Below are 57,671 nucleotides of genomic sequence, written 5' to 3' on the forward strand. Positions count from 1 at the left end.
CAGCACCCGGCCCATCTCCCCGGCCGGTACCCGCACCGTCTCGACCACGAGGTCGACCGGGATACCGAACCGCTGCCCGGCCACACTCACCACCATCACCTGGGTGACCGCCATGGACAGCGGCAGCCGCAGACGAGTGAACGTGCCCTGGCCCAGCTTGGACCGCATGGTGACGGAGCCGCCGAGTTTCTCGACACTGGCCCGGACCGCGTCCATGCCGACACCACGGCCGGACAGGTCCGAGACCTGGTCCGCGGTCGAGAAGCCGGCCCGGAACACCAGGTTGACCGCGTCGCTCTCGCTCAGCGTCTCCAGCTCCTCCTCCGAGATCAGGCCCTTCTCGTACGCCTTGCGCTTGACCCGTTCCGGATCGACTCCCCGCCCGTCGTCGGACACCTCGACGATCACCGCGTCCCCGTCGGCGACCGCCGCGAGGGTGAGCCTGGCGGCCGGCGGCTTGCCCGCGGCGATCCGCTCGTCGGACGGCTCGATGCCGTGGTCGAGGCTGTTGCGCACCAGGTGGACCAGCGGGTCGCCGAGCGCCTCGATGACGTCCTTGTCGGCCATCGTGTCCTCGCCCTCGGTGACCAGCTCGATGGTCTTGCCGAGCCGTCGGCTGAGGTCGCGGACCAGGCGGGGGAACCGGCCGAACGCCACCGACAGCGGCAGCATCCGGACGTCCATCACCGCCGCCTGAAGTTCCTCGGCGATCCGGTGCATCCCGGCGTACTGGTCCTTGATCCGGCGGCTGAGCACCCGGCTGCCGAACTCCTCCTCGGCGGCGTCGGCCAGGAAGGTGAGGCCGTTCTTGGCCACGTTGAGTTCGCCGACCAGTTCCATCAGCCGGTCCACCTTCTCCTGGTCGACCTTGAGGACGCGGGTGCCGACCTGACCGCCCGGGTCGTCGGCACGGCCGGGCGCGTCGGCCACGGCCGCCGCCGGGACCGGCGCCGCCACCGCGGTCGACAGGTCCTCCGCGACTCCCGCCGGGGCCGGGGCGGCCGCCCCGAGCAGCCGGTCGATCTCCGCGAGCAGTGTCGCCCGGTCGGCTCCGGTCAGATTCACCGGTACGCCCAGCGCCCGGGCCGCCGAGGCGACCGCGTGCACCACCGACCGCAGCCGGGTGTCGCCGGCCACGACGTCGTCCACGGCGAGCGAGGACTGCGCGGCGTGCAGCAGAGCACGGGCGTCGGCGGCGAGATCGGAGTCGATCATCGGCATGACGGCGGCGGTGACGGCCGCCTCCACCTGCAACGGTGGTTCGCCGCTCAGGTGCCGGGTGATCGCGTCGGAGTCGAGTTCGACGATCTGGACCTGATCGGGCACGTACCGGAAGAGGTATTCCAGCTCGCCGAGCGAGGCGCGGGTGGCCAGGATGAACGAGAGCAGGCAGACGTACTCGTCGTAGTCGTCGGGGCCGGGCCACACCCGGGGCTGCACCACCCCGAGCCGTTCCAGGGCCGGCACCTGGCGGACCAGGTGCAACGGGTCCTCGGCGCGGAAGAAGCAGTCCGAGTCGGGAAAGTACCGGACGAAACGCATCGTCGACGACGTGGTGGCCAGCCATCCCGCGGTCTCGGTCAGCCACTCGGCGTCGAGCCAGGCCAGCCACTCCGGCGCCACGTCGATCGTGGCGGTCGAGGTGGCCGTCGTCGCGACGGCGGTGACCGCCTCACCGCCCAGCGGGGCACGCAGTCGGGTGATGAGGCCGGCGGCGTCGGTGCCCGCGCTCGCCGGGAGACGCTCGTGCGTGGTGACGTGTGCCAGCCACCCGCGAATGAGGTCGAAGGCGGCCAGGAGGTCGTCGGTCATGCCGGAGTCGAGGGCCAGCCGGCCGGAGCGGACCTGGTCCAGGAGGTCCTCGGCGGCGTGCGTGAGCCGGGTCAGTTCCGGGAAGTCGAAGAGCCCGGACGAGCCCTTGAAGGTGTGCGCGGCACGGAACACCTCGTTGACCAGTTCCGGGTCGCCGGGTACCCGCTCCAACTGGAGCAGCCCCTCGTCCACCTGGGCGAGCAGGTCGTTGGCCTCGGCGAGGAACTGGGCGAGCAGCGGATTCATGCGGCCACGTCCTTCTCGGCGGCCCAGCTCCGGTCGGCCGTCAGCATGGTCGCCACCCGCACCAGCCGGTCCCCGGCGACCGGTTTGACGAGGTAGAGGTTGGCACCGGCCCGGTACGCGCGGTCCGCGTCCCCCGGCCGGTCCTCGGTGCTGATCATCACGATCGGCGCGGCGGTGCCGACGGTCTCGGAGCGCAGTGCCTCGACGCAGGCGTAGCCGTTCATCTTCGGCATGTTGACGTCGACGACGTACAGATCGAACGGGGTGCCGAGAGCCGCCTCGACCGCTTCCAGGCCGTTCGCCGCCTCGCTCACCTCGAATCCGGCTTCGCCGAGGAGGCTGTTGTGGTACATCCGCACCGTGGCGGCGTCGTCGACGACGAGCACCCGGGCTCTGGTCGGGGTATCCGAGGTCATCACTTGGCTCCGGTCGGTCGCTGGTAGACGAGGCCCTCCGGCAGGCGGGTCGGCGTGAAGATCGGCGAGATCCGGCTCATCGACTCGGAGTGGCCGAGGAACAGGTAGCCGCCGGGGCGCATGGCGCCGTACAGGTTCTCCGCGGCACGGCGGCTGGACAGCTCGTCGAAGTAGATGAGCACGTTGCGGCAGAACACGATGTCGAAGTCGCGGAACGACCGCATCGCCGCCGTGTCGCAGATGTTCACCTTGTGCAGCGTCACTGCGCTGCGGATGCCCTCGTCGACCTGGTAGCGCCCGGCCCCGACGGCGGCGAAGTACTTGTTCATCCAGGCTTTCGGCACCCGCTGCACGGATCGCTCGCCGTAACTGGCGTGGGCCGCCTTGGCCAGCACCTCGCTGTCGATGTCGGCGCCGTGGATCTCCACGTCCACGTGGTCGATCTGGTCCCACTCCTCGAGCAGGCGCAACGCGATCGAGTACGGTTCCTCACCGGTCGAGCAGGGCAGCGACAGGATCTTCACCGGCCCGACGATCCGGCCGACGCCGCCACGGGCCGCCAGCACGTTCGGCAGCACGGTGCTGAGCATGGCGTCGAACTGGTAGTCCTCGCGCAGGAAGTACGTTTCGTTCACGGTGAGCTGGTTGATCAGCTCCTGGAGCATCGGGCCCTGGTCGGACGTTCGCAGCGCCGCGAACCAGGCCGCGAACGTGTCGTACGGCGAGTTGCGGATGCAGGTGTCGATCCGCTTGTCGACGAAGTACCGCTTCCCCGCCGCGAAGTGGATGCCGGTGCGCTTGTAGAAATACTCGGCGAAGCGGATGAAGTCCCCATCGGAGAGCCCGGTGGCGGCGGTACTCGCCATCACGGCGTCCCGGTCAGCCGGGGCAGCGCGGCGTTCACCGTGAAGCGCAGGAACGGATCGTCCGGGAAACGTTCCCGGGCGTCCAGCAGCAGCTGGACGTCGTCGGTGGTGGCCGACGGCAGCAGCGCGTCGATCGCCCCGGTCACCACGTTCGGATGCGGGTCCTGGCAGATCATCCGCACCAGCCAGGTGTGCGCCTCCGGATGCTGGAGGTCGGCCAGAATCATCGCGGTCATCACCCGGACGTCATGGTCGGGCGCGGCGAGCAGACTCGGCAGCACCGCCGGGAACGACCGCGGCATGGTGGCCAGGGCCGCCGCGACGGCTGTCCGCAGACCCGCCTCGTCACTCGCCAGATGGACGGCGAGACCACCCGCGACGTCCTCGGTGTCGTACGCCGCCAGGGTGGTGAGCATCGACTCCAGCACGCGCGGATCCTCTTCGACTCCCACCCGGGCGAGCATCGCCGGCACCGCCTCGGGGGCACCGACCAGGCCCAGTGCCGACTCACGCCGACGGTCCGGGTCCGGGTCGTCCAGCCGGCTCAGCAGGATCTCCGCCGAGGGCCCCTCGGGCAGCGCCTCCTCGGGCTCCTGCGGGGCCTGCTTGCGGACGAGTCCCATCGTGCTCACCTCTTCCTCGACGACTCTTCTGGACGCTCAGCGGACCCAGTCGGCCAGTTTCGCGGCGATCTCGTAGGAGGGCAGCACCACCGAGGCACCACCCCGGCGGGCCAGCTCGCCCGGCATGCCCCAGACCACGGCCGTCTCCTCCGCCTCCGCGATGGTCCGGCCGCCACCCTCCTTGACCGCGGCCATCTCGGTGGCGCCGTCGTCTCCCATCCCGGTCAGCAGTGCGCACACCATGCGCCGGGGATCGATGTAGCGGCGGGCCGAGGCCACCAGCCGGTCCACACTCGGGTGCCAGCGATAGTCCGCGGCGGCCGGCACGCTCTTGACGATCAGCGCACTGGTCCGCCGGGCCACCACGACATCGGCGTTGCCGCGGCCGATGTAGATGTTCCCGCGCTCCAGGTTCATGATCCGGTCCACCTCGTGCACCCGCAGGGCGCAGGTCTCGTCCAGCCGCCGTGCCAGCGGCGCGGTGAACGACGCGGGGATGTGCTGCGCCACCACCAACGGCGCACCGAAGGTGGCCGGCAGTTCGGACAACAGCTCGGTCAGCAGCCCCGGTCCGCCGGTCGACGATCCGATCAGGACCAGGTCCACCGCACCGACCGCACCGATGTCCCGGCCGGGCGCCGCCGCGGCCCGCGCCGTCTGGGCCCGGATCCGGGCGCCTACCCGGCCGGCACCGCGCAGACGGGCTCCGGCGGCACTGCGGACCTTGCTGACCAGCTCGACCGCGACCTCGTCGATGTTGAGCGACACCGTGCCGCCCGGCTTCGGCACGTAGTCGACCGCGCCGAGCTCCAGCGCCTCCAGGGTGACCAGAGCGTTGTGCTCGGTCAGCGAGGAGACCATCACCACCGGTACGGGGCTCTCCTCCATGATCTTCGCGAGGCAGGTGAGCCCGTCCATCTCGGGCATGTTGATGTCGAGCGTCACCACGTCGGGCCGGACACGACCGAGCTGGTCGAGGGCGTCCACCCCGTTGCGGGCCGTGTGCACCTCGAAGTCGCCGGCCGCGGTCAGGATGGCTTTCAGCGCCCGGCGCATCAGCGCCGAGTCGTCGACTACCAGGACGGAGGTGGGGGGCACCGCAGACTCCGATCAGACGGCGGCGAGCGCTTCGTCGACGAGCGCCTCGCAGAGCTCCGCGGCCTGCCCGGCCTGCTCCGCCGCCAGCAACTGATCCACCTGGACGAGCAGGAGCATCCGCTGCTGCTCCGGCAGGTTCGCCACCCGGGAGACCACCCTGGCCTGCTCCGCGGAGAGCTCCGGCGCCGGTTCCAGCACGTTGCGGCCGACCCTGGCCACCTCGGCCACCGAGTCGACGATGAAGCCGGTGCGTACCCCGCCGATGATCAGGACGACGATCCGCTGCCGCTCGTCCCGCTCGGAGCGGGCCAGCCCCAGCCGCGTCCGGAGATCCACCACCGGCAGCACCGTCCCGCGCAGGTTGACCAGGCCCTCGACGAAGTCGAACGACTTCGGCACCCGGATCAGCGCCTCCGGCACCCGGATGATCTCCTGCACCGTGTCTACGTCGACGGCGTACTCCTCGTCGTCGAGGCGGAACACCACGAACAGTTCCTCGTCACCGCGCCCGTCGTCGGCGCTGCCCTGGTCGTCGGCCATCTCCGGTTCGTCCTCCTGCCGATACTCGGCGATCTCGTTGCGTACTTCCGGCGAGTCGAACATCCGGTTCACGCTGAGCACCGACACCAGCCGCTTGCCGTCCTCGAGCCGGCACACCGACTCCACCTCGGTGGCACGCCCGTCGCCGGCGACCACGCTGGGCAACGGGGCGACGAGCTGGTGCGGCACCCGCAGCACCTCGCGCACGGTGTCCATCACGACACCCACCACACCGCCGTCGATCGACACCACGACGATCCGGTTCTGCGGTTGCAGCGGAGTGACCGGCAGTCCGAAGACGTGACGCATGCTCACCACCGGCAGCAGCCGGCCGCGCAGGTCGATCACGCCTAGCACCCGGCTGCCGGCGTTCGGCACGTGGCTCACCGACTCCGGCGCCTGGACGATCTCCTGCACCTGGTCGATCGGGAGGGCGTATTCCTGACCCTCGACCGCGAAGCTGACCAGCTCCAGCGTGTCGTCGAGCTCGATGTCGGCATCCTGCTCGGCGGAGATCTTCGCCCCGGTCGCGGTGTCGCGCCCGGTCCGCTTCTCGGAGAGGCGGGAGAACTGACTGCCGATCAGGCTGTCGACGTCGAGCACGGTGGTCATCTCGCCGCCACCGGACTTGATCACGCCGACCAGCACGTCGGACCGGACCGTGGCCTGCACCGAGTCGGCCGGCTCCACCTGCTGCGGGTCGATGCTGATCACGCTCGACACCCGGTCCACCACGAAGCCGAGCGGCACGCCCCCGTCCACCACGATCACCCGGGTGGTCTCGTCGTGCCCGGTCTGATCCATCGCACAGCAGCGCCGCAGACTGACCACGGGCAGCACCCGGCCCCGCAGGTTCGCCAGACCCTCCAGCGACGGGGGCCCGAGCGGCACCTTCACCACCGCGGGCATCCGGATGATCTCCTGCACCCGGCGCATCGGGAAGGCGTACCGCTCCCCCGCCATGTCGAAGGTGACGTAGTCGCTGTTCTCGTCGAACTCGTCGGCGAGATCCTCGTCGGCGTCCATCGGGTGTCCCCTTCCCGTCCGTCAGGCGGCGTTCTGAAGCTCGTCGGCGAGAGCGGCGATCTCCTCGACCGCGGCCGCGAGCTCCTCGGCGCCCTGCGCCTGCTCCTTGGCGGCGGTGGAGCACTGGGCCGCGAGCTGCTCGGCCTCGTTGGCGGAGGAGGCGATCTGGTCCAGACCGACCTTGACCTCGCCCAGCACGCTCACGATCTGGACGGCCGACTCGCGTACCTCCTCGTTGCCGCCGCGGACCTGCTGCATGTCGCGCTCGATCTCCTGGAGCCGGACGGTGATCGCACCGGCGGTCTCCACCTCGGCCAGCGAGAGACGGCTGGTCTCCTCCAGGTCGGCGCGGACCTCGACGATCCGGTCCTGCACCGCCTTGACCAGGTCCTTGATGCGGTCGGCGTTGTCGGCCGAGTCTCTGGCCAGGTTGCGGATGTCGGTGGAGACCACCGCGAAGCCCTTACCGAACTCGCCGGCCCGCGCCGACTCCACCGAGCCGTTGACCGCGAGCATGTTGGTCTGGATCGACACGTTCGCGATGGCGTCGACGATCTTGTCGATCCGGCGGGAGATCTGCTCCAGCTCGCTGACCTTGCGGACGTTGTCGGTGCCCTCGCGGGCGGCCTGGCCGATCGCGTTGATCATCGATTCGACCTGTTCCTTGTTGGTCGACAGCAGCTCCAGGATGGCGTCGGCGCGTTCCACCGCGGCCGAACCCCGGTTCATCGACTGCTGGGCGCCCTGCTCGATCTGGCCCACCAGCTCGGATGTCTGCTGGCCCTTCTCGGCGGCCGTCCGAGCACCGGCGTTGATCTCATTGATCGCCACGTTGATCTGGGTGGCGGCCCGGTTGATCTCCTCCACCGCCGCGGAGAGCTCCTCGGCCGCGGTGGCCACCTCCTCCGCGCTCTTGGCGATGTCGGTGCTGCTGCGCAGTGTCTCGGAGACCTCGGCCAACTCCTCGGCGGCCTGCTCGCTCTGGCGCAGCGCCTGCGTCTGCTGGGCCACCGTCTGCAGCGACTCCTCGCACGCCGCGGACTGCTGCTCGGCCGCCGCCGCGATCTCCTCGGACTTCTGCTTGCCCGCCGCCGCGGACCGCTTCGACTGCTCGGCGGCGGTGGCCATCTCTACGGCGCCGGCCATGATCGAGCCCATGTCGGCCCGGATCGTCTCCAGCTGGGAGGTGATCGTCTGGCCCTTCTCCATCTCACCCCGGGCCATCTCGGCGGAGGTCTGCACCGCGCCGGCGATCTCGGTGACGCTGGTACGGACCTCGTCGATCAGGTCGCGGATCTGCCGGGCGCTGCGTTCGCTGGTCTCGGCCAGCGTGCGTACCTCGTCGGCGACCACGGCGAAACCCTTGCCGTGCTGCCGGGCCCGGGCCGCCTCGATCGCGGCGTTCAGGGCCAGCAGGTTGGTCTGGTCGGCGATGTGGGCGACCGTCTTCACGATCTCGCCGATCTCGTCGGCCTGCTTCTCCAGCTCGGTGATGGTGACGACCGAGGTGGTCTGGCGCGCCGAGCTGCGCTCCACATTGGCCAGCAGATTGCTGATCCCGCCCCGGGTCTCGTTGATCAGGTTCTGGAGCGCCTGGCTCAGGTCGGCGACCTGGCGGGTGGTCAGCTCCTGACGCCCGACCCGCTCCTCGATCTGATTCATCGCGGCCAGGCTCTGCTGGGTCGCGCCCGAGGCCTCCTCCGCACCGGCCGCGATCTGCTGCATCGATTCGGACAGCTGCCGGGACGCCTCGGCGGCTTCGGCGTTCTGCGCCGAGATCTCGGCCGTGGCCGTGGCGATCCGTTCGGCGGCCTGTTGCTGTTTCGCCACCGACCGGGCCTGACGCCGGTTCGCGTCCGGGTCACCGCCCCGGGCCGGCCGGGCCGGCGCCGCCGCCGCGGCCGCCGGCCGGGCGCGCGAGGTGTCGGTACTGCGCCCGGTAGTGGTGCTGGTGAGGGGCATGGGTGGTCTCCCATCTGGGTCCGGTGGATCCGGCGCACACTAGGGTCGGGTCGCCACAAGCAGGGAACGTCGGTCGCTCACCATCGGAGAACATGTCTCGACGACCCCTCCGACCAGGCAAATCCTGGCATCGCTGCAAACCTCGTCGACCTGATATCGACCGAGTTCACGGCCGGCGCCGGGGGTTTGCGACCGCCCCACACGGGCAATCGGGACAACTACCTGATGAACCGGAAGGCGGACGATGAGCGACACACGACCTGACGAACTGTCCAGCACGCTCGACGCCGGTACCGATGTCGAAGAGCTGCGCAACGGCGGTCCGGCCCCCGCCGAGGGCATCATGACCACGACCGGCGGGACCGCCGGGCCGGCCAGCTTCCCGAGCCGGGCGCGGAGTGGGCCCGGGGTGGCGAACACGACCACCGGCGACGCCACCACGGGCGCCCTGCGCACGCCGCCGGAGGAGTACACCAGCGACACCGCGGGCTGAGCGGCTCGGATAACGTCCGTTCCGGCCCTCGCGAGCGGCGCGACGGCCGGAACGGACGGAGTCCCATGCGAGCGCTGGTGCAGACCGTGAGCCGGGCGAGTGTGACCGTCGACGGCGCGATCGTCGGCGAGATCAAGGACGGCCTGCTGGTCCTCGTGGGCGTGACCCACGACGACACCCCGGCGAAGGCGGCGGAACTGGCCCGCAAGACGTGGGAGCTACGGGTCCTGGAGGACCGCTCGGCCGCCGACCTGACCGCGCCCCTGCTCGTGATCAGCCAGTTCACCCTCTACGGCGACGCGCGCAAGGGCCGCCGCCCCAGTTGGAGCGCGGCCGCGCCGGCCGAGGCCGCCGAACCCCTGATCGAGGAGTACGTGACAGCACTGCGCGCCCGGGGAGCGACCGTCGAGACCGGCCGCTTCCGGGCGCACATGCTGGTGGAGTCGGTGAACGTCGGACCGTGCACGGTCCTGCTGGAGCTCTAGAAGAACAATCCGCGGCGGGACGCCGACTGGCGCAGCCACTGGTCGAGCCGGGACACCCAGTCGATCTGGTCGGCGGACGCGTAGTCGACGTCGAAGCTGCCGAACGCGTCGTGCCCCTCGGTGAAGACGCCGCCGCGCTTGTCCAGCTCCAGGATCACCTGCAACCTCTGCGGCGTCGGCAGGAACGTCAGCTCCAGCTGGTTGATGCCGCTCGCGTACTGCGACGGCGGGTGGAACTCGATCTCCTGGTAGAACGGCAGGTGCTGCTCCACCCCGTGGATCCGGCCCTGCTCCACGTCGGCCCTGCTGAACCGGAAACCGATCTGGAGCAGCGCGTTGAGGATCCGCTCCTGGGCCGGCAGCGGGTGCACGGCGACCGTGTCCAGGTCCGACTTGTCGACCGCGCGGGCCACCTCCAGCTCGGTGGCCAGGCCCATCGTCATGCCGTGCAGATGCTGCCCGTACACCTCGGTGATCGGGGTCTGCCAGGGCACCTCGAAGCGGAACGGCACGTCGTGCCGGGCGCCGGACTCCAGTTTGAAGGAGCCGGTCAGGCGCTGACGGTGGAATTCCTGGTTCGACTGGTACTCACTGTCGCCGCTCTCCACCTCGACCCGGGTCATCAGGCCGATCGCGACATACTCGATGTCGACCGCGTGGTCCCCACCGACCACGTGGACCTGACCCTCGAGGTATCCGCCGGGATAGGTGTTCGGGTTGGTCAGCACGGTGTCCACCGACGGACCGCCCACGCCGAACGCTTGCATCATTCGTTTGAAGACCACGCAGATCCTCCTCCTAGGGCCATGCACATTATCGAGTTCCGGCACATTGTCCGGTGGCCCGAGCGCTTCCGTTGTCGGTTTGGCGACGTCAGGCTTCTCCCCGATTCATGCCACCTGGACGCTGGCCTCACCTCCGCTTAACGCGCCACGGACGAAGCTAGCCCTCACACCGGCACGGATGCGGCTGGTACGCACGAGACGTTACTCGGGGGAGGGGACTCGAAGTGGTCCTGAACATGAAGGCGTCGGAGTCGATGGCGGCTGAGGACAGCATGACCGACGATGTCGAGCCGCTGGCCGACCTGGACGCCACGGACGAGCGCGGTGTGTCCGCCGACCTCGTTCGTGCCTACCTCAACGGCATCGGCCGGACCCGGCTGCTCACCGCCGTCGAGGAGGTGACACTCTCCAAGCGCATCGAAGCCGGCCTCTACGCCGACGAGAAGCTGCCGGCGGCGCCCGCCGACCTGGCGCCTCTGCTGCGGGTCATCGCCGCCGAGGGCAAGGCCGCCAAGAACCACCTGCTGGAGGCCAACCTGCGCCTCGTGGTCAGCATCGCGAAGCGCTACACCGGTCGCGGCATGGCCTTCCTCGACCTGATCCAGGAGGGCAACCTCGGCCTGATCCGCGCGGTCGAGAAGTTCGACTACACCAAGGGTTACAAGTTCTCCACGTACGCCACGTGGTGGATCCGGCAGGCCATCACCCGCGCCATGGCCGACCAGGCCCGCACCATCCGCATTCCGGTGCACATGGTCGAGCAGGTCAACCGGATGGTCCGCTGCCGCCGCGACCTGGCCGCCTCACTCGGCCGGGAGCCCGGCATCGCCGAGATCGCCAAGGCGATGGACGTGCCGGAGTTCCAGGTCATCGAGCTGATCTCGTACGACCGGGAGCCGGTCAGCCTGGACCAGGCGGTCGGTGAGGACGGCGAGAGCGCCCTCGGTGACTTCGTCGCCGCGGTCGGCCCGAACGTGCCCGGCGAGGGCCACTCCCAGGGCGAGCTGCGCAGCGAGGTGGAGATCGTCCTGGCCACCCTCTCCGAGCGGGAGTCCGCGGTGATCCGGCTGCGCTTCGGCCTGGACGACGGCCGGCAGCGCACCCTCGACGAGGTGGGCCGCGAGTTCGGTCTCAGCCGCGAGCGGATCCGCCAGATCGAGAAGGTCACCATGCTGAAGCTGCGTGACCCGGAGCGGGCGTCCCGCCTCGAGGCCTACGCCTCCTAGACGCTCCGCAACCTCCGGGGGCCGGTGTCCGGCCGGGCCCCCGGGTCGCCGAACTCGATGGCGGCGTGCAGCACGGACCAGCCGTCCGGGCGCGCCAGCACCGGGTTCAGCGTCAGCGAGCGGACCCGCGGTTGCTCGTCGGCCAGCCGGCCCACCCGCAGCAGCAGATCGATCAGGGCGGCCCGGTCCACCGGGGTGGACCCGCGGTAACCATGGAGCAGCGGTGCCGCCCGTGGCTCGTCGACAAGTGCCTCGGCGGCCCGGTCGGTGAGCGGCGCGGCCCGCCAGGCCAGATCGCCCAGCAGCTCACTGGCGACGCCACCGAGCCCGAAACCGATCACCGGGCCGAACGCCGGGTCCTCGACCATCTCGATGGTGCAGGCGACACCCGGCGGTACCATGGTCTGGACCAGGACGTCCGGGCCGAAGGCGTCGGCCAGTTCGGCGTACGCCACGCGTACCCCCTGCTCTCCGGAGACCGCGAGGCGCACCGCGCCGAGGTCGATCCGATGCCGCATGGCCCCGCCCGCCGCTTTGAGCGCGACCGGAAAGCCCAGCTCAGCAGCCGCCTCGACGGCCGCGTCCGCACTGCCGGCCAGCGTCGACGGCAGCACCGCGATGCCGTAGGCGGCGAGCAGACCGGTCGGCGACTCGGCAGCGACGGCAGCTTCCGCCCCGACCGGGTCCACACCGGACAGCGCCGGCATGACGCCCGGTGGACGGCGCAGCCAGTCGGCGTAACCGACCACTCGGGACAACGCGCGGACCGCCTCCTCGACCGAGGGATAGGCGGGCACCCGTGGCGGCGCCTGACCGAAGACCATCGTCGCGACCGTCGGTTTCTCACCGGCCAGGGCCACGCTCGCGAGCGCCGCGGTGAAATCGGCGTCCTCGTCGGCGTGCCGGCCCGGCATCGGCGGCGCGAAGACCACCACCAGCGCGTCCACCGACGGGTCGACGGCCGCGTCGGCGAGCGCGTCGGCGAGGTCGTGGGCGCCCGCCTCCGGGCCGGTGTCGCGCGGGTAGCCGTCGGCCACCACCAGACCGGCCGACCGGCAGGCCACCACCGCGAGCGCGGCCAGCGCCGACGAGTTGCCGACCACGGCGACCCGGCGGCCGGCCGGCAGCGGCTGGTGGGCCAGCAGCATGCCGACGTCGAAGAGTTCCTGGACGGTGTCCACCCGGATCACCCCGGAACGGGCGAACAGGGCGGTCACCGCATGCGCGTCCGGGCCGGGCGTGGCACCGGACAGACCGGGCGGGCGGGTCGCCGAGGCCACCGCCACCACCGGCTTGACCCGGCTGATCCGGCGGGCCAGGCGGGCGAACTTGCGCGGGTTGCCGAACGTCTCCAGGTAGAGCAGGACCACGTCGGTGCCGGGGTCGTCCTGCCAGTACTGCAACAGGTCGTTGCCGGAGACGTCGGCCCGGTTGCCGGCCGACACGAAGCTGGACAGGCCCAGCCCACGCCGGTCGGCCTCGGCGAGCAGGGCGACCCCGAGCGCGCCGCTCTGGCTGAAGAAGCCGACACGGCCGGCCTTCGGCAGACGGGGCGAGAGGGTGGCGTTCAGCCGTACCTCCGGGTCGGTGTTGGCGATCCCGAAGCTGCTCGGGCCCACCACCCGCAACCCGGCGGCCCGCGCCGCCTCGACCAGCGCGCGCTGCTGCGCGGCTCCCTCCGGGCCGGTCTCGGCGAAGCCCGCCGAGACCACCACCCCGCCACCCGCACCGGCGCGGGCGGCATCCATCCCGGCCTCCGCCACCCGGTCGGCCGGCACGGCGATCAGGGCCAGGTCGATCGGCACACCGGCATCAACCGCGCTCCGGTACGCCGCAAGCCCGGCCACCCGCTCGGCGGAGGGATGCACCGGCACCACCCGGCCGGTGTAGCCGCCGTCGCGCAGATTGCCGAGGATGTGCGCGCCGATCCCGTGGCCGGTGGCGCTGGCCCCGTAGACGGCGATGCCCCGGGGCGCCAGCAGCCGGGCGATCGACCGTGCCTCGGTCAGGTGCTCGCGGGACTCCTGCACCTCCCGGGACTTCTCGGTCGGCTCGATCGGGAAGCTCAGGTGGACCACACCGTCGGCGTAGCGGCGCTGCACCTGGTAGCCGGTGTCGCCGAAGACGCGCAGCATCCCGTTGTTCTCCGGGAGGACCTCGGCGACGAACCGGGTGATCCCGTTCTCCCGGGCCGCGTCGGCGAGGTGCTCCAGCAGCACCGACCCGATCCCCCGGCCCTGGAGCGCGTCCTCCACCACGAACGCGACCTCGGCCTCCGGCGAGTCCGGGCCGAGCCGCTCGTATCGCCCGACGGCGGTGATCCGGCCGTCGGCGAGCGTGACGAACGCCTCCCGGTCGCGGTGGTCGACGTTGACGAAACGCTGGAGGTCACGTTCCGGGATCCGCGGGTAGGGCGAGAAGTAGCGGAGGTACCGGGTGCGATCGCTCATCCGGGAATGGAAGTCCACGATGGCCGGAGCATCCTCCGGCCGGATCCGGCGCAGGTGCGCGGCGGTTCCATCGGAGAGAAGAACGTCCGCGCTGCGCTCCATGAGTCAGTCCCGGGGATCGTGGGGGTCCAGGCCGTGCAACGGGAAGACCGCGGTCCGGGTGGCGAGGATCGCCCGGTCCACCGGGTCGTCGCTCGTCCCCGGCCAGGACTCCACCGGCGGCTCGGTCCCATCGGTCATCGTCTCCGGAATCGTAGCCTCCGGACGGCGGGCGGCGGCCAGCGCGCGCCACTGCTGCGGGATGCGCGTCTGAGGCGCCAGCGGCTCCCCGGTGGCCACCGCGAGCAGGTGCGACCAGGCCCGTGGGACCACCTCGACCAGGGCATACCCCCCGCCGCCGGTGGCCACCCAACGACCGTCGCAGACCTCGTCGGCCAGCGCGCGCATGGCGATGTAGGCGGCGCGCTGCCCGTCCACCGACAGCTGCAGGTCGGCCAGCGGGTCGAGCCGGTGCGCGTCGGCGCCGCACTGGCTGATGATGATCTCCGGGGCGAAGGCGCGGATCACCGACGGCACCACGGCGTGGAACGCCTTGAGCCAGCCGGCGTCATCGGTACCCGGTGGCAGCGGCACGTTGACCGCGGTGCCCTCGGCGTTCGGCCCGCCGGTCTCGTCGGCGAAGCCGGTGCCCGGGAAGAGCGCGAGCGGTGTCTCGTGCAGGCTGACGGTGAGCACCCGCGGGTCGTCGTAGAACACCGTCTGCACCCCGTCGCCGTGGTGCACGTCGACGTCGATGTACGCCACCCGCTGCGCGCCCTGCTCCAGCAGCCAGGCGATCGCCACCGCCGGGTCGTTGTAGACGCAGAAGCCGGCCGCGCGGGCCGGCATCGCGTGGTGCAGGCCGCCGGCCACGTTCACCGCGCGCCGGGCCGCGCCGTGCCACACCGCCTTCGCGGCGGCCAGGGTGGCACCGCAGATCCGGGACGAGGCGTGGTGCATGCCGTCGAAGACCGGGTTGTCCGGAGTGTTCAGTCCCCAGCCGCTGAAGAACGGATCGATCGGGGCCATCCGGACCGCGTCCAGATAGTCGGCGCGGTGCACCCTGGTGAGATCGATCTCACTCGCTTCCACCGGAGTGATCATCTGGACTCCGGGCCGGTCCAGGATGCCAAGGTCACGGGCGAGGGCCATGGTCAGTTCGACCCGCACCGGATTGAGAGGATGATCGCCCATGTCGTAGTCGAGCAGGGCACTGTCCCAGACCACCGCCGTCGTGTCGTCCGCCATGCCCGCCATGCTGCCATGCGCCCGGCGTCCCCCGGTCGTGGCGATGTGCTGTCCGCACACGTGTTTCGCCGTCGGGTAGGGTCGTCAGGCACTTGTCCGGGGCGGAGGTCAACCCTGCGCAACGCGGTATTATCGCTGCTGGGAGGGCCGCATCGTGAACGATCTCGTCGATACCACCGAGATGTACCTGCGCACCATTCTCGAGCTTGAAGAAGAAGGTGTGCCCGCGCTCCGTGCCCGGATCGCCGAGCGCCTGCATCAGAGCGGTCCCACGGTCAGTCAGACCGTCGCGCGGATGGAGCGTGACGGCCTCCTCACCGTCGAGGGCGACCGTCATCTCGTGCTCACCGAGCTGGGCCGCGCGTCGGCGGTCGCGGTCATGCGTAAGCACCGTCTCGCCGAGCTGCTGCTGGTCAACGTCATCGGCATGCCCTACGAGGAGGCCCACGAGGAGGCCTGCCGGTGGGAGCACGTGATGAGCGACGCCGTCGAGAAGCGGGTCTACGAGCTTCTCAACAAGCCGACCCGCTCGCCGTACGGGAATCCGATCCCGGGTCTCGACCAGCTGGGTGCACCGGACGACACGTCCGGGATCCTGGTGCACGGTGAGCGCAATCTGGCGTTCCCCGGGCTCAGCGGCAGCGTCGTCATCCAGCGCATCTGCGAGAGCGTGCAGACCAACTCGGACGTGCTGCGCCAGCTGCACGCCGCCGGGATCAACCCGGGGACGACGGTGACGGTGGCCCAGGAGCGCGACGGGGTGACCATCGACGGTTCCGCCGGCGACAAGATCCGGCTGCCGCGTGAGGTCGCGTCCCGGGTGTTCGTGGCGGCGCGCTAGCCGTTCGTGGTGCTCAGGGCTTTCGCCAGCTCCAGGAGCTTCGTGTTCATCCCCTTCACGTCGGCCGCCGTGGCGTCCTTCGCGAAGGTGAATCGGAGCGTCTGGAGCTGCTTGGCCTCACTGAGCCAGCCGATCTCCACGGTCGGGCCGTGCCCGCCGGACGCCTTGGCGTTCACCCGATAGCCGGCCCGGCCCAGTCCGGTCAGCTTCGTCGCCTTCGCCGGCATCCGGGTGTCGAGGAAGATCGTCGCGTTCGCCGTCGTGGTCTCCACGACGGAGAGTGCCAGGTCGGGCCAGGCCGCGCTCATCGTCTGCACCACACAGGTGGACGTGTCCTCGATCTGGTCGGCGGCGGCCACCGCGAACCGGATGCCGATCGTCTGCTCGATGAAGTCGTAATCCCACAGGATGCAGGCGCCACCTGCCGAGGCCGCGGGCAGCTCGGCCAGGTCCTCGGCCGGCGCGGACGGGGTCACGATGGTGGCGGCCTCGTCGGCGGGGCCGCTGCAGCCGGAAACGGCGAACAGCACGGCGGCGCCGAGAGCGGCCAGACGCGTAGGCACTAGTGATCCTCCCCGGGGGCGGGCGCACACAACGTACTGGGCGCGGGCCGATCACGGAAGAGGGCGATCAGGGGCCGCCCACGTACGGACAGTGACGGCAGCCGCGGGAGCAGCAGGTCCCCCGGGCGGCCAGGAAACCGGCGGTCAGCACGAACAGGCCGGACTCGGGATCGAGGTAGCCGGCCCGCCCCTCGTCGAGGGCCTCGGCGTGCGCGGCGAGGATGTCGGCACGGCGCGGGTGCTCCGGCGCGAGCCGGGACGGATGCGGCTCGGTCAGTGGACGGTTCACCCCTCGGACCATATCGCTTGACACTCACTGTCAAGTAGGGACAGGATGCTCCCATGGACCTCGCCGGGCAGCTGCTCCGCCTGCTCGACAACCGCCTGCTCGACCCGCTGGAGATCCTCCTCGACGACGACCGGCCGGCCGACGCGATCCGCACACTGCTGCGGCACCGGGTGGCCGGGTGGGCCGAGACCCTCGAGCACGGCGACGACACCGCGGCGGTCCACGTGATCGCCCGGCTGATCGGCACGCTCTACCCCGGCGACGACGGCTTCCATCCACCGGCCGACTGGTGGCGTACCCCGCTCGGGCAGATCGTGGTCCGGCGGGTCGGGCATCCGTATGCGGCCTCGGTGTCGCTGTCCACGGCCGGCGCGATGCTCGGCATCAGCCGGCAGGGCGTGCACGACCTGGTCCGCCGCGGTCGGCTGCCCCGCCATCCGGACGGTGGCGTGCCCGTCGCCGCCATCCGCGACCGGCTCCGCACCATCCCGCCCACCGAGGAGTCCCCATGATCAACGATCGTCTGATCGACGCCGGCAGCGTGCAGCTCGCCGTCCGCGATTTCGGCGGCGACGACCCGCCCCTGCTGCTGGTGCACGGCGCCGGCGGCAACCTGGCACAGATGACCGCCCTGGCCCGGGCGCTGCGCCCGCACCACCGGGTGGTCACCCTCGACCTGCGCGGCCACGGCCGTTCCGCCGACGGCGACTGGAGCTGGGACGCCGCCCTCGGCGACCTGGCCGCCGTCTGCGTCCAGCTCGAGCTGGAGCGCCCGGCCGTCGTCGGCCACTCGCTCGGCGGCATGCTCGCCGCCCTCTGGGGCCAGCGGCATCCCGAGTCGCCCGGCATCGTCAGCCTCGACGGCAACCCGCCGCCGACCCGGCCCGAGCACCTTCCCGGCCTCGACCCGGCCAAGGCCGCCGCCGAACTGGCCCGCCTGCACGCCGTCTTCGACGCCGTCGAGGCCGCCGCCGGTCAGGTGATCCCCGCCGATCAACTGCCCGACCTGGTCGAGAGCCAGCAGATGGCCGCCCGCGACATGGGTGCCAACGAGAAGGTGTGGGTCGAGGGCTTCCGGCGCAACCTCGTCCACCTCGGCGGCGAGACGTCGATCCGCCCGTCGGCCGCGCTCACCAGCCAGTTGCGCGCCGCCATGAACGAGCTGGACCTCACTCCGGTGTACGCCGCGACCACCTGCCCGGCACTGGTCGTCCTGCCCACCCGCGATCTGCCGCAGCAGGAGCCGTTCGCCGAGCTGTACGCCGCACACCGCCGCTTCCTCGTCGAACAGGCACAGTCGATCCCGCACCTGCGCCGTCTGTCCCTGGCCGACACCTCGCACGCCATGGTGATCGAGCAGCCCACCCTGCTGGCGAAGGTGATCACCGACTTCCTCACCGAGCATCGCTAGGGGGTCATTTCCGGCGCGGACCCGCCACATCCGACAATGTGCGTCACAGGAGCGGAAACGTGGTCGGGAACGTGGTCGGGAAGGGGAGCAGGATGGCCAGCCCGGAGGATCTTCAGGCGGAGGCGCGCTCGGTGCTCGCGCTGCTGGAGCCGCTGGGACCACTGACACCCACCGGCAGTTTCGTCTCGGGGCTGATGGTCTGGCGGGACCTGGACGTGATGCTCACCGGCGGCCCGGAGTTCGGGCCGGCGGAGGTGGTCGCGCTGCTGGGCCGGGCGATGGCGATCCCCGGGCTGACCGGTTTCGAGTACCGCGACGAACGTGGTGACCGGTCGCCCACCGGGAAGCCGCGGGACGAGCGGCACCACCTCGTCCTCACCGTCGGCGAGTGGCGTGTCGACCTCTCGATCTGGCTGCACGACGACCACGCCGACGTCAGCCGGTGGCACCGGGAACTCGCCGGGCGGCTGACCGCCGAGGAACGCCAGGCGATCCTCGGCATCAAGAGCGTCTGGCACCGCCGTCCGGAGTATCCGGACGAGGTGGGCGGCTACGACATCTGCACCGCGGTCCTGGAGCACGGGGTGCGGACCGCCGTCGAATTCGGCGTCTGGTTGCGAACCGGGCGCAACAACGACTGACCGGGTCAGTCGCCCGTCCGGGTCCGCCGATACCAAGGCGAAGGCACCGGCACTCCAGGATGGGCAGAGATGACGCGATCGCGGTTCGGCACGTTCGCTGCTTCGTTGGCGGGACTCCTGTTCTGCACCGGACTGGCAACCCCGGTGGCGGCCGCACCCGGTGACGCGCCGCTGCGGATCATGCCGCTGGGCGACAGCATCACCGTCGGCGTCGGATCACCCGGGAGGAACGGGTGGCGTGCCGACCTCCAGCGGCGACTGCGGGCGGCGGGCGTCTCCGCCGACTTCGTCGGCTCGGAGAGCCAGGGCACCAGCGGCGACCTCGACCACGAGGGGCACGGCGGCTGGACCATCGAGCGGATCGCCGGGATCGTCGACCAGCGCCTGGCCGCGTACGAGCCGGACGTCGTGCTCCTGCACGCCGGCACCAACAACATCACCCGGTCCGACGACCCGGCGGCCGCCGCCGGCAAGCTGTCCGCCCTGATCGACCGGATCCAGGCTCGCGTGCCGCAGGCGGAGATCTACGTCGCGAAGATCGTCGGTACGGCCGTCGCCTCGGAGGTCCCGGCCAACCGTGCCTACAACGCCCTGATCCCCGCGATCGTCCAGGAGAAGGGCCCGCGGGTACACCTGGTCGACCAGTCCACGGTCGCCGGGCTCGACATCTACGACGCGCACCACCCGAACGAGTTCGGCTACCGCAAGATGGCCTGGGGCTGGTACGAGGCGATGCGCGGCACCCTGCACCCGGAGTGGCCCGGCACCGGCAACCCGTACAAGGCCCGCCAGGCGTACCTGTGCCACGCGAAGAGCCGGACCGAGCGGGACTGCCGGACCTGGCACCTGCGCCGGGTGATCGTGTCCCGTGAGGAGGGCCGGACCGTCACCGCGGAGCGCTGGCAGACCGCCCGGCCGGTCACCGAGCGGGTCCGTGTCTGGGTTCCCGGCCACTACGTGCAGCGCCGCAAGGTGCGCACGTGGGTGCCCGGCCGGTACGTGGTCCAGAACCGCCGGACGACCCGCTGGTCCAACGTCTGAGACGTCAGCGGCGGGCGTCGACCACCGTGGAGCCGACGAACCGGTCGGCCCACGTCTGCCGGTCGCCGCTCCACAGCGGCCGCAGATAGCCGGCGCCGAGCGGGACGATGTTGACCAGTTGGGCGGCACCGCGCCGCAGGCCCGCCGGACCGCCCAGCACATCGCCGTCGGCACCGACGGTCACCAGGCCCAGCGCCCGCTTGCCCGGTGTCTGGCCGGACTCACCCTGCCGGTACGCCATCCGGCCGGCCACGATCAGCGCCACCACCGCCCCGGCCAGGACGATGCCCAGACCCGCCGGGGAGGAGCCACCGCTCATCCCCGCCGACTGCTGCACGCCGGAGGCGTCGGACACGGTCTCGTAGCCGCCGGCGAACATCGCCCAGACCAGCGCGGTGAACAGCAGCGGCAGGACGATCACGAGCGCCGTGTCGATCAGCGCGGCGGCGGCTCGGCGCCCCCAGGACGCGGTTCGGCTGGTCAACTGCGGATCCTCTCTCGGGAAGCGGCGGACGACGACTGCGCCGGGCGGGACCGAGGCGCGGGTTCCCGGCCGGTCCAGGCCAGCCCGGCCAGGCCGGTGGCGAGCACCGCCGCCCACACCCACCGGGAGCCGTCCCAGCGGTCGGTGCCCGGCGACGGGAACACGGCCGCCGCATCAGGCAGCAGCGCCGCGGCGATCAGCAGCAGCACCAGGGCCGGGGCGGCGAGCACCCCACCGCGCACGGTCTCGTCACCCCATCGGGTTCCGGCCAGCCAGAAGGTGAGCGCGAGCAGCGCGAGCAACTCCAGGAGCAGGCCACCGTACGGAAGCAGCGCGCGGCTCTCCGCGTCGAGGGCGAGCCGGCACCCCAGCCAGGCCACCGTCCACACCACCGTCGCGAGGACGGCGGCCGGGGCGACCCGGAGCGCCACCAGCACGTGCCGGGGGGTCGGCAGCGTGGCAGTGGTGACGGCGGCCGGGTCGTCCAGCACGAAGGCCAGGCCGATGACCAGCCCGATGGCGGCGAACCGCAGCATCGTGACGGCGTCGGACAGCTCCAGGCCGATCCCCGCGGCGAGCGGGATCCAGCCGAACGCGAGCGCGACGACGGCACCGACGGCGATCGCCACCCGGTTGGTGGATCGCAGCAGATACAGCGTCAGCACAGCGAGCCGTCCGGTGCGCGCAGGCCGAACAGTTGCGCCGCCTCGTCGAGGCCGGTGGCCGGGTCGGCCAGCTTCGCCCAGTTCTGCCGCATCTGCTCGCCGACCTCGGCGGCCGGCCGGTCCAGCAGCTTCCGGGCCAGGTCGGCGGTCTCCCGCGGCAGCGACGGGCCGGAGGCGGAGGTGAGTACGGCCAGGACGACGCTCCCGCCGTACGAGTTGTCGAGACTGTGCTCGTACGCCTTGCGCGTCTCCGGGGTGGCCTGCGCGCCCAGCCAGAGGATCAGCAGGCCCCGGGCGCCGCAGATCGGGGCGTTGTCGTAGACGGCGGTGGTGGACCCGGTGACCGCACGGATCGCGAACGCCCCGGAGAACTGGAACATCTGGAGTTCGTTGTAGCCGTCCCGGTCGCCCCAGGAGGTGCTGACCGGCACCGAGTCCGGTGTCCCGGCCGCGGCATCGTCGGCCTGCCAGTCCGCCACCGGCACCGGGTCGTTCAGGTCGCCGGACGAGTTGAAGAAGACCCGCTGACGAACCGTGTACGCCGATCCGGCCACCTCGGCCGGCGCCCACCGCAGAATCCCCCGGGTGACGTCCGCCCACTGCGCGGCGCGCGGCTCGTAGGGCGGGAAGGCACAGAACCGGACGCCGTCGATCTCCCGGCACTCCTGTCCACCGGCGGGCCGGGTCGCCGCCGCGGTGCGCGCGGCCAGGACGTCCGCCGGCTCCGCGGCCATCTGCGGCACCCCGGTCACCGCCACGGCCACCGCGGCGAGGGCGGCGGCCGGCCCGGTCGTCCGCCACCGGGCGCCGCTGAGCCCGACCGCGATCAGGGCGAGTGTCACCAGCAGCGCGGACAGGTAGAGCAGGTGCCAGACCACCGGGCGGTGCATCAGGTCCGGCGGCAGCGAGCCGGTCAGCTCGTCCTCGAAGGCGATCGGTCCCAGCCAGCGGCTCCACCGCGGGCCCACGGCACTGAACAGGGCGAGCATGGCGAGCGCGACGATCGCCAGTGGTGCGGCCACCTGCGCGGTGGTGAGCCGGGCCAGCAGCAGCCCGACGACGCCGGCCAGCAGGACGACCAGCGGGGCGGTCACCGCCTCCGGGACCGACACCCGCCCGACCGCGCCGGGCACGGCCGCCAGCCAGATCAGGCGCAGCGTCACCACGACGGCGGCCAGCACCGCCGGCGCGATCGCCGAGAGCAGGTGCGCGACGGTGCGCTGCGCGGCGGTCGTCATCTGGACCGCGTAGAACGCCTCCATGTTGTCGCGCTGGGCCCGCAGGGCGGCGAGGTTGACGGCGAGCAGGGCACCGGCGGCGAGCAGCAGCATCGGCAGTTGGACGAACCGGTCCTCGTCGTGCAGCACCGGGTACCGGGTGGCCAGTCCCCCGCTGACCAGCTCGTAGACCCACGGGGCGACGGTCAGCAGAAGGGCCACCAGGAGCACGGGGTGCCGCAGCAGCCGCCACGACTCGGCGCGCGCGAGGGTGAGCACGGTCGCCGGCCGGCCGGCGATCCGCGGCGGGGTGGTGGGGGTCAGCGTCGTGGTCATGCCACCTCCTCCAGTGCCGGGTCGCCGTCGAGCAGCAGGAGGTAGCCGTCCTCCAGGGTGGGGTCCAGCAGGGCGGCGCCCGGCGGTGGGGTGCCGATGTTGTGCACCGAGCCCTGCCCGGTGCGCCAGCCGGCCACCGCACCCGGATCGCGCTGGTCGCTGTGCCAGACCCGGCCGGCGGCGTGGGCGCTGAGGTCGGCCGGCGACCCGTCGAAGCGGACCGTCCCGCCGGCCAGCACCACGACGTGCTGGCAGAGGGCGCCGACGTCCTCGGTCTGGTGGGTGGAGAGCAGCACGACACGGCCTTCGCCCAGCTCGGCGATCAGCTCCCGGAAACGCAGCCGTTGCTTGGGGTCGAGGCCCACGGTCGGCTCGTCCAGGATGAGGAACTGCGGGTCACCGACGATCGCCGCGGCGAGGGCGACCCGTTGCCGCATCCCGCCGGAGAGTGCCTTGATCTTCTTGCCGCGCACGTCCGACAGGCCGACCGCGGCCAGCACCCGGCGTGCCTCGTCGTGCCGCTGCCGGCGGTCGGTGATCCGGCGCAGGATGCCCACGTAGTCGATGAACTCGAACGCGGTGAAGCCCGGGTGGAAGCCGGGATGCTGGGGCAGGTAGCCGAGCGCACGCCGGGCCTCCAGCCGGCCGCGGGCGGTCAGCGGGTCGATCCCGAGCAGGTCGATCGAGCCCTGGTCCGGGGACATCGCGGTGGCCAGGATCCGCAGCAGGGTGGTCTTGCCGGCGCCGTTCGGGCCCAGCAGGCCGGTGACGCCCTTGGTGAGGCCGAGCGACACGTGGTCGAGCGCGGTGTGCCGCCCGTAACGCCGGACCAGACCGGTTACGGCGACGGAGGTCGATGCCATCCAGGGGCTCCTTGACTCGTCGAGATGCGGGGCGCCGGTCACGGTGCGGTCCGGGCCAGAGAGGGGAAGTCGATGGGGCTGAGCACGTCGAAATACCGCCGCAGCCGGGCCACCGCGGCGGCGGCCACCACGACCAGGACCGCCGCGGTCAGCTGGCCCCCGGCGGTGAGCAGCAGCGACGTGCCGTCCGGGTCACTGGTGACGACGACGCAGACGGCCCAGGCCGCGGCCGTGCAGGCCGCCGCGAGACGTGGCTCGAATCTCACCGTGAGCGCGACGGTGACGAGCGTCAGGGCGAGCGACGGGGCCAGCCAGCCGACCGCGGCGAGGCCCTCCTGCGGCACGGCGAGGCTGCCCAGACCGGCGATGCCGATCAGGACGATCAGGACCGAGAGGGTACGCAGCAGGATGATCGGGAAACGGCCGAGCGGCGAGATGAGCGTCAGCTCGTACGTCGGGTCGAGCCGCGGCCCGTAGGACAGGGCCGCCCCGGCCACCGGCAGCATCGGGAAGGCGGCCAGGAAGGTCAGGCCGGCCACGTCCGCCGGGGCGTACCGGGTCATGAGCAGCGCGCCGGCCACGATGACGGCGGCCGTGCCGAGCCAGGAGGCGTGCAGCGCCGGAGTGGTCGCCGTGATCCGGGCCAGGTCCTCACGGAGCCCGACCAGGCGCAGGACGCGTTCGAGCAGCCCGGCCCGCGGCTCGTCGAGGCGCTCGTCGAGCCGGGCCCAGCCGCGCGCCAGCTCCGCGCGGTCGGCCAGCTCGGCGAGGGTGCCGACGCACGCACGGCACCGGGCGACGTGGTCGTCGACGGCGGTGCGCCGCGCGCCGGTGAGCCCCGTCCCGGCGTACGCGCGGAGCGTCTCCCGGGTGGGATGCTCAACGGATACCTGTTGCGCCGTCATCGGCGTCCCCTCCTCGCGTCCGGTCATGAGAGCTCGTCCCGCAGCAGCCGCCGGGCCCGCATGACCCGGGTCTTCACCGTCCCCACGGGGATGCCGAGCCGGGCCGCGATCTGCTCCATGGTCAGACCGCCCAGCACACTGGCGTCGATCACCTGCCGATGCTCCGGCGAGAGGCGCTCCAGCGCGGCGGTGAGCTCGGCCGACGGCATCCCGGCGAGCACGGCGTCCTCAGCGGACCGTTCGGCGGCCGGCCGCTCGCGTTTCAACAGCCCGAACAGCCGGTGCCGGGCGCCCTGCCGGCGCTGCATGTCGGTGAGCCGCCGCTGGCCGATCCGCCAGAGCCAGCCCGGCACGTCCCGGATGTCGTCACCCCGGGCCGCGCCGGTCCACACCGCCACGAACACCTCCTGCACCACGTCGTCCAGGAGGACGACGTCGGCGCACCGCTGCCGCAGGCGGGCCCGGAGCCACGGTGAATACCGCCGGAACAGCTCCTCGCACGCCCGCCGGTCACCCTCCCGGGCGGCACGCACGAGGGAGGCGTCCGCGTCGGTCTCCGGGTTCTCGGCCATCACACCCCTCGTCGGTTGTGGACAGCCCCGCGGTTCCCCCTCCGTATGCGACACACGTCACAATCATCAACTTCGGAGCGCCCGGGCGAAGAGGTCCACCCGCGACATTCCTCGATCAAAATAGATCGACTTCGGCGAATCGGCGTCTCACTGGGCGCGCTACCACGACCGATTATCTCAGGAGCGACCTTTCCGCGGATTCATGACCATGGATAGTCTTCCGACGCGCGAAAGGGATCCCGGAATCACTGATCCGAGCGCACGCCCCACATCACGAGGGGAAATCATGGTGAATTCCATGTTGAAGAAAGGCGCTGCCGTCGCAGCGCTGAGCATCGGGCTCGGCGTGACCCCACTCGCCGCTCCCGCGCACGCCGGCTCAACGCCCACATCGTCGGGGACTTCGGCGTCGACGGCGGCTGCCGGGCACTGAACCCGGGCGGCAGCGCCATTTTAGATAGGTTGCTGTCTATGCAAGTGGCTATCTCCTTCGCCGTACAAATAAAAATGTCCCCCGGACCGTGAGGGCCCGGGGGACATTCGGTGTTTCAGGATCAGCTGCAGCCCGAGGTGGAACCGCAGCCCTCACAGACGTAGCAGCTGCCGGCGCGGCGCATCTTGGTGCCGCACGTGAAGCAGAGCGGCGCGTCGGCGGCGTGACCCGTCACGATCTCCAGCAGCTCGGTCGAGGAGCCGGCGGTCACCGGGGTCTCCTTCTCCGCAGCGGTCGAGGCCTTCACCTCGGCCACCGTGACCTTGGCGGTCGTCGCGGTGGAGACCGGCGCGGAGGCGGCCAGCGTGGCCAGCTCCTCGGCCGCATCGGCGGCCGCCGCCTCGGCAGCGGCCTGCGCGGTCCGCTCCTTGACGGTGAAGATGCCCAGCTCGGCCCGCGTCTCGTACGGCAGGAAGTCCAGCGCCAGGCGACGGAAGATGTAGTCCATCACCGAGGTCGCCATGCGCACGTCCGGGTCGTCGGTCATCCCGGCCGGCTCGAAGCGCATGTTGGTGAACTTGCTGACGAACGTCTCGAGCGGGACGCCGTACTGCAGCCCTATCGAGATCGCGACCGAGAAGGCGTCCATGACGCCGGCCAGAGTCGAACCCTGCTTCGACATCTTCAGGAAGACCTCGCCGAGACCGTCGTCCGGGTAGGACGAGGCGGTGAGGTAGCCCTTGGCGCCGGCGACCGAGAACGACACCGTCTCCGACGCCCGCTTCTTCGGCAGGCGCTTCCGGATCGGGCGGTACTCGATGACCTTCTCGATGATCTTCTCGACCTCGGCGACCGGGATCGCCGGGGCCTCGACCTCGGTGGTCTTCTTCTTGGCCGCCGACAGCGGCTGGCCGACCTTGCAGTTGTCGCGGTAGATCGCGAGCGCCTTGAGACCCAGCTTCCAGCCCTGGTAGTGGATCTCCTCGATCTCCTCGACGGTCGCCGTCTCCGGCATGTTGACCGTCTTCGAGATCGCGCCGGAGATGAACGGCTGCACCGCGGCCATCATCTTGACGTGGCCGATCGGGGAGATCACCCGCTCGCCCATGGCGCAGTCGAAGATCGCGTAGTGCTCCGGCTTGAGGCCGGGCGCGTCGACGACGTTGCCGTTCTCGGCGATGTGCTCGACGATCGCCTCGACCTGCTCCTCCGGGTACCCGATGCTGCGCAGCGCGCGCGGAACCGTCTGGTTGACGATCTGCATCGAGCCGCCGCCGACGAGCTTCTTGAACTTGACCAGAGCCAGGTCGGGCTCGATACCGGTGGTGTCGCAGTCCATCATCAGGCCGATGGTGCCGGTCGGCGCGAGAACCGAGGCCTGCGCGTTGCGCCAGCCGTTCTTGGCGCCGATCTTGTTACCGGTCTGCCACTGGCGGGTCGCCTCACGAAGGATCTCGGTGGCGGCGGCACCCACCGGGCGCACCTCGTCGTTGGCGGCGGCGTGCTTGCGCATGACGCGCTGGTGCGCCTCGGCGTTCCGGGCGTAGCCGTCGTACGCGCCGACGACACCGGCCAGCTCGGCCGAGCGGCGGTACGCCGTACCCGTCATGAGCGAGGTGATCGCCGCGGCGACACTGCGGCCACCCTCGGAGTCGTACGGCAGACCCGACGCCATGAGCAGCGCGCCGATGTTCGCGTACCCGATGCCGAGCTGACGGTAGGCCCTGGTGGTGACACCGATGCGCTCGGTCGGGAAGTCGGCGAAGCAGATCGAGATGTCCATCGCGGTGATGATGAACTCGACGCTCTTGACGAACTTCTCCACCTCGAAGCCACCGTCGGCCTTGAGGAACTTCATCAGGTTCAGCGAGGCCAGGTTGCAGGACGAGTCGTCCAGCGACATGTACTCCGAGCACGGGTTGGACGCGGTGATCCGGCCGGTCTCGGGGTTGGTGTGCCAGTCGTTGATGGTGTCGTCGTACTGCAGGCCGGGGTCGGCGCACTCCCACGCGGCCTGGGCGATGCCACGGAACAGCTTCCGGGCGTCGATGGTCTCGATGACCTCGCCGTCGAGGCGGCCGCGGAGACCGAACTCGGTGCCCTCCTCGTACGCCCGCATGAACTCGTCGCTGACCCGCACCGAGTTGTTGGCGTTCTGGTACTGCACGGAGACGATGTCGGCGCCGCCCAGGTCCATGTCGAAGCCGGCGTCCCGCAGCGCGCGGATCTTGTCCTCTTCGCGCGCCTTCGTCGAGACGAACTCCTCGATGTCCGGGTGGTCGACGTCGAGGATGACCATCTTCGCCGCGCGCCGGGTGGCACCGCCGGACTTGATGGTGCCCGCGCTGGCGTCCGCGCCGCGCATGAAGCTGACCGGGCCGCTGGCGGTGCCGCCGGAGGAGAGCAGCTCCTTGGACGACCGGATCCGGGACAGGTTGACACCCGAACCGGAGCCGCCCTTGAAGATCAGGCCCTCTTCCTTGTACCAGTCGAGGATCGAATCCATCGAGTCGTCGACCGAGAGGATGAAGCAGGCGCTGACCTGCTGCGGTGACTTGGTGCCGACGTTGAACCAGACCGGCGAGTTGAAGCTGAACACCTGGTGCAGCAGCATCCAGGTGAGCTCGTGGTCGAACAGCTCGGCGTCCGCCGGGGTGGCGAAGTAGCCGTGCTCTTCGCCCGCCTTGCGGTAGGTCTTCACGACCCGGTCGATGAGCTGCTTCAGCGACCACTCCCGCTCGGGCGTGCCCACCGCGCCCCGGAAGTACTTGGTCGTGACGATGTTCGCCGCGTTCACGCTCCAGAACGCGGGGAACTCGACGCCGCGCTGCTCGAAGTTGATCGAGCCGTCGCGCCAGTTGGTCATGACGATGTCGCGGCGTTCCCACTCGACCTCGTCGTACGGGTGAACGCCCTCGCTCGTCCAGACCCGCTCCACTCGCAGCCCCCCGGCCGCCGCGCCGCCGCCGCCGTTGGTCCGGCTGCGCTGGCGACCTGCAGTGATGCCGTCTCCGGCCATATGGATGTGCTCCCCCTCGTAGGTACCGCTACAGATGAGTCGGTAAGAAGTGCCTCGGGCTGAGGCCGGCCGAACTGACGCCTCAGCCGTTCAGCTTGGGTGCGCGTCCCCCGGACCGCGGCGCGACGGCGTGTCGCGTCCCGGATTCCCGGTCGGGGCCGGCTTCGCGCAGCGCGGCGATCTCCTTCTCGAATTCGTCGAGAGAGTCGAACGACTTGTACACGCTGGCGAACCGGAGGTAAGCCACCTGGTCGAGCTCACGCAACGGCGTGAGGATCGCCAGTCCCACGTCATGGCTGGGAATCTCGGCGGCACCGCGGGCCCGGACGGCTTCCTCCACGCGCTGCGCGAGCTTCGCGATGGAGTCTTCGTCGACGGGCCGGCCCTGACAGGCCTTGCGCACCCCGCTCATGATCTTTGTCCGGCTGAAGGGCTCGGTGACACCGCTGCGTTTGACCACGGCGAGGACGGCCTCCTCGACGGTGGTGAACCGCTTGCCGCACTCCGGGCACGAGCGGCGGCGACGGATCAGCTGACCGTCGTCGGCCTCTCGCGAGTCGACCACGCGCGAATCGGCGTGACGACAGTACGGGCAGCGCACCGGGATCTCCCTCCGAATCCGCCCCACCAGGATCCGGGCATGACGAAACGCAGCGGAACCATTGCCGAAGCACTGGGTTGCGCTGTGGATGACATGTGGATAACCGGTGAGAAGGAAACCCAACCTGTGGACGACTTACATCCGTGTAACCACTAGATGTTGGGGTAGACGCTAGGCCCCGGCGGACGCCGATGCAAGTTCACCACTGTGCCGACGCGCCGTATTTTCTGCCTCACCACCTGGGGTGATGACACCATCACGCGCCGCGGCCGGATCGAACGATACGACGCGCCGGAGAATCGGGCAGCACACCCGACGGAGATCAAATCCGGGCCGCCCGGGAGGCGGAGGTCAGCCCTGGGAGGCGGTGGTGAGGAGGACGACATACGCCAGCGCGACGGCGGCGAAGAAGAGGCTCAGCAACACCACCCGGCCACGGCGGGTGAGGCGCAGCTGCGGCTCGGCGTGTCGCGCACCACTGACCGTCATGACAGACCCCTTTCGGACACCCGTTCTATAGAACGCCCGTACGACGGTCTATCAGAACAGGGGTACGGAAGTCGAGTCCTGTGGAGCGACACGCCGGGGAAATCTCGTACAGATGTTTGAATATGTCGGACCTGCACACTAGATTCTCAGCAAGAGGGGTCAGCCGGACGCACGCCATCCCCACGGCGTCGCCGGCTCCGCGACGCACCACGTGCCGCAAGGCACTTGGCCGACAGGGAGGGCGGACGTGTCGACCGAAGACCGCACCAGCCGACAGCAGCAGCAGACCAGGAAGCCCGAGACGGTCCGGCGCCGCACCACACCGAGCCGGTCCCGCGGCTCGGACGCGCCGCAGCTACGCGCGGTCACGCCGATCGGTCACGTCCCGGAGGTCGTCGCCTCCGATCTGACCGCACGCCAGCGGCGGATCCTCGAGTTCATCCGCGACTGGGTGGAGAAGTACGGCTACCCGCCGAGCGTCCGTGAGATCGGCGAGGCGGTCGGCCTGGTCTCCCCCTCCAGCGTGGCCTACCAGTTGAAGGCCCTGGAGACCAAGGGATACCTGCGCCGCGATCCCAACCGGCCCCGTGCCGTCGACGTCCGCGCCCCCAGCGAGATGGTCGACGACGAGGCGCTGCGCGCGGCCCGCCCGCAGCCCGCCTACGTGCCGCTGCTCGGCCGGATCGCCGCCGGCGGCCCGATCCTCGCTGAGCAGTCCGTGGAGGAGTTCTTCCCGCTGCCGCGCGAGCTGGTCGGCGAGGGCGACGTCTTCATGCTCGAGGTCAAGGGCGACTCGATGATCGACGCCGCGATCTGCAACGGCGACTGGGTGGTCGTGCGCCAGCAGCCCAACGCCGAGGCCGGTGACATCGTCGCCGCGATGATCGACGGCGAGGCGACGGTCAAGAGCTACCGCCAGCGCGACGGGCACGTCTGGCTGATGCCGGCGAACCCGGCCTTCGACCCGATCCCCGGCGACGACGCCACGATCATGGGACGCGTGGTCGCGGTCCTCCGCCGCGTCTGACGCCACGCAGGCCGGACACCGGGCAGACCCCGGCGTCCGGCCTGCACCCCACGCCGCCGAAACGCGCGGCAGGCGCCCACCTCACCGGGATCCGGCCTCCGAAATTCCCGGCGGTACGGTCCACGCGCCCCGAGCCCAGGCAAGAGGCACCCCCGCCCGGCCGACCGCAAGCCGCTACTCGCCCACGCCCCGGAAGGGGGGCCGAGGAGCGAGACAAGCACAGAAGGCACGAGCGCGGCGGAGAAGCCCCGACGCGGAAGCTGAAGACCCGGACGCGGCAGGCGGAAGCTGTCTGAGAGCCCCGCCGCGGCACGCTGAAGGCCCGGACGCGGCAGGCGGAAGCCGTCTTAAGGCCCCGACAGGCCACACCCGCGACGCCGAAGCACCGAACGCTGCAGGCACTGGCCGAAGGCGTTGGCACGGATGTGAAGCGCGGGCGAAGCATGAAGGTGACGCGGAAGCCGGAGGCCGTAAGTGAAACCGCTGGTGGGCAGGCGCGAGAGGCCAGCCGTGCCGGAGGGCTGGTGGACCGGTGACGGGCCGGTCGGTAACGGAAGAAGCCGGCCCCGCGTGTGCGGAACCGGCCTCTCGACGTGGATCGGGTTACTGACGGCCGTCGGGGCGCCCGCCGCCATACGTGCCGGGCGAACGCTGCGCCTGGCCCTGCGGTCCCCGCAGTGACTGCTGGCCGCCGTAGACGCCGTTGCCGCCACCACCGCGACCGAAAGACTGCTGGGGGCCTCGGGGCGGCTGCTGCGGATTACGCGGCGGCTGCTGCTGCGGGCCACGGCCCGGCACCTGCTGGGGGCCGCGCGGTGGCTGCGGCGAGCCGCCGCGACTGGGCGCCTGCTGGGGCCCCCGCGCCGGGGGCTGCTGCGGGTTACGCGCCGGGGGCTGCTGCGGACCGCCGCGGCTGGGCGCCTGCTGTGGTCCCCTCGCCGGCGGTTGCTGCGGGTTACGCGCCGGAGGCTGCTGCGGACCGCCCCGGCTGGGCGCCTGCTGTGGTCCCCGAGCCGGCGACTGCTGCGGGTTGCGGGGCGGGGTCTGCTGCGGACCGCGGGGCGGCTGGCCCGCGGGACGAGCGTATTGCGGGGCGCCGGGAGCGCCGCCCTGACCGCCGCCGTAGACGCCCTTGCGCGGTGCACCGCCACCGGCGGCCGAGCCACCCGAGACAGGTCCACCCGAGGCCGGGCCGCGCGAAGCCGGACCGCCCGCGGCCGGACCGGACTTGGCGCCGTAGACCGGGCCGCCCTGACGTCCGGAGTTGTAGGCCGCGCCACGCGGCGGCGCGCCGCCGACACCGATCAGCTCGGTCTCCGGGTCGCCCTTGTCGATCCCGCCGGACGGGAGGTCGTCGACGGCCGCGGTGAAGCCCTGCGGGGACCGGCGGAACCGCACGATCCCGAAGACGCCGGCCGCGACCAGGATCAGGCCGAGGACGCCGACACCGCCCACCATGTAGGTGATGTCGTCGATGTCGAGATTCGAGTACCACGAGTCGCCGGAGCCGTTGCCGCCGGACTTCTCCGACTTCACCGCGACCGTGGTGGCCGGCGTGTACTCCCGGATGTGGTTGGTCGAGGCCTTGACGCCGCTCATGTCCGAGACGGTGTAGAACAGCTTGCCGTCGGTGCTGTAGGCGATCGCCTCGCCGAGCGGCTCGTTCGGCAGGCCGGTGGTGCGCGGCTCCTTCTTCAGGGCGGCGACCACGTCACCGCCGGTGACGTCCCACTCGAGGGCGTCGGTGTAGGTGCGCAGCGCCACCTTCTTCGCGCCCTGCGAGACCGCGCCGCCGGTGATCGTCTTGTTGCCGATCCGGGCGACCGGATTGCCGGCCGTCTCGGTGGCCGAGAGCTTGATCTCGCCGACCCGCTCCATCGGCACCGGAGTGTTGTTGTTCTTCTTCAGCGCGGCGGTCGGCCTGTAGACGCCGGCGGGCGCGCCGATCTCCTTGGTCACGATCAGCGGCGTGCCGTCGCCGTCGAAGATCAGCGCCTCGGCGTCGTGCCGGTCCTTGTCCGGATAGCTGACCCGGTGGATGACCGCCTCACCGTTGCCGTTGACCGGCAGGCTCCAGAGGGCGACGTGGGGCCGCACGTTCGACGGATCGTTGCGGACGTTGTTGTCGCCGATGTCGGCGATCCACAGCGTCTGACCGTCGGGCGAGAGGACGATGTCCTCCGAGTCCAGCGGCGTGCCGTCGAACCCGGCCTCCTTGACCTTCTTACACTCACGGTCGAGGAAGTAGATCCTCGGCTCGACACCCTGCTGGCCGTTGTTGACGGTGACGAAGCCGTTCTTGGTGGCCACCAGGCCGGAGAGCTCGGTGAGCCCGGCGTCGGCGATCTTGCAGAGTTTCTTGCCGGGCGTCGACTTGGCGCTGACGGTGGGCGCGGGCGTCGGGTCCTCGGCGGACGCGCTGGAGGAGCCGACCATTACCAGACCGATGGCCACGATGGTCGGGAACACGAGACGCCGCATCCGAACAGTGTCGCACGCGACGTCCCGCCCCGGTATTACGTGTGGATCAACACAGGTAGGTGCTCCCGTGAAGTCCGAATTGCGTTTCCTGATCAGCTCCGAAAATCGGACAGCTCCGCAGCGAACTGCTCATCGACGCGGACCGCGAGTTCGGTCCCGTCGTCCAGATGCCGGGACTGGAGCACCTGACCGGACCGGTGCACCCGGGCCACCAGGTCACCCCGGTCGTACGGAATGAGGACCCGCATCTCGACCGCGGGCCGGGGCAGCCGGTCGGCGATCGCCTTGTGCAGCTCGCCGATGCCGATGCCGGACCGCGCGGACACGAAGATCGCCTCCGGCCAGGTCCGCTTGAGCCGCAGCACGGTCTCCTCGTCGGCTGCGTCCACCTTGTTGATCACCAGCAGCTCGGGGAGCTGGTCGGCGCCGACCTCGCTGAGCACCTCACGGACCGCGCTGACCTGACCCTCCGGGTCCGGGTGCGCGCCGTCCACCACGTGCACCACCAGGTCGGCCCGGGCCACCTCCTCCAGCGTCGAGCGGAACGCCTCGACGATGTGGTGCGGCAGGTGCCGGACGAACCCGACCGTGTCGGAGAGCGTGAAGATCCGCCCGTCCTCCGCGGCGGTCCGCCGGGTGGTCGGGTCGAGGGTGGCGAACAGGGCGTCCTCCACCAGCACGCCCGCGCTGGTCAGGCGGTTGAGCAGGCTGGACTTGCCCGCGTTGGTGTAACCGGCGATGGCCACGGCGGGAACGCCGTTCGCCACCCGACGGGAGCGCTTGGTCTCGCGTACCGTCTTCATGGCTTTGATCTCGCGCCGCAGTTTCGCGATGCGGGTGTTGATCCGCCGCCGGTCGGTCTCGAGTTTGGTCTCACCGGGACCACGGGTGCCGACGCCGCCGCCACCCGAACCGCCGGCGCCACCGCCCTGCCGGGACATGGCCTCACCCCAGCCGCGCAGACGCGGCAGGAGGTACTGCAGTTGAGCCAGCTCGACCTGAGCCTTGCCCTCTCGGCTCTTGGCGTGCTGGGCGAAGATGTCGAGGATCAGCGCGGTCCGGTCGACGACCTTGACCTTGACCTGCTCCTCGAGCTTGCGCAGTTGGGACGGGGACAGCTCGCCGTCGCAGATGACCGTGTCGGCGCCGGTCATGATGACCACGTCGCGCAGCTCGTCGACCTTGCCGCGGCCGATGAAGGTGGCCGCGTCGGGCTGTTTCCGTCGCTGGATCAGGCCCTCGAGGACCTGTGAGCCGGCGGTCTCGGCGAGAGCGGCCAGCTCGGTGAGTGAATTGTCGGCGTCTTCGACACTGCCCTCGGTCCACACACCGACGAGCACGACTCGTTCGAGTCGCAACTGTCGGTACTCGACCTCGGTGACGTCGGTCAGCTCGGTGGAAAGACCGGCCACCCGCCTGAGCGAGTGCCGCTCCTCGAGCTCCAGGTCCCCGGTCGTGGGGTCCAGCTCGTCAAGGACGGGTGTCTGGTACGTGTTTCGCAAAAGTGACCTCCTCCGGACTCCGATCGTGGCACGTCGTGGCCGCAGGCGCATCCACATATGGGTCCGGGCGTCTCGCTGCGTGATGGTGACGCTTCAGTAACCACCGGACGGCAGGCCGCTATTCCGCAAGAGCGACAATGCGGGTACTCACCCCACCAACGTCGGAGGGAACACCGTGGTGACCACCCGCCTGCCGAGCGCAGGATTCTCGATCACGATCCGCATCGCCGTTACCGCGGACGCATCGTCCATCGGCCGGCTGACCACCTGTGTGGGTGAAGCCGGGGCGATCGTGACGGCACTGGACGTGGTGGACTCCGACCCCACCCACGTGCTGGTCGACCTCACCTGCGACACCGCCGACGCCGCGCACGCCGACCAGGTCGTCAAACAGCTGGAGGAGCAGGACGGCGTGGACGTCCGCAAGGTCTCCGACCGGACGTTCCTGCTGCACCTGGGCGGCAAGATCGAGGTGTCGTCGAAGGTCGCGCTCCGCAACCGCGACGAGCTGTCCCGGGCGTACACGCCCGGGGTGGCCCGGGTCTGCATGGCCATCGCGGAGAACCCGGCGGACGCCCGGCGCCTCACCATCAAGCGCAACACGGTCGCCGTGGTCAGCGACGGCTCGGCCGTGCTCGGCCTGGGCAACATCGGCCCGGCCGCCGCGATGCCGGTGATGGAGGGCAAGGCCGCGCTGTTCAAGCGGTTCGGCGGCGTCGACGCCTGGCCGGTGGTGCTCGACACCCAGGACACCGACGAGATCGTGGCGATCGTGAAGGCGATCGCCCCGGCCTACGGCGGCATCAACCTGGAGGACATCGCGGCTCCCCGCTGCTTCGAGATCGAGGCGCGGCTGAAGGAACTGCTGGACATCCCGGTCTTCCACGACGACCAGCACGGCACCGCGATCTGCGTGCTGGCCGCGCTCACCAACGCGATGCGGGTGGTCGGCAAGCGGATGGAGGACGTCAAGGTCGTCGTGTCGGGCGCCGGCGCGGCCGGCACCGCGATCATGAAACTGCTGATGCGGCAGGGTGTGGGCGACATCATCGCGTACGACCGGAAGGGCGCCCTGCACCGCGGGATGCCCGACCTCAACGAGTCGATGCAGTGGCTGGCCGAGCACACCAACAAGGAGAACTACGCCGGCGACCTGCCCGGCGCGATCGTCGGCGCGGACGTCTTCATCGGCGTGTCGGCGCCGAACCTGCTGACCGGCGACGACATCGCCCGGATGGCGGACCGGTCGATCGTGTTCGCGATGGCGAACCCGGACCCGGAGGTCGACCCCCGCGAGGCCCGCAAGCACGCCGCGATCGTCGCGACCGGCCGCTCCGACCAGCCCAACCAGATCAACAACGTGCTGGCCTTCCCCGGCGTGTTCCGGGGCATGCTGGACGCCGCCGCCGAGGAGTTCACCGAGGAGATGGCGCTGGCCGCGGCCCGGGCCATCGCCGACGTCGTCGGTGAGGACAAGCTGAACCCCACCGTGATCATCCCGAGCGTCTTCGACCCCCGGGTGACCCCGGCGGTGGCGGCGGCGATCCGGGCGGTCGTCAAGGGCACGCCCGCTCCGGCCAACCCGGCGGCGGTTCCGGAGAGCGAGCTCGACAAGGCTCCGGAGACGACCTTCTAGAGAGCTTCCGGACTCAGGGTGCGGCCTCGTGATCGACGCCGTCCTCGGTGGGCGCTGGGTCGATGTTCGGTTCGCGTGGGCGGTCGGTCGGTGTTCGGTTCGGCGTGGGCGGTCGGTCGGTGTTCGGTTCGGCGGCCGGTTGCCGGCAGCGCGTGGGCACCGCGCAACGGCGACGAACGCACACGATGGCGGTTTGTGTGCGCTCGTCCCCGCCATGACAGGGATCAGCGCCCACGATCCGAGGATCGTGCGCTCCTGCAGTCGTGATAGCGCTGATCAGCGCACACGTTCGCCGATTGTGTGCGCTGATCAGCGTTGAGGGCTTCGACCACCGCGCACCGGCGCGGCGGCCGCTTGCTCAGCACCGATTGCGGGTGGTGGGTGGCGTCGGCAGCCTGGTGCGACGCGACGGGGGCTTGGCCGGCAACGACTGCGGGCGGTCGGCGGCCTCGACAACCGGCACCGACGCGGCGGGCGCCTGGCCTGCAGTGGCGTCGGAGGGTGGGTGGCGTCGGGAGGGTGGGTGGCGTCGGGAGGGTGGGTGGCGTCGGGAGGGTGGGTGGCGTCGGGAGGGTGGGTGGCGTCGGCACGCTGGTGCGACGCGGCGGGCGTCCGGCTGGATCTGGAGAGCTTCCGCATGTCGAGGTCCGCGGCCCACATATCGATCTTGTCGAATTCCGCGATGACGGCGTGCCGGGATTCGACAAGATCGCGGAGGAGGGAATCAGACCTCGACGCCGAAAGTACGCCTCAGGCGGCGGCCCAGCCGGTCAGCTCGCCGACCAGGTCGGTGATCAGGCCGGACACGCCGGCGTCGACCAGCGGGCGCCACTGGTTGATGTCGTTGGGCGTCCACGGCATCACGCCGATCCCGGCCGCGACCAGGGCGGCCGTCGTCTCCGCCCCGTTCAGCACGTCGTCGACCGGCGGGTTGCAGTAGGCGACTCCCAGCTCCCGGCACAGCTCGACGGTCTCCGCGTCGAACCGGAACAGCAGAAGGCCGCGCCGCACGTCGGGCGCCACGTCGCGGACCTTGCGCAGCACGTCGGCGTCGAAGCTCTGCACCACGGTGCGATCCACCAGGTCACGCTCGGCGAGCTGGGCGACGATCGACTTCACCTCGTCCAGCGTGGCCGGCGGCTTGATCTCCAGGAGCAGGTCGACCGGGGCGGGCGCCAGCAGATCGAGCGTCTCGGCCAGCGTCGGCACCCGCAGACCGGCGAACCCGGCGCCGAACCAGGAACCGGCGTCCAGCGCGGCGACCTCGTCATAGGTCAGGTCCCAGACCCGGCCGTGGCCGTCGGTGGTGCGGTTGACCGTCCGGTCGTGGATCACCACGGGCACGCCGTCCCGGGTCGCCCGGACGTCGAACTCGACGAACGTGGCACCGGCCCGGACCGCGGCGGCGAAGGCGGGCAGCGTGTTCTCGGGGGCCACCGCCGAATAGCCCCGGTGCGCGACACGGGCCAGCATCAGAGCACGGCCTCCGGGTCGACCTCACCATCGGCGACCAGGACCGCCGGGCCCTCCAGCCACCACGCCCCGTCCGCGTCACAGGTGACCAGCACCCGACCGCCGAGCACGTCCACCGCCACCGAGCCGGCGGTCAGGCCCGCCTCCCGCAGTGCCACCGCGCCGACCGCCAGCGCGCCGGTGCCGCACGACTGGGTCTCGCCGGAGCCGCGCTCGTGCACCCGCATCCGGACGTGCCGGTCCACCCCGGCCAGCGGCTCGGCCGGCTCGACGAACTCGACGTTCACCCCGGCCGGGAACACCCTGGGGTCGTGCAGCGGGGCCCTGGTGAGGTCGAGGGCGGACAGCTCCACCCCGTCGTGCAGGCCGCAGACCAGGTGCGGGTTCCCGCAGTCCACCGCGACCCCGGGGACGGTCAGGGCGCCGAGCGTGGCGGTGCTCCCCGCGTACACCCGGGGGGTCGTCATCCGCGCGCTGATCGTGCCGTCACCGACGACGGTGACCAGCACCCCCGCCCTGGTCGCCACCGGCAGGCCCGCGGGGCCGGGCGTGGCCAGCCCCTTCTCCAGCAGATAGCGCACGAAGACGCGGAGGCCGTTGCCGCACATCTCGGCGATCGAGCCGTCGCTGTTGTGGTAATCCATGAACCACTCGGCCTCGCCGGCGAACCCGGCCGCCTCCGGATGCTTGGCGCTGCGCACCACCCGGATCACGCCGTCGCCGCCGATCCCCCTCCGGCGGTCGCAGAGCCCCGCGACCAGCGCGGGCGTCAGCTCCAGCTCGCCGTCGAGGTCGGGGAGCAGGACGAAGTCGTTGCTTGTTCCATGGCCCTTGGTGAAAAGCACGCGGCCCATCATTGCGCAAGGTCCATGGCGTCCGCCAACAGGTTCGGCGCCGCGCCGTCGAGCCAGCTGACCGAGGGATCCCGGCGGAACCAGGACCGCTGGCGGCGCACGAACCGCCGGGTGCCCTGGACCGTGTCCGCCTTCGCCTGCTCCTCGCTGAGCACGCCGTCGATCTGGGCCAGCGCCTGCTGGTAGCCGAGCGCCCGCGACGCGGTCCGGCCGTCGCGGATGCCGTCCAGCCCGCGGACCTCGTCGATCAACCCGGCCGCCCACATCAGGTCGACGCGTAGGGCGATCCGCTCGTCGAGCTCGGCGGTGTCCCGGTCGACGCCGATCTGCACCGCGTCGTAGACCGGCCGGGGGTCCGGCAGGCTCGCGGTGAAGGGGCGGCCGGTCAGCTCGATCACCTCCAGCGCCCGGACGATCCGGCGGCCGTTGCTCGGCAGGATCTTGGCGGCCGCCTCCGGGTCGCGCTCGCCGAGCCGGGCGTGCAGTGGCCCCGAACCGGCGACGGCCAGCTCCTCCTCCAGACGGGCCCGGATCGCCGGGTCGGTGCCGGGGAACTCGAAGTCCTCCAGAACCGCCCGCACGTAGAGGCCGGACCCGCCGACCAGCAGCGGCACCCGGCCACGGGCCAGGATGTCGTCGATCGCGGCCCGGGCCAGCCGCTGATACTCGGCGACGGCGGCCGGCTCGGTGACGTCCCAGATGTCGAGCAGATGGTGCGGAACGCCGTCGCGCTCGGCCGGGGTGAGCTTGGCCGTGCCGATGTCCATCCCCCGGTAGAGCTGCATGGAGTCGGCGTTGACCACCTCACCGCCCAGCTCGTGGGCGAGCGCGATGCTCAAGGCGGACTTCCCGGCCGCGGTGGGGCCGACGACGGTGACGACTCGCTGACCTGTCCGGAACGGCACGAACCAACCGTAGGACACCGTTGTGTCACGGTCGTCAGCGGGAGCTTTCCCCTAACCGGGTTGGACCTGTGACAATGCGCGAGAAAGAATGCCGGTTGGAAGTTGGCATTCAGACTGCGCTGTGGCGGTGGCCACGACCCCGATGCGGGCCGATGACGCCGGGAGAACGAGGATGAGCTCATGAACGACTGGACGGCCTTCGGGCGCGTGGATGCCGACGGCACCGTGTACGTGAAGACCGCTGAGGGCGACCGGGTGGTCGGGTCCTGGCAGGCGGGCACCCCTGAAGAGGGGCTTGCCCACTTCGCCCGGCGATTCGCCGACCTGGTGACCGAGGTCGAGCTCGTCGAGGCCCGCCTCAAGTCGGGCGCGGCGGACGCGGCCCACTCCATCAGTAGCGTGAAGCGCCTGCGCACCCAGCTGGACGAGGCGCACGTCGTCGGCGACATCGAGGGGCTCACCGCCCGCCTGGACCGGCTGGCCGCGCTCGCCGAGGAGAAGGCCGGCGAGGCGAAGGCCGCCCGTGAGGTGGCCCGGACCGAGGCGCTGGCCCGCAAGACGGCGCTGGTCGAGGAGGCGGAGAAGATCGCCGCCGACGCCACCGGCTGGAAGACCGCCGGCGACCGCCTCAAGGAGATCCTCGACGAGTGGAAGACGATCCGCGGCGTCGACAAGAAGACCGACGGTGAGCTGTGGAAGCGGTTCGCCGCCGCCCGGGACGGCTTCACCCGCCGCCGCGGCGCCCACTTCGCCACCCTCGACGGTCAGCGCAAGCAGGCGCAGACCGCCAAGGAGGACCTGGTCAAGGAGGCCGAGGGCCTGGCCGATTCGACCGAGTGGTCGAGCACGGCCAACCGGCTCAAGGAGCTGATGACCGAGTGGAAGGCGGCGCCCCGCGCCGCCAAGGAGGCAGAGCAGCGCCTCTGGGAACGTTTCCGGGCCGCCCAGGACGCGTTCTTCACCAAGCGCAGCGAGGTCTTCTCCGCCCGGGACGCGGAGTTCCAGGGCAACCTGGAGAAGAAGCAGGCCATCCTGGCCGAGCTGGAGGCCGTCGACGTCGACGCGGATGCCCGCGGCGCGCAGAACAAGCTGCGTGACGCCCAGGCCGCGTGGCACGAGGCCGGCCGGGTGCCGCGGGAGGCGTCCGCCTCGCTGGACCGTCGCTGGCGGGCCGCCGAGGAGCGCATCCGGGTGGCGATGGACTCTGCGTGGCGCAAGACCAGCCCGCAGGACAACCCGCTGCTGCGTCAGATGCGCGACCAGGTCGCCGAGGCCGAGCAGCGCCTCGAGCGGGCCAGGGCGGCCGGCGACAACCGGCGCATCAAGGAGGCCGAGCAGGCGCTCGCCTCCAAGAAGCAGTTCCTCGCGCTGGCCGAGCAGGCCAACTGAGGTTTCCAGGTCAGGGTGGCGGGCGCCGAGTCCGCCGCCCCGGCTTTTTCATGCCCCGGCCAGGGTCGCCAGTTCACCCGGGTCGGCGTTGCCGCCGGTGCAGACGACGGCGACCGTCCTGCCCTTGAACAGGTCGGGACGGCTCAGGACACCGGCCAGGGCGGCCGCGCCGGCGCCCTCGGCGAGGGTGTGTGCGGTGGCGGCGAGCAGGCGGCGGGCCTCGGTGATCCGCTCGTCGTCCACCAGCAGGAAGTCGGCCAGACGGCCGCGCATGATCTGCTGGGGCAGGGCGAAGCCGCGCCCGGTGGCCAGTCCGGCGGCGGCGGTGCGGTTGGGGCGCTCGACGAGTTCGCCGGAGCGCCAGGAGTCGTGCGCGGCGGGCGAGGCCGCCGACTGGACCCCGATCACGGCACAGCGCGGCGCCAGGGCGGCGGCGGCGAGGCACGCGGCGGCGGCGCCCGTCCCACTGCCGACCGGGACCACGATCGCATCGACATCCGGACGGGCCTCGAGGATCTCCAGGTAGACGGTGCCCACGCCGGCCAGCAGCTCCGGCGTATCCCCGGGACTGATCAGGCGGGCGCCGGTCTGCTCCGCGTGCTCGCGGGCCCGCCGCTCGGCCGCCTCCAGGCTCGCGTCCGCCCGGATCGCCCGGGCACCCCAGGACTCGACCGCCGCCACCTTGAACGCCGGCGTCCCGGCCGGCATGACCACGGTGCACTCGGTGCCGAAGACGCGACCGGCGTAGGCGAGCGACTGCGCGTGGTTGCCGGTCGACCAGGTGACGGTGCCGCGCTTCCGGTCGGTGTCGCTCATCCCGGCGAGCAGGGTCAGACCGCCACGCACCTTGAAGGCGCCGACCGGCTGGGTGTTCTCGTGCTTGACCAGGACGGTCGCGTCCGCCGCGCGGTCCAGGAGCGGGTAGGACCACATCGGGGTGGGTGGCAGATGCTCCCGGAGGAGGGTGCGGGCGGCCCGGATGTCGTCGAGTGTCGGTTCCATGTCCTGATCGTCGGCCCGACCCGACCCATAGGTCCAATGTCAATGATCTCGGTGATCCATAGACCGCATTGATACGTTGGGGGCATGCTCGACGTCACCCGGCTCACCGTCCTGGCCGCCGTCGCCCGGCACGGCTCGGTGACCGCTGCGGCCCGCGCCCTGCACTACGCGCAGCCGTCGGTGAGCCATCATCTGGCCCGGCTGGAGGCTGAGACCGGCAGCCGGCTCCTGCAGCGGGTGGGCCGGGGCGTGCGGCTCACCGAGGCGGGCCGGCTGCTCGCCGACCGGGCCGAGGAGATCCTGGGGCGCCTCGCCGCCGCCGAGGCCGAGCTCGCCGAACTCACCGGGCTGCACGCCGGCCGGGTCCGGCTGGCCGCCTTCCCCTCGGCGCTCGGCACGTTCGTCCCGGTGGCCGCGGCCGGTTTCACCACCGCCCACCCCGGTGTCGATCTGCGGTTCACCGAGGCGGAGCCGCCCGCCGCGGTCCGGCTGCTGCGCGCCGGCGAGGTGGAGGCCGCCCTGATCTTCACCCATCCCGGCGCGTCCGCACGGGACGTGTCCTCAGCGGACCTGGCCGGTCTGAGGGCCGAGACCCTGCTGGACGAGCCGACCTACCTCGTCGTTCCGGACGGCTGGCCGGGCGAGCGGCTGGCCGACCACGCGCAGCGGCCGTGGATCGGCGGCTGCGAACGATGCCGCGGCCGTCTGGTGGCCGCGTGCACGGCCGAAGGCTTCACCCCGGACATCCGGTTCACCACCGACGACTACGTGGCCGTACAGGCGCTGGTGGCGGCTGGGATGGGCGCGACGACGCTGCCGGCGCTCGCCCTCGCCGCGCACCGCAACCCGCGGGTGCGGGCCGTGCCGCTGCCTGGACCGGGCCGCCGGGTGTCGATCGCGGTCCTGGGTGATCCACCCGATCCCCCGGCGACGGCGGCGCTGCTCGCCCAGCTCCGCGCCGCAGCCGCGACGGTTCCCGTCGTGGGTTAGCGGCTCCGGCCGGATCTCGTGGATTCCGGTCGCACCACCATGGCGGAACTCCGCGGGATCGGCGCGGTCTAGAGGGCGCAGCCGTCCGTTGCCGGGGGCAGCGGGGCCGGGATGCCGATCGACGGCAGGCCCAGCGAGACGCCCTTCAATTTCGGGGTGCGGCCGGCCTCGAAGGCGTCGCCGGCCCGGGTGCGGCGGTGGCTCAGCGGATCGCCGTCGGCGTTGAGGTGGTGCGGGGCGGCGTAGGTGATCACCGTCTCGACGATGTCGCCGGGACGCGGAGCCAGGTCGCCGGTCAGCTCACCGGTGGCGAAGTGCACCAGGCGGCCGTCGCGGGCCCGGCCGCTCATCCGGCCGGTGCGCTCGTCCTTGCGGCCCTCGCCGACCGCGACCAGGACCTCGACCTTCTCGCCGACGAGCTTCTTGTTCTCCGCCCAGGTGATGTCCTCGAGCGTGGCGATCAGCCGGTTGTAGCGCTCCTGGACGACCGCCTTCGGGATCTGCTCCTCCATGGTCGCGGCCGGCGTGCCGGGGCGCTTCGAATACTGGAAGGTGAAGGCGCTGGAGAACCGGGCCCGGCGGACCACCTCGAGGGTCTGCTCGAAATCCTCGTCGGTCTCACCGGGGAAGCCGACGATGATGTCGGTGGTGATCGCGGCGTCCGGCATGGCGGCCCGGACCTTCTCGATGATGCCCAGGTATTTCTCCTGGCGGTAGCTGCGGCGCATGGCCTTGAGCACGGTGTCCGAGCCGGACTGCAACGGCATGTGCAGCGAGTGGCACACGTTCGGCGTCTCGGCCATCGCGGCGATCACGTCGTCGGTGAAGTCCTTCGGGTGCGGGCTGGTGAACCGGACCCGCTCCAGGCCCTCCACCTCGCCGCAGGCGCGCAGCAGCTTGCCGAAGGCGAGCCGGTCGCCGAACTCGGCACCGTACGAGTTCACGTTCTGCCCGAGCAGGGTCACCTCGAGGACGCCCTCGGCGACCAGGGCGCGCACCTCGGCCAGGATGTCGCCGGGGCGGCGGTCCTTCTCCTTGCCGCGCAGGCTCGGGACGATGCAGAACGTGCAGGTGTTGTTGCAGCCGACCGAGATGGAGACCCACCCCGCGTACGTCGACTCTCGCTTGGTCGGCAGCGTGGAGGGGAAGACCTCGAGCGACTCGAGGATCTCGACCTGCGCCTCCTCGTTGTGCCGGGCGCGTTCCAGCAGCGCCGGCAGCGAGCCGATGTTGTGGGTGCCGAAGACGACGTCGACCCAGGGCGCCTTCTTGACGATGTCGCCCTTGTCCTTCTGGGCGAGGCAGCCGCCGACCGCGATCTGCATGCCGGGGTTCTTCAGCTTGGTCGGGCGCAGGTGGCCGAGGTTGCCGTAGAGGCGGTTGTCGGCGTTCTCCCGGACGGCGCAGGTGTTGAAGACGACCACGTCCGCCGCGTCGGCCTCGGGGGCGCGCACATAACCGGCGTCCTCCATCAGGCCGGAGATCCGCTCGCTGTCGTGCACGTTCATCTGGCAGCCGTACGTGCGCACGTCGTAGGTGCGCGGGGCGCCGGTCATCTCGGTAGTCATGGCAATGTGCCAGGCTACCCCTCATGCCGCGGCGGGCCGCTCCGGCGTCGGGTCCGGTTTCCACCGCGAACGGTCACAGCCGGCCGGGGCGGCACACGCCGGATCGTGGCCGGTGCAGGGCCGCACGTGCCGTCGCTCGGTGCCGTCGTCGGTCTCCCGCTCGTCGGCGTGCACCGGCCGGATGGTGCCGTCGGGCTCGCACAACACGTACCGCGAAGGGTTGAGGGTGTCGTCGGGAAGCAGGACCGCGGCACTCAGCCGGACCGCGACGGCGCTCGCGATGGTCTCCTCGGCGACGCCCGCGGGCGTCAGGTAGATGTCGGCCACGGTCGGGAAGTCCCCGCCGACGTGATAGACGTCGCAGAGCAGATCCGCACCGGCGACCATGCCGTGCGCCGGGCGTTCCAGAGCACCGGCCAGCGCACCCATGACCCGATCCGGATCGATCCGGCCGGCGATGCACCAGTTCCACGGGCCGTCCGCCATAAAGTCCATGGTCCGGACCCCTTTCTCCGCGCTGAAGCTGTGTTACCGCTCCGTGACCATTCTCGACACATTCCGATACTGACGGGCCCATAGGGTGTGTCCATTCGAGTGAACCGACAACGAGTGGATGGACCAGGGGTGACAGGCGAGGCTCTCATCGTCCTAGAGAACGTCAACAAGTGGTTCGGGCCCTTGCACGTGCTACAGGACGTCGACCTGTCTGTCGCGCGCGGCGAGGTCGTGGTCGTCATCGGACCCTCCGGGTCCGGCAAGTCCACGCTGTGCCGCGCCATCAACCGGCTGGAGCCGATCAACTCCGGCACGATCACTTTCGACGGGCAACCACTTCCGGCCGAGGGCCGGGCGCTGGCGCGGCTGCGCAGCGAAGTCGGCATGGTGTTCCAGTCGTTCAACCTCTTCGCGCACAAGACCATCCTCCAGAACGTGATGCTGGGGCCGGTCAAGGTGCGCAAGGAGAAGTCCGCGGTCGTCCGTGAGCGTGCCATGGGGCTACTGGAACGGGTCGGCATCGCCAACCAGGCCGACAAGTACCCGGCGCAGCTCTCCGGCGGCCAGCAGCAGCGCGTCGCGATCGCGCGGGCGCTCGCCATGCAGCCCAAGGCGCTGCTCTTCGACGAGCCGACCAGCGCGCTCGACCCGGAGATGGTCGGCGAGGTGCTGGATGTGATGACCTCGCTCGCCCGCGACGGCATGACCATGGTGGTCGTCACCCACGAGATGGGTTTCGCCCGCCACGCGGCCGACCGGGTCGTGTTCATGGCCGACGGTCAGCTCGTGGAGCAGGCCGCGCCGGAGGAGTTCTTCGCGAACCCGCGGAGCGACCGGGCCAGGGACTTCCTTTCCAAGATCCTCACGCACTGATGCGCCCTCAGGGCCGCCACACGACGGCGGTCCTGATCGAAAAGGAGATTAAGTATGCGTTTCACTCGTGCAGCCGTGGTGGCCACCGCCGCGGCTCTGACTCTCGGCCTGACCGCGTGTGGCGGCGACAAGACGGAGTCGGGTGACACCGGTACCAGCAAGTCGTTCGCCGCGGGCAGCACCATGGAGAAGCTCAACAAGGCGCAGTCGATCAAGGTCGGCACCAAGTTCGACCAGCCCGGCTTCGGTCTCAAGGGTCTGTCCGGCAAGCCGGAGGGCTTCGACGTCGAGGTCGCGAAGATCATCGTCAAGGAGCTCGGGATCCCCGCGGACAAGATCGAGTTCGTGGAGACGCCGTCCAAGGTCCGCGAGGACGTCATCGTGAACGGCAACGTCGACTTCGTCGTCGCGACCTACACGATCAACGACAAGCGCAAGGAGCGCATCGCCTTCGCCGGGCCGTACTACGAGGCCGGCCAGAACATCCTGGTCAAGGCGGACGAGGCGACCATCACCGGCCCGGACGCCTTCAAGGCGGGCGACAAGAAGGTCTGCTCGGTCACCGGCTCGACCCCGGGCGAGAACATCAAGACGTACGTCAAGGACGTCGCCACCCAGCTGGTGCTCTTCGACACCTACGACAAGTGCGTCGCCGCTCTCGACGGTGGCCAGGTCAACGCCGTGACCACCGACAACGTCATTCTCCTCGGCTACATCGCCAAGAACGAGGGCAAGTACAAGCTGGCCGGCGACAACTTCACCAAGGAGCCGTACGGCATCGGCGTGAAGCTGGACGACAAGGACTTCCGGACCTTCATCAACGACACGCTGGAGAAGGCCTACGCCGACGGCAGCTGGAAGAAGGCCTGGGACGACACCGCCGGCAAGTTCGGCGCCGAGCTGGGCACCGCCCCCGCCGTCAACCGTTACTGATCTCATCAGCTGATCCGGGGAGCTTCCGCCCGTGAGTGTTTGGGTAGACAAGTTCGACGTCTTCGCGGGCGGTTTCTGGCTCACCTTCCAGATCTGCGTGCTCGCCGCGACCGGCGCCCTCATCCTGGGCGCCGTCGTGGCGGTGCTCCGCATCTCACCGGTGCCGCCGCTGCGGGCGGTCGGCACCGCATACGTCACGATCTTCCGCAACATGCCACTGACCGTGGTCATGTTCTTCTCCGCGTTCGCCCTGCCGGCACTCGGCTCGAACGCGGACTTCCTGCGCATCCCGGTACTGGACCTGGTCTTCACCCGGCTCAGCACCGACCTGCCGTACTTCCGCTTCGCCCTGATCGCGCTGACCCTCTACACGGCCGCGTTCGTGTGTGAGGCGCTGCGGTCCGGCGTCAACGCGGTCTCGCCCGGCCAGGCCGAGGCGGCCCGGTCACTGGGGCTGACCTTCACCCAGAATCTGCGGTACGTGGTGCTGCCGCAGTCGTGGAAGGCGTCGATCGTCCCGCTCGGGTCGGTGATCATCGCGATGATCAAGAACTCGGCCCTGATCGGCTTCTTCGGCGTGGTCGGTGACCTCTCCGCCACCGCGGACCAGCTCACCGGCGCCGAGGGCTACGCCTTCATCCCCGTCGCCATCGGCATCTCGATCGGATACCTGATCATGACTGTCCCCCTCGGGGCCCTTCTGGACCGGATCGAGCGGCGGCAGGCGGTGGCGGCCCGATGACCCAGCAGACCGTCCTGTACGACGTACCCGGCCCCCGCCAGCGCCGACTGACGCTGATCATCAGCATCCTCGCCACGATCCTCGTCGCGGCCGGCGCGTACTTCCTGATCTACCAGCCCCTGGACGAGAAGGGGCAGCTCTCGATGGAACTGTGGGGGCCGCTGATCGACCCCTCGAACGAGAACTTCACCCTCGTCTGGCAGCGGATCTGGGTCGGCATCGAGAACACGCTGATCGCGGCGGGCCTGGCGATCGTCACCTCGCTCGTGATCGGGACACTGCTCGCGGTGCTACGGCTCCAGCTCAAGAGCATCGCCGGTAACCGCTACGCCGGATTCTCCAGCCCCGTGGCCTACCTCTTGCGCGGACTCGGTACCGGTCTGGCCGTACTCACCCGGGTCTGTGTCGAGGTCTTCCGGGGTCTTCCGGTGGTCATCACGATCTTCTTCGTGGCCCGGGGCTTCCCCGAGTTCGGCATCACCCTCGACACGCTGTGGTATCTGGTGATCGGCCTGACCGTCTACAACGGGGTCGTCATCGCCGAGATCCTGCGCTCCGGCATGGAGGGCCTGCCGTCCGGCCAGCGCGAGGCCGCCGTCGCGATCGGTCTCTCACCGTTGCAGACCACCGGCCTGATCCTGCTCCCGCAGGCGTTCCGGATCATGCTGCCGGCGCTGATCAGCCAGCTCGTGGTGGTCCTCAAGGACACCTCGCTCGGCTTCATCATCAGCTACGAGGAGACCCTCAACATCGGCAAGCAGATCATCGGCGTGCTGAGCAACCCGATCCAGGTCTACTTCGTGATCGCGGTGCTCTTCATCCTGGTGAACTACTCGCTGTCGAAGCTCGCCCAGTACGTGCAGAAGCGGCTCGCCCGCGGCCGCAAGACCGCGAACCTCCCCGCCCAGAACCCGCCTCCGGCCGCGCTCGTCTCGCAGGCCGAGGGCGCGGGCGGCCCCTGACGCTCACCGGGCCAGTTCGGTCACCCGGGACTCACGGACCACGGTGACCCGGATCTGGCCCGGGTAGGTCAGCTCCTCCTCGATCTGCTTCGCCACGTCGCGGGCCAGCACGGCGGCGCCGATGTCGTCGATGTCGTCCGGCCGCACCATCACCCGGATCTCGCGGCCGGCCTGCATCGCGAAGACCTTCTCCACCCCGGCCTTGCCCCCGGCGATCTCCTCGATGCGTTCCAGCCTCTTGACGTACGCTTCCAGGCTCTCCCGCCGGGCGCCCGGCCGCCCACCGGAACACGCGTCGGCCGCCTGCGTCAGCACCGCCTCGATGGTCTGCGGCGGCACCTCGTTGTGATGCGCTTCGATGGCGTGGACGACGTCCTCGTGCTCGCCGTACTTACGGGCCATGTCCGCGCCGATCAGGGCGTGACTGCCCTCCACCTCGTGGGTCAGCGCCTTGCCGATGTCGTGCAGGAACGCCGCCCGCTTCATCGTCGGCACGTCCAGACCCAGCTCGGCCGCCATGATCCCTGCGATGTGCGCGGTCTCCACCAGATGCTTCAGCACGTTCTGGCCGTAGCTCGTCCGGTAACGCAGCCGGCCCAGCAGCTTCACCAGCTCCGGATGAATGTCGGTGATCCCGACGTCGACCAGGGCCTCCTCGGCCGCCCGGTCGCACAGCCGCTCCACCTCGTTCTTGGCGCTGTCGAAGACCTCCTCGATCCGGTGCGGATGGATCCGGCCGTCCAGCACCAGTTTCTCCAGCGTGAGGCGGCCCACCTCCCGGCGTACCGGATCGAAACAGGAGAGAAGGACCGCCTCCGGGGTGTCGTCGATGATCAGGTTGACCCCGGTGGTCGACTCGAACGCCCGGATGTTGCGGCCCTCACGGCCGATGATCCGGCCCTTCATCTCGTCGCTCGGCAGGTGCAGCACGCTGACCACACTCTCCGCGGTCTGCTCGCTGGCGATCCGCTGGATCGCGTCGACCACGATGTGCCGGGCCCGGGTGTCGGCGGTGTTCTTCGCCTCGGTCTCGATGTCCCGGACCAGGATCGCGGCCTCCCGCTTGGCCTGCCCCTCGATCGCCTCGATCAACTCGGTACGGGCGGACTCCACGCTCAGGCCGGCGATCCGCTCCAGCTCACGGCGTTTCACCTCGTCCGCCTTCGCCAGCTCCGCCTCCCGGGCCGTCAGCGCCGACTCCCGCTTCGACAGATCCGACTCCAGGGCGGCGAGCCGGCGCTCCCGTTCCACCAGGCGCTCCACCTCCTCGGCGTGCAGCCGCTCCCGCTCGTCGATCCGGGCGGCACGGCGCTCCACCTCCGCCGCCTGCTCCTTCACCGTCGCGTTGAGCAGGGCGACCTCCCGCTCCCCCGACCGGCGGGCGGCGGCCCTCAACTGCTCGGCGTCCGTCTCCGCCTGGCGGTGGGCGTGCTCCAGAATCGTGTCGGCCTCGCTGTGCGCCGTCTCCAGCACCCGACGGGCCTCGGCACGGGCGGCATTCGCCTCGGCCTTCGCGGCGGCGGTCTCGGCCCGTACCGAAGCGGCCTTGGCCTTGGCGTCCTCGACCTTCGCCTGCGCGTCACCGACCGCCTGCTCCCGGCGAACCTGAGCATCCTGCCGGTCGGTGTGCAGCACGCGCAGCGCCCGCGCCCCGAGGACCAGCCCGGCTATCACCGACGCGGCAAGCACGATGATCGCAACCACGAGCACCCAGTCCACGGGGGTCATCTCGCCGCGTCTCCCTTCGCCGCCGGCGCGGTGCACACGCGCGGGCTCTCTGCGGGATGCCCGACCAAGGCAGCTGACCGCGGGCGGCACCGGGCCCCGGGCATCACGCGCTCCGCCTTCGGCTACCCCGAGCTTCCAGTCTCCGTCCGAACGGCTTCGGTCCGCCTGGCTTCCGTCCGCTGCCCGGCCTACGTCTGCCTGCCGATCCGTCGGCTTTCGCCTGCGGGCCGGCCTTCAGCGGCTTCGTCCGTTCGCCTTGTCCGTCGGCGCTGACCCGGCACCCGGAACCGTTCGGCTTCGTCCGTCGGCGCCGACCTTCGGGCCCGTTCGCCCTGGCCTGTCGGCGTTTCGTCGGCTTTCCATTCCGTCGGGTTCGGCTGCCTACGTCTGCCGTCGGGTATCGACGGCTGCGGCTGGCGGCTTCTCGTCAGCCGGCCGCTTGTCGGCCGGCTTCCTGTCTGCCGTCGGTCCCGCCTGCGCCGGTTCCGCCGGCCTCTTCAGCCGGCTGGTCCGATGCCTGCGGGGGAACCGTTGCACGGTCATCGCCTGCCACCCTCGCCGGCCGTCGGTTGCCCATCCCGGTGCCGGTGGCTCGGCCGACTCGGGCTTACGGCCCGGGTCGAGCATGCGCGGCATCGGCCGGGCCATCGAAGGCTCGGTTTCGGTCGGCTCCGGTTGTCAGGCTCGGTGGTCCGGCTTCCGTCGGGTCTCCGGGCGCCGTTCGCACATGGCGTCCGGCGTCCTCGGTCCTCCGGCTCAGGGACGACGGCCGCATCGGATGATCACCGTGCGCCCATCCGTGCAGCATTTCCCTGCGTAGCCTCGCCACCGCGGCCGTCCCACCGGAGGGGGTCCATCGTTACCGTCCGTGGGATACGACGATGTCTCGAGCGAACATCGTCGCCCGAGACCCCATCCGTTCCCCCGGCCGGCATCAAAAGGCCCACCAGCGAGCCGCCCACCGGACGCTCGAATCAGGAGTGTGTGGAGTTGTGGGGTTGACCGCCGGTATGTCGCTCCGTCTGCCGCGCGGTCAGCGGCCGACGGAGGCACCCATCGAGCTAAAACCGCCCAAGTGATGCCGTAATGTAATGCGATCTATGTTGTGCCTGTTGCATACGATGGTCGAACAAACCTTGTGTAACGCGAGGCTAGGTCGCGAGCACCGCTTCGGTCAAGGACTCATGATTCGGCAGCGGATAGGACGTACGGCACAGAGATGCTTACGCCCAGCTCACGATCCCACGGGACATTTCCAGACGTACCACGCGATCACGCCCTTCCCTCCTCGGCCGTAGCCATTATCGCCGCCGACGTCGGCGCCGAAGCGCACGACACGGAGCGTGACAACGACCCGAAGTGACGGAACGTGTCAGCCACCACAACCTCGAAGTCATCGCGTGATATCGGGCTGAACGGTCACCAGAGGAGCGATCCTCACATCAGGACTATATCGGCGAAAGCCCTGGCCACCGCCGCAACGGCTCGGCTCCGTGAGTAACACCGCTGCCCGCGCCCACGACTCGGACCCTCCCGGGCCATCCCGTCCCCTGACCGGCCCGCCCTCGATCGGCATGTACCGGGCGACACCGCCGGAAGGCGCCGGGGTGCCGCGGAGGTTTCAGGCCTGGAGGTCGTCGACCCCGTCGGCAAGGGCATCCGCGTCGATGGCGTCGACGAACTCGGCGGCTTCGGCATCCCGGGCGGCGAGTGCGTCCTTGACCGCGCGGATGGCGATGCCCGCCGGGTAGCCCTTTCGGGCGAGCATCGCGACGAGCCGGCGGAAGATCGCGTCGGGCGTTCCCCTCGTGCTGCGGAGTTTCCGGTCGACCAGAGCACGCGCCGCTTCGGCCTCGGCCTCGTCGTCGACCACCTCCAGCGCCTCGCCTGCGGTCTCCGCGTCGACCCCACGCTGCCGCAACTCGTTGGCGAGCGCCCGGCGGGCCAGTCCACGACCGTGGTGCCGGCTGGAGACCCAGGCCCGCGCGAAGGCCGCGTCGTCAATGATCCCGACCTCGTCGTAGCGGTCGAGGACCTCGGCGATCACCTCTTCGGAGATCTCCTTGCGGAGCAGCACCTTCGTCAGCTCGGCCCGGGTCCTCGGGCGGACGGCCAGCTGACGCAGGCAGATCTCCCGGGCGACCTCGGACTCACTGCGCGGTGGCTCCGCACGTGCCTCCCGGCCCACCGAGAAGCCGTCACGGCCCGCCGAGACGTTCCCCCGGCCCGCCGGGAAAGTGTCACCGTCCGCCGGAACGTCGGGGTCGGCGAACGCTCCCGGGTCCGGGGCGCCGCGGCGGCCGCGACGCCCCGTGGAACGTCGCGGCCCGTCCGCGTCATCGCCCGCTGTCGTGCCGGCGCCGGTCCGGGGCGGAATGGCATCCCATCCCCGCCCGGACCGTGCGCCGCGCCGTCCGGCCATCGCGATCTACCGGATCAGAAGTCGACCGGCGGCAGCTCAGGACCACCGGCGGCATCGCCGGCGCCGGCCTGGCCGACACCGAGCTTCTCCAGGATCTTCTTCTCGATCTCGGCGGCGACGTCCGGGTTCTCCTTGAGGAACTCCCGGGCCTTCTCCTTGCCCTGACCGAGCTGGTCACCGTCGTAGGTGTACCAGGCGCCCGACTTCCGGATGATGTTCTGCTCGACACCTACATCGATGAGCGAGCCCTCGCGGGAGATGCCCTTGCCATACATGATGTCGAACTCGGCCTGCTTGAACGGAGCGGCGACCTTGTTCTTGACGACCTTGACCCTGGTCCGGTTACCGATGACGTCGGTGCCGTCCTTCAGGCTCTCGATACGCCGGACGTCGAGCCGGACCGACGAGTAGAACTTCAGCGCGCGGCCACCGGTCGTGGTCTCAGGCGAGCCGAACATGACGCCGATCTTCTCGCGGAGCTGGTTGATGAAGATCGCGGTGGTGCCGGAGTTGCTCAGGATGCCGGTGATCTTCCGCAACGCCTGGCTCATCAGACGGGCCTGGAGACCGACGTGACTGTCGCCCATCTCACCCTCGATCTCGGCACGCGGCACGAGTGCCGCCACCGAGTCGATGACGATGATGTCGAGCGCGCCGGAGCGGATCAGCATGTCCGCGATCTCCAGAGCCTGCTCACCGGTGTCCGGCTGCGAGATGAGGAGGGCGTCGGTGTCGACACCGAGGGCCCGCGCATAGTCGGGGTCGAGGGCGTGCTCGGCGTCGATGAACGCCGCGATGCCGCCGGCCTTCTGCGCGTTGGCCACCGCGTGCAGGGCGACCGTGGTCTTACCGCTGGACTCCGGCCCGTAGATCTCGATGACCCGGCCGCGCGGCAGACCGCCGACCCCGAGGGCCACGTCGAGAGCGATGGAGCTGGTCGGGATGACGGCGGTCTGCACGACCGGCCGCTCTCCGAGCCGCATCACCGAGCCCTTGCCGAACTGCTTGTCGATCTGTGCCAGCGCTAGCTCGAGCGCTTTCTCCCGATCAGGTCCTGCCGCCATTCCCGCCACCCCTGTATTCGACTTCATGCTCTTCGTCGACGTGCTCTTGTTCACCACGGTCGACACGTTAGGCGAGGGGTACGACAAAAATCCTCCGCCCTGTCGTGTGCTGTGGATGACCGAGCCGCTGTGGACAATAGCCGAACACCTGTACGACGATCGAGTGACACGCCAGAACAGGCGTACTAAAAGCAGCTCAGCGCAGCCGGGACGGCACCCGATCGGGGTACGCGGCCACCACGGCACGCCAGATGGTAGCGGTCTCGACACCGTGAGCAATGGCCTCGTCGATGGTCCGCCCGCCGAGCTCCGTGAAGGAGTGATCAGCCGCGAAACTATGCGCGTAGGCGGAGCCGAAGCTCTGCTCCAAGCGTTCCCAGAAGTCTGTCAACCGCACCGGAGAAGGGTACCCAGAGGCGGCTCCACCGCACCTCAGGCGACCGCCGCCGCAGCCACCCGCAGATCGTCGACGAGCCCCCGGTACGCCGTCTCGCGATCGTCGGCCCGCAGCACCGCCGACGGATGGATCGTGGCCAGCGCCTGGATCTCCGCGATCGGGAAGTCCTCCGGATGCTGGGCCGACCCGGGCCACGGCAGCAGCCGGCCGCGCGACCGGGTCACCCGGAAGTCCGGTCCGAGCAGGGCCTTACCGGCGGACGCGCCGAGGATGACCACCAGCTTGGGCTTGAGCAGCGAGAACTCCGCCACCAGCCAGGGCCGGCACGCCTCGATGTGCCCCGGCCCCGGGGTCTGGTGGATCCGCCGGCTGCCTCGCAACTCGAAGCGGAAATGTTTCACCGAATTGGTGATGTAGAGCTCAGCCGGGTCGATGCCGGCGTCGTCCACCGCCTCCCGGAGCAGGCGGCCCGCGGGACCGACGAACGGCAGCCCGTGCCGGTCCTCGACGTCACCGGGCTGCTCGCCGACGAAGACGATCTTCGCGTGCGGCGCTCCACGACCGAAGACCGTCTGGGTCGCGTTCTCATGGAGCTCGCAGCCGTGACAGTCCGCCGCGGCCGACTTCAGCTCGTCGATGCTCCGCGGGTGTGGCGGCACCCATTGCTGCGCCCCGACGGGGTCCCGGGTCGATGGCATGGCACCGTTCTACCCCCACCCCCCGACAACATTCCGCCCGGACCCCCCTCCCGGAGGACGCCGGTTGCTCATCGCATCGGGGGGAACAGACCGGCCGGGTGGATCGCCGATGCCACCGCCTGGGCCAGCTCCGACACCTCCGCCGGATCCAGCGTGCTGATCGTGATGCGGATCCCGGGCGGCGAACTCACCCGGAAGAGTGCCCCCGGAGCGACCGCGTAGCCACGGTCGCGCAGTGCCGCGACGGCATGGGTCTCGTCGGGCACCGGCACCCAGACGTTGATGCCGGTGTCGCCGCTCGCCATCACGCCCTCGGCCCGGAGCGCGTCGAGCAGGGCCCGACGGCGATCGCCGTAGGTCTCGGCGGCCCGGGCCACCAGCGCGGTCACCTCTGGATCACGCCACAGCCACAGCAGCATCCGCTGGAGAACGGTGGAGACCCAGCCCATGCCGATCCGCATCCGGCCGGACACCCGGGCGACGGTCGTCTCGTCGCCGGCCAGAACGGCGATGCGCAGGTCGGGGCCGAACGGCTTGGAGGCGGACCGCACGAACGCCCACGAGCCGGTCACCGGGCCGATGCAGTGCGGCTCGCTCTCGGCCAGCTCGGCGGCGTGATCGTCCTCCACCACCAGCACTCCCGGATGCCCGCTCAACAGCCCGCGCAACTCCTCGGCGCGACCGGCGCTCACCGCCGCCCCGGTCGGGTTCTGCGCGCGGACCGTGACGACGACGGCACGGGCCCCGGAACGCAGCGCCGTCGCCAGGGAGGCCGGGTCGGGACCGTGCTCGTCGACGGCGACCGGGACGGCCCGCAGGCCGAGCGCCGCCAGGAGATCGATGAGAGCGGCCCAGCCCGGATCCTCGATCGCGACGGTGTCGCCTGGTCGCAGGTGGGCGTTGAACGCGCGCTCGATCGAGTCGAGAGCTCCCGAGGTGACCACGATCTCAGCCCCGGAGACCGGGATCCCCTCGGCGAGGAGACGAGGGCGCGCGGCGTCCGCCAGCTCCGGCATGGTGACGGCGGACGCGTACCCCTGAGGGGGGCTCTGCATGGCCGCCGCGGCGGCCAGAGCCGGCGCGAGCGAGGGCAGCAATCGCACGTCGGGCTCGCCGGTGGAGAGATCGCGCAGGCCGGGCGGGACCGGCGTGTGCAGGCCGGAACGCCGCACGGCGACCGCCGGCCGGGAGCGGACGCGGGTGCCGCGGCGGCCCTCGGTCTCGATCACTCCGCGCTGCCGCAGCTCCTGGTACGCCTTGGCGACCGTCGCCGGGCTGACGTGCAGGCTGCCGGCGAGAACCCGCACCGAGGGAAGGGCCGAGCCGGCCACCCAGAGGCCCTGGACGACGCCCGTCTCGATGCTGGCGGAAATCTCGGCGGCGCTGTCTCCACTGACCTGATACTGTTCTGCCACAGATTCGATTGTGTACTAGTACAGGCCCTGATGCAACAGGACCGAGAACATCCCGGGGAGGCCCCGATGACCGACCTCTACGCTCCCACGCCCCGCACGACGGCCACCCGCACCCGCAAGCGGATGCACTACGAGCGGGAGGCGGCGCACGCGGTCCTCGACGAGGCCTTCGACTGCTCGGTCGGCTTCGTGGTGGACGGCGAGCCCCGCGTCCTGCCCCATCTGCACGTCCGTATCGACGACACGCTCTATCTGCACGGGTCCACCGGTGCGCGTCTCGGCCTGGCGGCCCGGGGCGACGGCGTGCCGGTGTGTGTGACCGTCACCATCCTCGACGGGCTGGTCTACGCGCGCTCCCAGTTCAACCACAGCGCCAACTACCGGTCGGTGGTCGCTCTCGGGACCGCCCGGCCGGTCACCGACGCCGACGAGAAGCTCCGCGTGCTGTCCGCGCTGGCCGACAAGGTGGGCCCCGGCCGGTCCACGGACAGCCGCCCACCCACCCGTCAGGAGCTGGCCCAGACCACCGTTCTCGCGCTGCCACTGGCCGAGGTGTCCGTCCGCGCCCGCTCCGGCGGTGTCGGCGACGACCCGGAGGATCTGGCTCTCCCGCACTGGGCCGGTGTGCTCCCGCTGCGGACGGTCGCCGGACCGCCGGAGACCGATCCGGGTGTCGCCGCCGCGCCACCCGGTTACCTGCCCGGCCATCCGTCGCAGTGGCAGACCCCGGTCGTGCTGGAGGGCCGGCACGTGCGGCTGGAGCCACTCACTCCCGGCCATGCGGAAGGCCTGTTCGAGGCGCTCGACGACGAGGAGGTCTGGCGGCACATCCCGTTTCCGCGGCCACGGACGCCGGAGGAGCTGCGCACCGGGGACATCTTGAATGTGCTGCGCGGCCAGTGGCTCGGCCAGCGGGCCGGATGGGCTCAGATCGACCCGGCGACCGGGGCGGTGATCGGGATGACCACCTATCACGACATCGACACCACCCTGCGGGCCGTCGGCATCGGGCACACCATGGTCGGCCGGAAGTGGTGGCGGACGGGCGTCAACACCGAGGCGAAACTGCTGCTCCTCGAGCGGGCGTTCGACGTGCTCGGCGCCGAGCGGGTGTTCTGGTACACCGACGTTCGCAACGAACGCTCCCAGCAGGCCATCGCCCGTCTGGGAGCCAGCCGTGACGGGGTGATCCGGCGCCAGCGCAGGCGACCCGACGGCAGCTGGCGCGACACCGTACTGTTCGCGATGACCGTGGACGAGTGGCCCGCCGCCGCTCAGCGTCTCCGCGACCGGCTTGCGGCCGGATGAGCACCGCCCTGATCGAGAGAGGCTGACCGATGCTGGGCATCACCGATTTCTGGACCTACGTGCTCGGCGTGGTCGCGATCATCCTGCTGCCGGGGCCCAACTCGATCTTCGTGCTGTCGGTG

At 70.7% G+C, this 57,671-nt stretch carries 52 protein-coding genes and 1 pseudogene (2 of these 53 cut by a window edge); 18 read left to right on the forward strand and 35 right to left on the reverse strand.

What is annotated here, in order from left to right:
- The 7 genes in view from BC793_RS07220 to BC793_RS07250 are tightly spaced (at most 36 nt apart) and all read right to left on the reverse strand, a layout consistent with a single transcriptional unit that may run on beyond the window.
- On the reverse strand, positions 1–2,058 hold the 5' portion of the coding sequence (locus tag BC793_RS07220) for a chemotaxis protein CheA (RefSeq protein ID WP_109590544.1). It extends 306 nt beyond the left edge of the window; only the first 2,058 of its 2,364 coding nucleotides appear in the window; it begins with the start codon at positions 2,056–2,058; the stop codon falls past the left edge of the window.
- A complete protein-coding gene (locus BC793_RS07225; protein ID WP_109590546.1) occupies positions 2,055–2,474 on the reverse strand; it encodes a response regulator in 420 nt (139 codons plus the stop codon). The genes BC793_RS07220 and BC793_RS07225 overlap by 4 nt, the downstream gene beginning before the upstream one ends.
- Positions 2,474–3,340, reverse strand: a complete 867-nt coding sequence (locus BC793_RS07230) for a CheR family methyltransferase (protein WP_109590548.1) — start codon at positions 3,338–3,340, stop codon at positions 2,474–2,476. The genes BC793_RS07225 and BC793_RS07230 overlap by 1 nt, the downstream gene beginning before the upstream one ends.
- Positions 3,340–3,963: a HEAT repeat domain-containing protein gene (locus tag BC793_RS07235; RefSeq protein WP_109590550.1), complete on the reverse strand. Its 624-nt coding sequence runs from the start codon at positions 3,961–3,963 to the stop codon at positions 3,340–3,342. Before BC793_RS07235 ends, BC793_RS07230 begins: the two co-directional genes overlap by 1 nt.
- A 36-nt stretch (positions 3,964–3,999) precedes the next feature.
- Positions 4,000–5,061 carry a chemotaxis-specific protein-glutamate methyltransferase CheB gene (gene cheB, locus BC793_RS07240; RefSeq protein ID WP_109590552.1) on the reverse strand — a complete coding sequence of 354 codons (1,062 nt, stop codon included), beginning with the start codon at positions 5,059–5,061 and terminating at the stop codon, positions 4,000–4,002.
- 12 nt (positions 5,062–5,073) lie between these two features.
- Positions 5,074–6,627 (reverse strand): chemotaxis protein CheW, encoded by a 1,554-nt coding sequence (locus tag BC793_RS07245; protein ID WP_109590553.1) that lies wholly within the window; start codon positions 6,625–6,627, stop codon positions 5,074–5,076.
- A gap of 21 nt (positions 6,628–6,648) precedes the next feature.
- The gene (locus tag BC793_RS07250) at positions 6,649–8,589 is read right to left on the reverse strand and encodes a methyl-accepting chemotaxis protein (protein WP_109590555.1); all 1,941 of its coding nucleotides are present in this window, start codon (positions 8,587–8,589) and stop codon (positions 6,649–6,651) included.
- A 295-nt stretch (positions 8,590–8,884) separates the two neighbouring features.
- Between BC793_RS07250 and BC793_RS07255 the strand changes: the two are divergent.
- A pseudogene (locus tag BC793_RS07255) lies at positions 8,885–9,082 on the forward strand (hypothetical protein); the annotation flags it as partial.
- A 65-nt stretch (positions 9,083–9,147) separates the two neighbouring features.
- Positions 9,148–9,567: a D-aminoacyl-tRNA deacylase gene (dtd, locus tag BC793_RS07260; RefSeq protein WP_109590557.1), complete on the forward strand. Its 420-nt coding sequence runs from the start codon at positions 9,148–9,150 to the stop codon at positions 9,565–9,567.
- On the opposite strand, the gene BC793_RS07265 is transcribed toward dtd, so the two are convergent.
- Positions 9,564–10,352, reverse strand: coding sequence for a sporulation protein (locus BC793_RS07265; protein WP_109590559.1), 789 nt, complete (start codon positions 10,350–10,352; stop codon positions 9,564–9,566). The two genes, dtd and BC793_RS07265, sit on opposite strands and share 4 nt — an antisense overlap.
- A 254-nt stretch (positions 10,353–10,606) precedes the next feature.
- On the opposite strand from BC793_RS07265, the gene sigB reads away from it, so the two are divergent.
- A complete protein-coding gene (sigB, locus tag BC793_RS07270) occupies positions 10,607–11,578 on the forward strand; it encodes an RNA polymerase sigma factor SigB (protein WP_109591442.1) in 972 nt (323 codons plus the stop codon).
- Here sigB and BC793_RS07275 read toward each other — a convergent pair.
- Together BC793_RS07275 and BC793_RS07280 are read right to left on the reverse strand one after the other, a co-directional pair.
- Positions 11,575–14,130: a bifunctional acetate--CoA ligase family protein/GNAT family N-acetyltransferase gene (locus BC793_RS07275; protein ID WP_109590561.1), complete on the reverse strand. Its 2,556-nt coding sequence runs from the start codon at positions 14,128–14,130 to the stop codon at positions 11,575–11,577. The two genes, sigB and BC793_RS07275, sit on opposite strands and share 4 nt — an antisense overlap.
- Before the next feature lie 3 nt (positions 14,131–14,133).
- Entirely contained in the window at positions 14,134–15,315 is a 1,182-nt protein-coding gene (locus tag BC793_RS07280; RefSeq protein WP_109591443.1) for an acetoin utilization protein AcuC, read from the reverse strand.
- Between the two features lie 151 nt (positions 15,316–15,466).
- Here BC793_RS07280 and BC793_RS07285 point away from each other — a divergent pair, with 151 nt between their 5' ends.
- Entirely contained in the window at positions 15,467–16,156 is a 690-nt protein-coding gene (locus tag BC793_RS07285; RefSeq protein WP_109590563.1) for an iron-dependent transcriptional repressor DtxR, read from the forward strand.
- On the opposite strand, the gene BC793_RS07290 is transcribed toward BC793_RS07285, so the two are convergent.
- Together BC793_RS07290 and BC793_RS07295 are read right to left on the reverse strand one after the other, a co-directional pair.
- A complete protein-coding gene (locus BC793_RS07290) occupies positions 16,153–16,719 on the reverse strand; it encodes a hypothetical protein (protein ID WP_109590565.1) in 567 nt (188 codons plus the stop codon). The two genes, BC793_RS07285 and BC793_RS07290, sit on opposite strands and share 4 nt — an antisense overlap.
- 67 nt (positions 16,720–16,786) lie before the next feature.
- Positions 16,787–17,008, reverse strand: coding sequence for a C1orf53 family protein (locus BC793_RS07295; protein WP_239169689.1), 222 nt, complete (start codon positions 17,006–17,008; stop codon positions 16,787–16,789).
- A gap of 53 nt (positions 17,009–17,061) precedes the next feature.
- Here BC793_RS07295 and BC793_RS07300 point away from each other — a divergent pair, with 53 nt between their 5' ends.
- The 4 genes from BC793_RS07300 to BC793_RS07315 all read left to right on the forward strand — a co-directional run bounded on the left by BC793_RS07300 (position 17,062) and on the right by BC793_RS07315 (position 20,101).
- Entirely contained in the window at positions 17,062–17,520 is a 459-nt protein-coding gene (locus tag BC793_RS07300) for a DNA-binding protein (protein WP_109590569.1), read from the forward strand.
- Positions 17,517–18,419, forward strand: a complete 903-nt coding sequence (locus BC793_RS07305; RefSeq protein ID WP_109590571.1) for an alpha/beta fold hydrolase — start codon at positions 17,517–17,519, stop codon at positions 18,417–18,419. Before BC793_RS07300 ends, BC793_RS07305 begins: the two co-directional genes overlap by 4 nt.
- 92 nt (positions 18,420–18,511) lie before the next feature.
- Entirely contained in the window at positions 18,512–19,060 is a 549-nt protein-coding gene (locus BC793_RS07310) for a hypothetical protein (RefSeq protein ID WP_146246200.1), read from the forward strand.
- A 69-nt stretch (positions 19,061–19,129) separates the two neighbouring features.
- Positions 19,130–20,101 (forward strand): SGNH/GDSL hydrolase family protein, encoded by a 972-nt coding sequence (locus BC793_RS07315; protein ID WP_109590575.1) that lies wholly within the window; start codon positions 19,130–19,132, stop codon positions 20,099–20,101.
- 4 nt (positions 20,102–20,105) lie between these two features.
- On the opposite strand, the gene BC793_RS07320 is transcribed toward BC793_RS07315, so the two are convergent.
- The 9 genes from BC793_RS07320 to BC793_RS49485 form a co-directional block, all read right to left on the reverse strand.
- Positions 20,106–20,585: an RDD family protein gene (locus BC793_RS07320; protein ID WP_158319207.1), complete on the reverse strand. Its 480-nt coding sequence runs from the start codon at positions 20,583–20,585 to the stop codon at positions 20,106–20,108.
- Complete coding sequence (locus tag BC793_RS49480) at positions 20,582–21,250, reverse strand: hypothetical protein (RefSeq protein ID WP_158319208.1); 669 nt, start codon at positions 21,248–21,250, stop codon at positions 20,582–20,584. The genes BC793_RS07320 and BC793_RS49480 overlap by 4 nt, the downstream gene beginning before the upstream one ends.
- Entirely contained in the window at positions 21,244–22,803 is a 1,560-nt protein-coding gene (locus BC793_RS07325) for a hypothetical protein (protein ID WP_109590579.1), read from the reverse strand. Before BC793_RS07325 ends, BC793_RS49480 begins: the two co-directional genes overlap by 7 nt.
- Positions 22,800–23,666 (reverse strand): ABC transporter ATP-binding protein, encoded by an 867-nt coding sequence (locus tag BC793_RS07330; RefSeq protein WP_109590581.1) that lies wholly within the window; start codon positions 23,664–23,666, stop codon positions 22,800–22,802. Before BC793_RS07330 ends, BC793_RS07325 begins: the two co-directional genes overlap by 4 nt.
- A gap of 38 nt (positions 23,667–23,704) precedes the next feature.
- Positions 23,705–24,598 carry a hypothetical protein gene (locus BC793_RS07335; RefSeq protein ID WP_146246201.1) on the reverse strand — a complete coding sequence of 298 codons (894 nt, stop codon included), beginning with the start codon at positions 24,596–24,598 and terminating at the stop codon, positions 23,705–23,707.
- Entirely contained in the window at positions 24,595–25,143 is a 549-nt protein-coding gene (locus BC793_RS07340) for an RNA polymerase sigma factor (RefSeq protein ID WP_109590585.1), read from the reverse strand. Before BC793_RS07340 ends, BC793_RS07335 begins: the two co-directional genes overlap by 4 nt.
- Positions 25,144–25,697: 554 nt before the next feature.
- Positions 25,698–28,595, reverse strand: a complete 2,898-nt coding sequence (locus BC793_RS07345; RefSeq protein WP_109590587.1) for a vitamin B12-dependent ribonucleotide reductase — start codon at positions 28,593–28,595, stop codon at positions 25,698–25,700.
- Positions 28,596–28,677: 82 nt separating this feature from the next.
- The gene (nrdR, locus tag BC793_RS07350; RefSeq protein ID WP_109590589.1) at positions 28,678–29,196 is read right to left on the reverse strand and encodes a transcriptional regulator NrdR; all 519 of its coding nucleotides are present in this window, start codon (positions 29,194–29,196) and stop codon (positions 28,678–28,680) included.
- Between the two features lie 351 nt (positions 29,197–29,547).
- Positions 29,548–29,685: a hypothetical protein gene (locus BC793_RS49485; RefSeq protein ID WP_158319209.1), complete on the reverse strand. Its 138-nt coding sequence runs from the start codon at positions 29,683–29,685 to the stop codon at positions 29,548–29,550.
- 247 nt (positions 29,686–29,932) lie between these two features.
- Between BC793_RS49485 and lexA the strand changes: the two genes are divergently transcribed.
- Complete coding sequence (gene lexA / locus BC793_RS07355; RefSeq protein WP_109590591.1) at positions 29,933–30,712, forward strand: transcriptional repressor LexA; 780 nt, start codon at positions 29,933–29,935, stop codon at positions 30,710–30,712.
- Positions 30,713–31,315: 603 nt separating this feature from the next.
- Here the strand turns inward: lexA and BC793_RS07360 are convergent.
- Both BC793_RS07360 and hflX read right to left on the reverse strand, forming a co-directional pair.
- A complete protein-coding gene (locus tag BC793_RS07360; RefSeq protein ID WP_109590593.1) occupies positions 31,316–33,193 on the reverse strand; it encodes a hypothetical protein in 1,878 nt (625 codons plus the stop codon).
- 92 nt (positions 33,194–33,285) lie between these two features.
- Entirely contained in the window at positions 33,286–34,695 is a 1,410-nt protein-coding gene (gene hflX, locus BC793_RS07365; RefSeq protein ID WP_109590595.1) for a GTPase HflX, read from the reverse strand.
- 175 nt (positions 34,696–34,870) lie between these two features.
- Between hflX and BC793_RS07370 the strand changes: the two genes are divergently transcribed.
- Positions 34,871–36,331 (forward strand): NAD-dependent malic enzyme, encoded by a 1,461-nt coding sequence (locus BC793_RS07370; RefSeq protein WP_109590597.1) that lies wholly within the window; start codon positions 34,871–34,873, stop codon positions 36,329–36,331.
- Positions 36,332–37,081: 750 nt separating this feature from the next.
- Here BC793_RS07370 and BC793_RS07375 read toward each other — a convergent pair.
- From BC793_RS07375 to miaA, 3 genes are read right to left on the reverse strand one after another with little or no spacing between them, the layout of a single operon-like run.
- Complete coding sequence (locus BC793_RS07375; RefSeq protein ID WP_109590600.1) at positions 37,082–37,804, reverse strand: glycerophosphodiester phosphodiesterase; 723 nt, start codon at positions 37,802–37,804, stop codon at positions 37,082–37,084.
- Positions 37,804–38,649, reverse strand: coding sequence for a diaminopimelate epimerase (gene dapF / locus BC793_RS07380; RefSeq protein WP_203896031.1), 846 nt, complete (start codon positions 38,647–38,649; stop codon positions 37,804–37,806). Before dapF ends, BC793_RS07375 begins: the two co-directional genes overlap by 1 nt.
- Positions 38,650–38,657: 8 nt before the next feature.
- Positions 38,658–39,563, reverse strand: a complete 906-nt coding sequence (miaA, locus tag BC793_RS07385; protein ID WP_239169694.1) for a tRNA (adenosine(37)-N6)-dimethylallyltransferase MiaA — start codon at positions 39,561–39,563, stop codon at positions 38,658–38,660.
- A gap of 180 nt (positions 39,564–39,743) precedes the next feature.
- Between miaA and BC793_RS07390 the strand changes: the two genes are divergently transcribed.
- Entirely contained in the window at positions 39,744–40,952 is a 1,209-nt protein-coding gene (locus BC793_RS07390; protein ID WP_109590606.1) for a DUF349 domain-containing protein, read from the forward strand.
- Between the two features lie 48 nt (positions 40,953–41,000).
- Here BC793_RS07390 and BC793_RS07395 read toward each other — a convergent pair whose 3' ends face one another.
- Positions 41,001–41,954 (reverse strand): threonine ammonia-lyase, encoded by a 954-nt coding sequence (locus tag BC793_RS07395; RefSeq protein ID WP_109590608.1) that lies wholly within the window; start codon positions 41,952–41,954, stop codon positions 41,001–41,003.
- 84 nt (positions 41,955–42,038) lie between these two features.
- On the opposite strand from BC793_RS07395, the gene BC793_RS07400 reads away from it, so the two are divergent.
- Positions 42,039–42,944: a LysR family transcriptional regulator gene (locus BC793_RS07400; protein WP_109590610.1), complete on the forward strand. Its 906-nt coding sequence runs from the start codon at positions 42,039–42,041 to the stop codon at positions 42,942–42,944.
- A gap of 68 nt (positions 42,945–43,012) precedes the next feature.
- Here BC793_RS07400 and miaB read toward each other — a convergent pair whose 3' ends face one another.
- Complete coding sequence (gene miaB / locus BC793_RS07405; protein ID WP_109590612.1) at positions 43,013–44,512, reverse strand: tRNA (N6-isopentenyl adenosine(37)-C2)-methylthiotransferase MiaB; 1,500 nt, start codon at positions 44,510–44,512, stop codon at positions 43,013–43,015.
- 21 nt (positions 44,513–44,533) lie between these two features.
- Complete coding sequence (locus tag BC793_RS07410) at positions 44,534–44,998, reverse strand: hypothetical protein (protein ID WP_239169695.1); 465 nt, start codon at positions 44,996–44,998, stop codon at positions 44,534–44,536.
- 138 nt (positions 44,999–45,136) lie between these two features.
- Between BC793_RS07410 and BC793_RS07415 the strand changes: the two genes are divergently transcribed.
- The 4 genes from BC793_RS07415 to BC793_RS07430 are packed head-to-tail and all read left to right on the forward strand — an operon-like array spanning position 45,137 to position 48,517.
- Positions 45,137–45,880, forward strand: coding sequence for an amino acid ABC transporter ATP-binding protein (locus BC793_RS07415; protein WP_109590616.1), 744 nt, complete (start codon positions 45,137–45,139; stop codon positions 45,878–45,880).
- Between the two features lie 54 nt (positions 45,881–45,934).
- Positions 45,935–46,813: a glutamate ABC transporter substrate-binding protein gene (locus tag BC793_RS07420; protein ID WP_109590618.1), complete on the forward strand. Its 879-nt coding sequence runs from the start codon at positions 45,935–45,937 to the stop codon at positions 46,811–46,813.
- A 31-nt stretch (positions 46,814–46,844) separates the two neighbouring features.
- Positions 46,845–47,555: an amino acid ABC transporter permease gene (locus BC793_RS07425; protein ID WP_109590620.1), complete on the forward strand. Its 711-nt coding sequence runs from the start codon at positions 46,845–46,847 to the stop codon at positions 47,553–47,555.
- Entirely contained in the window at positions 47,552–48,517 is a 966-nt protein-coding gene (locus tag BC793_RS07430; protein ID WP_109590622.1) for an amino acid ABC transporter permease, read from the forward strand. The genes BC793_RS07425 and BC793_RS07430 overlap by 4 nt, the downstream gene beginning before the upstream one ends.
- 3 nt (positions 48,518–48,520) lie before the next feature.
- Here BC793_RS07430 and rny read toward each other — a convergent pair whose 3' ends face one another.
- From rny to BC793_RS07460, 6 genes are all read right to left on the reverse strand, one after another.
- Entirely contained in the window at positions 48,521–50,245 is a 1,725-nt protein-coding gene (gene rny, locus BC793_RS07435) for a ribonuclease Y (protein WP_109590624.1), read from the reverse strand.
- 1,621 nt (positions 50,246–51,866) lie between these two features.
- Positions 51,867–52,667 carry a regulatory protein RecX gene (locus BC793_RS07440; protein WP_109590626.1) on the reverse strand — a complete coding sequence of 267 codons (801 nt, stop codon included), beginning with the start codon at positions 52,665–52,667 and terminating at the stop codon, positions 51,867–51,869.
- Between the two features lie 14 nt (positions 52,668–52,681).
- Positions 52,682–53,731, reverse strand: a complete 1,050-nt coding sequence (gene recA, locus BC793_RS07445) for a recombinase RecA (protein ID WP_109590628.1) — start codon at positions 53,729–53,731, stop codon at positions 52,682–52,684.
- Positions 53,732–53,927: 196 nt separating this feature from the next.
- Positions 53,928–54,128, reverse strand: a complete 201-nt coding sequence (locus tag BC793_RS07450; RefSeq protein WP_109590630.1) for a DUF3046 domain-containing protein — start codon at positions 54,126–54,128, stop codon at positions 53,928–53,930.
- Between the two features lie 35 nt (positions 54,129–54,163).
- Positions 54,164–54,826: a UdgX family uracil-DNA binding protein gene (locus BC793_RS07455; protein WP_109590632.1), complete on the reverse strand. Its 663-nt coding sequence runs from the start codon at positions 54,824–54,826 to the stop codon at positions 54,164–54,166.
- A 68-nt stretch (positions 54,827–54,894) separates the two neighbouring features.
- A complete protein-coding gene (locus BC793_RS07460; RefSeq protein ID WP_109590634.1) occupies positions 54,895–56,241 on the reverse strand; it encodes an aminotransferase class I/II-fold pyridoxal phosphate-dependent enzyme in 1,347 nt (448 codons plus the stop codon).
- Between the two features lie 66 nt (positions 56,242–56,307).
- On the opposite strand from BC793_RS07460, the gene BC793_RS07465 reads away from it, so the two are divergent.
- Both BC793_RS07465 and leuE read left to right on the forward strand, forming a co-directional pair.
- Positions 56,308–57,549 carry a bifunctional pyridoxamine 5'-phosphate oxidase family protein/GNAT family N-acetyltransferase gene (locus BC793_RS07465; protein ID WP_109591445.1) on the forward strand — a complete coding sequence of 414 codons (1,242 nt, stop codon included), beginning with the start codon at positions 56,308–56,310 and terminating at the stop codon, positions 57,547–57,549.
- A 29-nt stretch (positions 57,550–57,578) separates the two neighbouring features.
- A protein-coding gene (leuE, locus tag BC793_RS07470) for a leucine efflux protein LeuE (RefSeq protein ID WP_109590636.1) crosses the window boundary here: on the forward strand, positions 57,579–57,671 show its 5' end (the start). 558 nt of this gene lie beyond the right edge of the window; 93 of the gene's 651 nt are visible here — the first part of the coding sequence; it begins with the start codon at positions 57,579–57,581; its stop codon lies beyond the right edge, outside the window.

This window comes from Actinoplanes xinjiangensis, from assembly GCF_003148685.1.
GTDB lineage: Bacteria > Actinomycetota > Actinomycetes > Mycobacteriales > Micromonosporaceae > Actinoplanes > Actinoplanes xinjiangensis.

Bases quoted from the DNA above. Each gene is read 5' to 3' on its own strand.
- BC793_RS07225 (WP_109590546.1), bottom strand. From the start codon at position 2,474: ATGACCTCGGATACCCCGACCAGAGCCCGGGTGCTCGTCGTCGACGAC.
- BC793_RS07230 (WP_109590548.1), bottom strand. From the start codon at position 3,340: ATGGCGAGTACCGCCGCCACCGGGCTCTCCGATGGGGACTTCATCCGC.
- BC793_RS07235 (WP_109590550.1), bottom strand. From the start codon at position 3,963: ATGGGACTCGTCCGCAAGCAGGCCCCGCAGGAGCCCGAGGAGGCGCTG.
- BC793_RS07245 (WP_109590553.1), bottom strand. From the start codon at position 6,627: ATGGACGCCGACGAGGATCTCGCCGACGAGTTCGACGAGAACAGCGAC.
- BC793_RS07250 (WP_109590555.1), bottom strand. From the start codon at position 8,589: ATGCCCCTCACCAGCACCACTACCGGGCGCAGTACCGACACCTCGCGC.
- dtd (WP_109590557.1), top strand. From the start codon at position 9,148: ATGCGAGCGCTGGTGCAGACCGTGAGCCGGGCGAGTGTGACCGTCGAC.
- sigB (WP_109591442.1), top strand. From the start codon at position 10,607: ATGGCGGCTGAGGACAGCATGACCGACGATGTCGAGCCGCTGGCCGAC.
- BC793_RS07275 (WP_109590561.1), bottom strand. From the start codon at position 14,130: ATGGAGCGCAGCGCGGACGTTCTTCTCTCCGATGGAACCGCCGCGCAC.
- BC793_RS07280 (WP_109591443.1), bottom strand. From the start codon at position 15,315: ATGGCGGACGACACGACGGCGGTGGTCTGGGACAGTGCCCTGCTCGAC.
- BC793_RS07300 (WP_109590569.1), top strand. From the start codon at position 17,062: ATGGACCTCGCCGGGCAGCTGCTCCGCCTGCTCGACAACCGCCTGCTC.
- BC793_RS07305 (WP_109590571.1), top strand. From the start codon at position 17,517: ATGATCAACGATCGTCTGATCGACGCCGGCAGCGTGCAGCTCGCCGTC.
- BC793_RS07310 (WP_146246200.1), top strand. From the start codon at position 18,512: ATGGCCAGCCCGGAGGATCTTCAGGCGGAGGCGCGCTCGGTGCTCGCG.
- BC793_RS07315 (WP_109590575.1), top strand. From the start codon at position 19,130: ATGACGCGATCGCGGTTCGGCACGTTCGCTGCTTCGTTGGCGGGACTC.
- BC793_RS07325 (WP_109590579.1), bottom strand. From the start codon at position 22,803: ATGACCACGACGCTGACCCCCACCACCCCGCCGCGGATCGCCGGCCGG.
- BC793_RS07330 (WP_109590581.1), bottom strand. From the start codon at position 23,666: ATGGCATCGACCTCCGTCGCCGTAACCGGTCTGGTCCGGCGTTACGGG.
- BC793_RS07335 (WP_146246201.1), bottom strand. From the start codon at position 24,598: ATGACCGGACGCGAGGAGGGGACGCCGATGACGGCGCAACAGGTATCC.
- BC793_RS07340 (WP_109590585.1), bottom strand. From the start codon at position 25,143: ATGGCCGAGAACCCGGAGACCGACGCGGACGCCTCCCTCGTGCGTGCC.
- BC793_RS07345 (WP_109590587.1), bottom strand. From the start codon at position 28,595: ATGGCCGGAGACGGCATCACTGCAGGTCGCCAGCGCAGCCGGACCAAC.
- BC793_RS49485 (WP_158319209.1), bottom strand. From the start codon at position 29,685: ATGACGGTCAGTGGTGCGCGACACGCCGAGCCGCAGCTGCGCCTCACC.
- BC793_RS07360 (WP_109590593.1), bottom strand. From the start codon at position 33,193: ATGCGGCGTCTCGTGTTCCCGACCATCGTGGCCATCGGTCTGGTAATG.
- BC793_RS07375 (WP_109590600.1), bottom strand. From the start codon at position 37,804: ATGCTGGCCCGTGTCGCGCACCGGGGCTATTCGGCGGTGGCCCCCGAG.
- BC793_RS07390 (WP_109590606.1), top strand. From the start codon at position 39,744: ATGAACGACTGGACGGCCTTCGGGCGCGTGGATGCCGACGGCACCGTG.
- BC793_RS07395 (WP_109590608.1), bottom strand. From the start codon at position 41,954: ATGGAACCGACACTCGACGACATCCGGGCCGCCCGCACCCTCCTCCGG.
- BC793_RS07400 (WP_109590610.1), top strand. From the start codon at position 42,039: ATGCTCGACGTCACCCGGCTCACCGTCCTGGCCGCCGTCGCCCGGCAC.
- miaB (WP_109590612.1), bottom strand. From the start codon at position 44,512: ATGACTACCGAGATGACCGGCGCCCCGCGCACCTACGACGTGCGCACG.
- BC793_RS07410 (WP_239169695.1), bottom strand. From the start codon at position 44,998: ATGGCGGACGGCCCGTGGAACTGGTGCATCGCCGGCCGGATCGATCCG.
- BC793_RS07420 (WP_109590618.1), top strand. From the start codon at position 45,935: ATGCGTTTCACTCGTGCAGCCGTGGTGGCCACCGCCGCGGCTCTGACT.
- BC793_RS07430 (WP_109590622.1), top strand. From the start codon at position 47,552: ATGACCCAGCAGACCGTCCTGTACGACGTACCCGGCCCCCGCCAGCGC.
- rny (WP_109590624.1), bottom strand. From the start codon at position 50,245: ATGACCCCCGTGGACTGGGTGCTCGTGGTTGCGATCATCGTGCTTGCC.
- BC793_RS07440 (WP_109590626.1), bottom strand. From the start codon at position 52,667: ATGGCCGGACGGCGCGGCGCACGGTCCGGGCGGGGATGGGATGCCATT.
- recA (WP_109590628.1), bottom strand. From the start codon at position 53,731: ATGGCGGCAGGACCTGATCGGGAGAAAGCGCTCGAGCTAGCGCTGGCA.
- BC793_RS07455 (WP_109590632.1), bottom strand. From the start codon at position 54,826: ATGCCATCGACCCGGGACCCCGTCGGGGCGCAGCAATGGGTGCCGCCA.
- BC793_RS07465 (WP_109591445.1), top strand. From the start codon at position 56,308: ATGACCGACCTCTACGCTCCCACGCCCCGCACGACGGCCACCCGCACC.